The sequence below is a fragment of the Nocardioides sp. LMS-CY genome (genome assembly GCF_018732145.1).
Taxonomy (GTDB): Bacteria; Actinomycetota; Actinomycetes; order Propionibacteriales; family Nocardioidaceae; genus Nocardioides; species Nocardioides soli.
The window spans coordinates 4434335-4492005 of sequence record NZ_CP076104.1 but is presented as its reverse complement, the minus strand read 5'-3'; the positions used below and the strand labels follow the sequence as shown (position 1 = coordinate 4492005).

Annotated in this window: 49 protein-coding genes and 1 tRNA gene (2 of these 50 running past the window's edge); 37 read left to right on the top strand and 13 right to left on the bottom strand. The window is 72.3% G+C overall.

Features of this window, described 5'->3' with window-relative positions:
• The 6 genes in view from wecC to KM427_RS21225 are tightly spaced (at most 20 nt apart) and all read right to left on the bottom strand, a layout consistent with a single transcriptional unit that may run on beyond the window.
• A protein-coding gene (gene wecC, locus KM427_RS21250; protein WP_183591782.1) for a UDP-N-acetyl-D-mannosamine dehydrogenase crosses the window boundary here: on the bottom strand, window positions 1-1032 show its 5' portion. Its footprint begins 225 nt before the window's first position; the window shows 1032 of its 1257 coding nt (coding positions 1-1032); its start codon is at window positions 1030-1032; its stop codon lies beyond the left edge, outside the window.
• On the bottom strand, window positions 1029-1853 hold the full coding sequence (locus tag KM427_RS21245) for a WecB/TagA/CpsF family glycosyltransferase (RefSeq protein WP_215525223.1): 825 nt from the start codon (window positions 1851-1853) through the stop codon (window positions 1029-1031). Before KM427_RS21245 ends, wecC begins: the two co-directional genes overlap by 4 nt.
• On the bottom strand, window positions 1846-3072 hold the full coding sequence (locus tag KM427_RS21240; RefSeq protein WP_215525222.1) for a hypothetical protein: 1227 nt from the start codon (window positions 3070-3072) through the stop codon (window positions 1846-1848). Before KM427_RS21240 ends, KM427_RS21245 begins: the two co-directional genes overlap by 8 nt.
• Window positions 3073-3092: 20 nt before the next feature.
• Window positions 3093-4118: a TolB-like translocation protein gene (locus tag KM427_RS21235; RefSeq protein ID WP_215525221.1), complete on the bottom strand. Its 1026-nt coding sequence runs from the start codon at window positions 4116-4118 to the stop codon at window positions 3093-3095.
• On the bottom strand, window positions 4115-5359 hold the full coding sequence (locus KM427_RS21230) for an MFS transporter (protein ID WP_215525220.1): 1245 nt from the start codon (window positions 5357-5359) through the stop codon (window positions 4115-4117). Before KM427_RS21230 ends, KM427_RS21235 begins: the two co-directional genes overlap by 4 nt.
• 5 nt (window positions 5360-5364) lie before the next feature.
• Window positions 5365-6096 (bottom strand): hypothetical protein, encoded by a 732-nt coding sequence (locus tag KM427_RS21225; RefSeq protein ID WP_215525219.1) that lies wholly within the window; start codon window positions 6094-6096, stop codon window positions 5365-5367.
• A gap of 184 nt (window positions 6097-6280) precedes the next feature.
• Here KM427_RS21225 and KM427_RS21220 point away from each other — a divergent pair, with 184 nt between their 5' ends.
• From KM427_RS21220 to KM427_RS21160, 13 genes are all read left to right on the top strand, one after another.
• Window positions 6281-6682: a VOC family protein gene (locus KM427_RS21220; RefSeq protein ID WP_183591776.1), complete on the top strand. Its 402-nt coding sequence runs from the start codon at window positions 6281-6283 to the stop codon at window positions 6680-6682.
• Window positions 6683-7498: 816 nt separating this feature from the next.
• A complete protein-coding gene (locus tag KM427_RS21215; protein WP_215525218.1) occupies window positions 7499-8743 on the top strand; it encodes an HNH endonuclease signature motif containing protein in 1245 nt (414 codons plus the stop codon).
• A gap of 368 nt (window positions 8744-9111) precedes the next feature.
• On the top strand, window positions 9112-10128 hold the full coding sequence (pstC, locus tag KM427_RS21210) for a phosphate ABC transporter permease subunit PstC (RefSeq protein ID WP_183591774.1): 1017 nt from the start codon (window positions 9112-9114) through the stop codon (window positions 10126-10128).
• A 3-nt stretch (window positions 10129-10131) separates the two neighbouring features.
• On the top strand, window positions 10132-11376 hold the full coding sequence (gene pstA / locus KM427_RS21205; RefSeq protein WP_215525217.1) for a phosphate ABC transporter permease PstA: 1245 nt from the start codon (window positions 10132-10134) through the stop codon (window positions 11374-11376).
• Window positions 11373-13028, top strand: a complete 1656-nt coding sequence (locus tag KM427_RS21200; RefSeq protein WP_215525216.1) for a substrate-binding domain-containing protein — start codon at window positions 11373-11375, stop codon at window positions 13026-13028. The genes pstA and KM427_RS21200 overlap by 4 nt, the downstream gene beginning before the upstream one ends.
• On the top strand, window positions 13025-15646 hold the full coding sequence (locus KM427_RS21195; protein WP_215525215.1) for a hypothetical protein: 2622 nt from the start codon (window positions 13025-13027) through the stop codon (window positions 15644-15646). Before KM427_RS21200 ends, KM427_RS21195 begins: the two co-directional genes overlap by 4 nt.
• Complete coding sequence (locus tag KM427_RS21190) at window positions 15643-16626, top strand: class E sortase (protein ID WP_215525214.1); 984 nt, start codon at window positions 15643-15645, stop codon at window positions 16624-16626. Before KM427_RS21195 ends, KM427_RS21190 begins: the two co-directional genes overlap by 4 nt.
• A 71-nt stretch (window positions 16627-16697) precedes the next feature.
• Entirely contained in the window at window positions 16698-18284 is a 1587-nt protein-coding gene (locus KM427_RS21185; RefSeq protein WP_215525213.1) for an Ig-like domain repeat protein, read from the top strand.
• 99 nt (window positions 18285-18383) lie between these two features.
• Entirely contained in the window at window positions 18384-19247 is an 864-nt protein-coding gene (locus tag KM427_RS21180) for a phosphate ABC transporter ATP-binding protein (protein ID WP_252274729.1), read from the top strand.
• 19 nt (window positions 19248-19266) lie between these two features.
• Window positions 19267-20007, top strand: a complete 741-nt coding sequence (locus tag KM427_RS21175) for a lytic transglycosylase domain-containing protein (RefSeq protein ID WP_183591767.1) — start codon at window positions 19267-19269, stop codon at window positions 20005-20007.
• 144 nt (window positions 20008-20151) lie between these two features.
• Window positions 20152-23673: a transcription-repair coupling factor gene (mfd, locus tag KM427_RS21170; protein ID WP_252275435.1), complete on the top strand. Its 3522-nt coding sequence runs from the start codon at window positions 20152-20154 to the stop codon at window positions 23671-23673.
• Window positions 23670-24335 (top strand): hypothetical protein, encoded by a 666-nt coding sequence (locus KM427_RS21165; protein ID WP_215525212.1) that lies wholly within the window; start codon window positions 23670-23672, stop codon window positions 24333-24335. The genes mfd and KM427_RS21165 overlap by 4 nt, the downstream gene beginning before the upstream one ends.
• A gap of 12 nt (window positions 24336-24347) precedes the next feature.
• Window positions 24348-24959 (top strand): nucleoside triphosphate pyrophosphohydrolase, encoded by a 612-nt coding sequence (locus KM427_RS21160; protein ID WP_252274727.1) that lies wholly within the window; start codon window positions 24348-24350, stop codon window positions 24957-24959.
• Window positions 24960-24989: 30 nt separating this feature from the next.
• Here KM427_RS21160 and KM427_RS21155 read toward each other — a convergent pair whose 3' ends face one another.
• Entirely contained in the window at window positions 24990-26078 is a 1089-nt protein-coding gene (locus KM427_RS21155; RefSeq protein WP_215525211.1) for a hypothetical protein, read from the bottom strand.
• 88 nt (window positions 26079-26166) lie between these two features.
• Here KM427_RS21155 and KM427_RS21150 point away from each other — a divergent pair, with 88 nt between their 5' ends.
• Window positions 26167-27744, top strand: coding sequence for a glycosyltransferase 87 family protein (locus KM427_RS21150; RefSeq protein ID WP_215525210.1), 1578 nt, complete (start codon window positions 26167-26169; stop codon window positions 27742-27744).
• A 10-nt stretch (window positions 27745-27754) separates the two neighbouring features.
• Here KM427_RS21150 and KM427_RS21145 read toward each other — a convergent pair whose 3' ends face one another.
• On the bottom strand, window positions 27755-28318 hold the full coding sequence (locus KM427_RS21145; protein WP_215525209.1) for a tetratricopeptide repeat protein: 564 nt from the start codon (window positions 28316-28318) through the stop codon (window positions 27755-27757).
• 41 nt (window positions 28319-28359) lie between these two features.
• Between KM427_RS21145 and KM427_RS21140 the strand changes: the two genes are divergently transcribed.
• From KM427_RS21140 to KM427_RS21130, 3 genes are all read left to right on the top strand, one after another.
• Window positions 28360-29448 carry a glycosyltransferase gene (locus KM427_RS21140; RefSeq protein WP_215525208.1) on the top strand — a complete coding sequence of 363 codons (1089 nt, stop codon included), beginning with the start codon at window positions 28360-28362 and terminating at the stop codon, window positions 29446-29448.
• A 174-nt stretch (window positions 29449-29622) separates the two neighbouring features.
• Entirely contained in the window at window positions 29623-30003 is a 381-nt protein-coding gene (locus tag KM427_RS21135; protein WP_183591761.1) for a response regulator, read from the top strand.
• On the top strand, window positions 30000-32171 hold the full coding sequence (locus KM427_RS21130) for a sensor histidine kinase (protein WP_215525207.1): 2172 nt from the start codon (window positions 30000-30002) through the stop codon (window positions 32169-32171). The genes KM427_RS21135 and KM427_RS21130 overlap by 4 nt, the downstream gene beginning before the upstream one ends.
• Window positions 32172-33013: 842 nt before the next feature.
• Here the strand turns inward: KM427_RS21130 and KM427_RS21125 are convergent.
• Entirely contained in the window at window positions 33014-34045 is a 1032-nt protein-coding gene (locus KM427_RS21125; protein WP_215525206.1) for a collagen-like domain-containing protein, read from the bottom strand.
• 175 nt (window positions 34046-34220) lie between these two features.
• Between KM427_RS21125 and eno the strand changes: the two genes are divergently transcribed.
• From eno to KM427_RS21035, 18 genes are all read left to right on the top strand, one after another.
• Window positions 34221-35498 (top strand): phosphopyruvate hydratase, encoded by a 1278-nt coding sequence (gene eno, locus KM427_RS21120; protein ID WP_183591759.1) that lies wholly within the window; start codon window positions 34221-34223, stop codon window positions 35496-35498.
• Between the two features lie 15 nt (window positions 35499-35513).
• The gene (locus KM427_RS21115) at window positions 35514-36107 is read left to right on the top strand and encodes an FtsB family cell division protein (RefSeq protein WP_215525205.1); all 594 of its coding nucleotides are present in this window, start codon (window positions 35514-35516) and stop codon (window positions 36105-36107) included.
• Between the two features lie 141 nt (window positions 36108-36248).
• Window positions 36249-36752 carry a DUF501 domain-containing protein gene (locus tag KM427_RS21110; protein WP_183592250.1) on the top strand — a complete coding sequence of 168 codons (504 nt, stop codon included), beginning with the start codon at window positions 36249-36251 and terminating at the stop codon, window positions 36750-36752.
• Window positions 36753-36783: 31 nt separating this feature from the next.
• The gene (locus KM427_RS21105) at window positions 36784-37692 is read left to right on the top strand and encodes a Ppx/GppA phosphatase family protein (protein WP_286674219.1); all 909 of its coding nucleotides are present in this window, start codon (window positions 36784-36786) and stop codon (window positions 37690-37692) included.
• Window positions 37693-37816: 124 nt separating this feature from the next.
• Window positions 37817-38032, top strand: a complete 216-nt coding sequence (locus tag KM427_RS21100) for a hypothetical protein (RefSeq protein WP_183592293.1) — start codon at window positions 37817-37819, stop codon at window positions 38030-38032.
• A 19-nt stretch (window positions 38033-38051) separates the two neighbouring features.
• Window positions 38052-38858: a uracil-DNA glycosylase gene (locus KM427_RS21095; protein ID WP_215525204.1), complete on the top strand. Its 807-nt coding sequence runs from the start codon at window positions 38052-38054 to the stop codon at window positions 38856-38858.
• A 75-nt stretch (window positions 38859-38933) separates the two neighbouring features.
• Window positions 38934-39007: transfer RNA gene (locus KM427_RS21090), tRNA-Leu, on the top strand.
• 120 nt (window positions 39008-39127) lie between these two features.
• Complete coding sequence (locus KM427_RS21085) at window positions 39128-39895, top strand: GntR family transcriptional regulator (RefSeq protein ID WP_183591756.1); 768 nt, start codon at window positions 39128-39130, stop codon at window positions 39893-39895.
• Window positions 39895-40767: an eIF2B alpha/beta/delta subunit family protein gene (locus KM427_RS21080; protein WP_215525203.1), complete on the top strand. Its 873-nt coding sequence runs from the start codon at window positions 39895-39897 to the stop codon at window positions 40765-40767. Before KM427_RS21085 ends, KM427_RS21080 begins: the two co-directional genes overlap by 1 nt.
• Before the next feature lie 36 nt (window positions 40768-40803).
• Complete coding sequence (locus KM427_RS21075; protein ID WP_215525202.1) at window positions 40804-42201, top strand: extracellular solute-binding protein; 1398 nt, start codon at window positions 40804-40806, stop codon at window positions 42199-42201.
• 1 nt (window position 42202) lies between these two features.
• Window positions 42203-43147 carry a carbohydrate ABC transporter permease gene (locus tag KM427_RS21070; RefSeq protein WP_215525201.1) on the top strand — a complete coding sequence of 315 codons (945 nt, stop codon included), beginning with the start codon at window positions 42203-42205 and terminating at the stop codon, window positions 43145-43147.
• Window positions 43144-43971, top strand: a complete 828-nt coding sequence (locus KM427_RS21065) for a carbohydrate ABC transporter permease (protein WP_215525200.1) — start codon at window positions 43144-43146, stop codon at window positions 43969-43971. The genes KM427_RS21070 and KM427_RS21065 overlap by 4 nt, the downstream gene beginning before the upstream one ends.
• 14 nt (window positions 43972-43985) lie before the next feature.
• Window positions 43986-44813, top strand: a complete 828-nt coding sequence (locus KM427_RS21060) for an AIR synthase related protein (protein WP_215525199.1) — start codon at window positions 43986-43988, stop codon at window positions 44811-44813.
• Window positions 44814-44946: 133 nt separating this feature from the next.
• Window positions 44947-45702, top strand: a complete 756-nt coding sequence (locus tag KM427_RS21055; RefSeq protein WP_215525198.1) for a nucleoside phosphorylase — start codon at window positions 44947-44949, stop codon at window positions 45700-45702.
• The gene (locus KM427_RS21050; protein ID WP_215525197.1) at window positions 45699-46169 is read left to right on the top strand and encodes a type III secretion system chaperone family protein; all 471 of its coding nucleotides are present in this window, start codon (window positions 45699-45701) and stop codon (window positions 46167-46169) included. The genes KM427_RS21055 and KM427_RS21050 overlap by 4 nt, the downstream gene beginning before the upstream one ends.
• Before the next feature lie 34 nt (window positions 46170-46203).
• Entirely contained in the window at window positions 46204-48138 is a 1935-nt protein-coding gene (locus KM427_RS21045) for a hypothetical protein (protein ID WP_215525196.1), read from the top strand.
• A complete protein-coding gene (locus tag KM427_RS21040) occupies window positions 48135-50075 on the top strand; it encodes an ATP-binding protein (RefSeq protein WP_215525195.1) in 1941 nt (646 codons plus the stop codon). The genes KM427_RS21045 and KM427_RS21040 overlap by 4 nt, the downstream gene beginning before the upstream one ends.
• A 26-nt stretch (window positions 50076-50101) precedes the next feature.
• Entirely contained in the window at window positions 50102-50722 is a 621-nt protein-coding gene (locus KM427_RS21035) for an eCIS core domain-containing protein (RefSeq protein WP_215525194.1), read from the top strand.
• A gap of 23 nt (window positions 50723-50745) precedes the next feature.
• Here KM427_RS21035 and KM427_RS21030 read toward each other — a convergent pair whose 3' ends face one another.
• Window positions 50746-51828 (bottom strand): hypothetical protein, encoded by a 1083-nt coding sequence (locus KM427_RS21030; protein WP_215525193.1) that lies wholly within the window; start codon window positions 51826-51828, stop codon window positions 50746-50748.
• 91 nt (window positions 51829-51919) lie between these two features.
• Here KM427_RS21030 and KM427_RS21025 point away from each other — a divergent pair, with 91 nt between their 5' ends.
• Both KM427_RS21025 and KM427_RS21020 read left to right on the top strand, forming a co-directional pair.
• The gene (locus tag KM427_RS21025) at window positions 51920-53917 is read left to right on the top strand and encodes a glycosyl hydrolase family 18 protein (RefSeq protein WP_215525192.1); all 1998 of its coding nucleotides are present in this window, start codon (window positions 51920-51922) and stop codon (window positions 53915-53917) included.
• 120 nt (window positions 53918-54037) lie between these two features.
• Window positions 54038-54925 (top strand): Bax inhibitor-1/YccA family protein, encoded by an 888-nt coding sequence (locus KM427_RS21020; RefSeq protein ID WP_215525191.1) that lies wholly within the window; start codon window positions 54038-54040, stop codon window positions 54923-54925.
• Window positions 54926-55171: 246 nt separating this feature from the next.
• Here the strand turns inward: KM427_RS21020 and KM427_RS21015 are convergent, their stop codons facing one another.
• The 3 genes in view from KM427_RS21015 to KM427_RS21005 are tightly spaced (each overlapping or abutting the next) and all read right to left on the bottom strand, a layout consistent with a single transcriptional unit that may run on beyond the window.
• Window positions 55172-55819, bottom strand: a complete 648-nt coding sequence (locus KM427_RS21015; RefSeq protein WP_215525190.1) for a response regulator transcription factor — start codon at window positions 55817-55819, stop codon at window positions 55172-55174.
• Window positions 55807-57048, bottom strand: a complete 1242-nt coding sequence (locus KM427_RS21010) for a sensor histidine kinase (protein ID WP_215525189.1) — start codon at window positions 57046-57048, stop codon at window positions 55807-55809. The genes KM427_RS21015 and KM427_RS21010 overlap by 13 nt, the downstream gene beginning before the upstream one ends.
• A protein-coding gene (locus tag KM427_RS21005) for an FtsX-like permease family protein (protein ID WP_215525188.1) crosses the window boundary here: on the bottom strand, window positions 57045-57671 show its 3' end. Its footprint extends 720 nt past the window's final position; the window shows 627 of its 1347 coding nt (coding positions 721-1347); its start codon lies beyond the right edge, outside the window; the stop codon is at window positions 57045-57047. Before KM427_RS21005 ends, KM427_RS21010 begins: the two co-directional genes overlap by 4 nt.

Sequence of the window (57671 nt, the reverse complement as noted above, 5' to 3'; positions counted from 1 at the left end):
GATCGCGGCCACGATGTCGATGGCCGGGCTCTCGCGCAGGTCGTCGACGTTCGCCTTGTAGGCCAGGCCCAGGCAGGCGACCGTCGGCTCCACGAACCGCTCGCACTTGGCGACGACCTGCTCGGCGACGTGATGCGGCTTGCCGTCGTTGACGTCGCGCGCGGTGCGGATCAGCCGCGACTCCTCGGGCGCGGCGCCGACGATGAACCACGGGTCGACCGCGATGCAGTGGCCGCCGACGCCGGGTCCCGGGGTGAGCACGTTGACGCGCGGGTGGTGGTTGGCGAGCCGGATCACCTCCCACACGTCGAGCTCGAGGTGCTCGCTGATCAGCGAGAGCTCGTTGGCGAAGGCGATGTTCACGTCGCGGTAGGCGTTCTCGACCAGCTTGGCCATCTCGGCGCTCGCGGCGTCCGAGAGCACGATGTCGCCCTGGACGAAGACCCGGTAGATCGACGCGGCCTTCTCGGCGCAGCGCGGGGTGATGCCGCCGACGACCCGGTCGTTGGTGACCATCTCGATCATGATCCGGCCGGGCAGCACCCGCTCGGGGCAGTGCGCGACGTAGACGTCCGGGACGCCCTCGGAGCTGTGCGGGAAGGTCAGGTCCGGTCGCATCTCGGCCAGCCAGCGGCTCACCGACTCCGTGGTGCCGGGCGGCGACGTCGACTCGAGGATCACGGTCTCGCCGCCGCGCAGCTGCGGCGCGATCTGCTCGGTGGCGGCCCGGATGTAGCACAGGTCGACCTGGTGGTCGTCCTGGAACGGCGTCGGCACCGCGATGATGAAGGCGTCGGCCTCGGGGGTCTCGGTCGTCGCGGTGAGCCGGCCCATCGCGACCGCGCCGCTGACGGCGGCCGACAGGTCGGGCTCGACGAACGGCACCTCGCCGTTGGCCACCGCCTTGACCGTCGCCTCGTTGACGTCGACCCCGACGACCTCGACTCCCCGGGTCGCGAGCGCCGCGGCCGTCGGGAGTCCGATGTACCCGAGCCCGAGGATCGCGAGCCGTCCGTTGAAGACCTCGTTCATCGTGCTTCCCTCCGTGGTTGGTCCAGCTGGTTCGTGACGGGCATGCCGTTCGGGCTGTGGCGGTACGCCGGGTGCGGGTGGACGAGCTCGATCCCGACCAGGCCGAGGAACGCGAGGTTGGTGACCAGGTAGCGGCGCCACAGCCGGCGCGGCTCCTGGGCGACCCGGTAGGCCCACTCCATGCCGCAGCGCTGCCAGGCCCGGGGTGCGCGTGCGGTGACGCCGGCGAGCACGTCGAAGGAGCCGCCGACGCCGTGCTGCACCGGCACGCCGAGCCGCTCGCCGTACCGCCCGATGAAGTTCTCCTTCTTCGGCGTGGTCATGCCGAGGAAGAGCAGGTCCGGTGCGCTGCCGGCGATCTGCTCGGCGACCTCGTCGGCCTCGGCCTCGGTGAAGTAGCCGTCGCGGCTGCCGGCGATCACGACGCCGGGCCAGCGGACGGCGATCTCCTGCTCCACCCGCGCCAGCACGTCCGGCTTGGCGCCGAGCAGGAACACCCGCAGGTGCCCGCGGTCGGCGACGCCGAGCAGCTCCTCGAAGAGGTCGATGCCCGCGACCCGCTCGGGGAGCGGCTGCCGCAGCAGCCGGCTCGCCCAGACCACCGACTGCCCGTCGGCGAGCAGAACGTCGGCCTCCAGCAGCGAGTCGCGGAGCACGGGGTCCGCGTTGAGCTTGGCGATCTTGGCGGCGTTCACGACCCCGATCAGCAGCCGCTCGTGCTGGCGAATCGCCCGCTCGGCCAGGGCCACGGTCTCGTCCATCGTCAGGGCATCGACCTCGAGCCCGAAGAGGTGGCGGGTCGGCGTCGTGGTGTCACGCATCGTGGTCCTCCGTCCGGTCGGTGGCGGGTGCGAGCCAGGCGTAGAGGAGCCAGCCGAGCTCGTAGGGGCGGCACTCGTGGTCGACGACCACGGGCGGCAGCACCCGGTCGAGGCCGGGCACCCTGGCGCCCTGCCACACCGAGGTCGCGGCCGCGGCGATCGCGCGCGCCGCCTTGCGCGGCTCGCGGCGCCCGACCTTGCGCCACACCAGGCCGAAGCGCTCGGTCACCAGCTCCTCGACCACCTCCGGGTGGTCGTCGACCCAGCCGAGCCCGGCCACGATCTCGGCGCGGTGGTCGGCGCCGCCGGCCTCCCAGAGGTCGAAGAGCACCATCGGGGCCATCGCGTGCTGGTGCACGCTGTAGACCGGGAACGGCTCGACGACCCGGCCGTCGCGGGAGTCGTAGTGCCACCACCACTGGCCGGCCGCTCCCTGCGCGGTGCAGATGGCGGCCGCGGTGCGGTCGGCGTGGTCGAGCATCCAGTCGGCGCCGGTGAGCCCGGAGGCCCGGGCCAGCGCCTGCAGCGGATAGACCTGGTCGGCGAAGCTCCCGACGTGTGCCCGCCAGCGGGACTGGGTGCGCGGCGGCAGCACGTGCGGGTAGGTGCCACCCGGGCCGTGGTAGCGGCGCAGCAACGCGGCGGCCCGGTCCACGGTCTCGGCCGTGTCGGCGAGGTCGGCGGCCGCAACCGCCGCGGTCAGCAGCCACGCGGCGTCGACGGTCGGCAGCGGCCGGCCGTCGAGGAGGCCGGGCAGCCGGTCCAGCAGCGCTTCCGGGGCGAGGTCGGCGACCTCGACGGCGCACCAGAGGGCCAGCGCCACGGCGCCGGGGTCGTCCGAGCCGGCCGCCAGGTCGGCGGCGTGGAGCGCGACGTCCACGGCGCTGCGGCCGCCGAGGACCGCACGCTGGGCGGGCTCCGGGACCCGGGACAGCCCGAGGGCCGCCATCGCGGTGTAGCGCAGGCTGGTGCCCTGGGCGGCCACGGTGACGCCCCGGCCGCCGGACAGCCCGCGCACGGTCTGGGCGAACGACCCGGTGGCCGGGTCGTACCCCGCGGCCAACCCGCGCAGGGCGAGGTCGGTGAGTCGGGCGACGCGCTCGGGCGCGGTGGGGTCGAGGTGGCGTACGCCGGCCGGGCGCGGCGACCCGAGCACCTCCTCGGCGTTGGCGCCGGGCTTCGTGTCGGGGTTCGTGTCGGGCAGTAGCTGCGTCGGCACCGTCGGTTCCTCCGTCGTGGTCATGGCCTCACCACCGACGGTGACCAGGCCTGCTGGATGAAGAGCTCGGGACGGCTGGTGCCGTCGGTCCGGAGTGACCAGACGTCGGTCACTCCGGCCTCGTCGTCGCGGGGGATCCCGTAGAGCAGGGTGCGGCGGTCGAGCCACTCGATCTGGTCGTCGATGTTCCGCTGCTCCGCCGTCAGCACGGTCCGTTTGCCGGTCGCGAGGTCGAGCACCGCCGGGGTCCACCAGGTCGTGCCGTCCCGCTCGGTGGCCTGCTTGAAGGCGATGCGGGTGCCGTCGGGGGAGAGGGACGGGCACTCGACGTGGTCGGCGATCGAGGTGAGCGTCCGCGCGCCGAGGTCGCCCCGGACCAGGTAGGTGGCGCCGCCGGTCCCGACCGTGGCGTAGAAGGTGTCGTCGTCGGCGAACGTGACGCCCCAGACGTTCCGGTCGCGCGGTGCGACCCGCTCGCCGTGCAGGATCAGCGTGAACCGCTCGAGGTTGCCGTGGCCCTCGCCGCCGACGTCGCGGATCTCGGTCGCGGTCGAGAAGCCGACCTGCATGTAGGAGTGGCCGCTGACGAACGTCGTCGTCGACACCAGCGACCCGTCGGGGGAGAGGCGGGTGCGGCTCGGGATGCCGGGCACCGACACCTGCTGGATCTCCCGGCCGTCGGCGTCGTACTCGGTGAGCGAGTACCTCGTGACGACCCCGCGCTCGGTGCGCAGGCAGGACGTCACGTCCGTGGTCGCGTCGACCCGGTCGCAGGCGATGTCGGCGAACGTCCGGGCGCCGCCCGGGTCGTCGATCGGCACGGACGCGACCACGCCGTACTGGGAGTCGATGCCGGTGTGCCGGAACACGATCCGGGGCCCGCTCGCGGCGGTCACGGCCGCCGCGTCGGAGACGGTGGCGACGGTCGGCGGCCGGTCGTGCGAGCGCCGGTAGCTCGACGCGGCGCCGACGGCGTAGGCCGTCATCACCGAGACGACGACGAAGACGATGGCCACGAAGGCGGTGATCCGGGCACGCTGGCTCATCGGGCCGCTCCCGCCTCGAGATCCAGCCGGCGGACGGCGCCGAGTGCCAGGGGCAGCGCGACCAGCAGCCCGGTCCCGACCACGACCAGTGCCAGCTGGGGACCGAGCACGAACCACAGCACGCCGAAGATCGCCGACGACGCCATCCGCGCGACGGCGACGACGGTCTGCGCGGAGGCGATGCCGCTGGCCCGCACGGTCGTCGGCACCAGCCGGCCGGCGAGCGCCGCGGTGACGCCGTCTGTCGCGGCGTAGAACGTGCCGAGCAAGAGCAGGGCGAGCAGCGTCGACGCGGTCGCGTCCCACGAGACCGCCGCCACGACGTACGACGCGAGCAGCGCCGCGTGGCCGCAGACCAGCACCCGCGCCTTGCCGACCCGGTCGGCGAGGCGCCCGATCGGGATCGCCAGCGAGAGGTAGGCGATGTTCGTGCCGACGTAGAGCAGCGGGAACCAGTGCGCGGCGAAGCCGCCACGATCGAGCAGTGCGAGGTAGATGAACCCGTCGCCGACGGTCAGCAGGCCGAGCGCACCGGCCACCACCAGCAGGCGGACCAGGCCCGGCTGCGCCACCTCGCGCCAGCGCACCGGCGTGCGCGCCGGCCGCGGCTGGGCGGCCGGGCGGTCGGGGACCAGCAGCCCGAGGAGGGCGACGCCGAGGACGGCGAAGCCCAGGGAGACCACCATCACCGTGACGTAGCCGTCGGGGATCCACCAGAGGATCGCGAAGGCGAGCAGCGGACCGACGGCCGCGCCGATGGTGTCGAGCGTGCGGTGCACGCCGAACGCGGCGCCGAGCTGGCTCGGCGGGGTGGCCGCGGAGATCATGGCGTCGCGTGGTGCGGTGCGCAGCCCCTTGCCGACCCGGTCGGCGGAGATCACCGCCGAGACCGTCGCCAGGCCCGCGCTGAACAGCAGGAAGAAGCGGGCGACCGCGGACAGGCCGTAGCCGAGGAAGGCCACCCACTTCGGGTGGCCGCCCCGGTCGGCGGCCCAGCCGCCGCCGATCCGGACCAGCGCGCTCACGCCTTGGTAGAGGGCGTCGACGAAGCCGTAGGAGATCGTCGAGAGGCCGAGGACGCCGGTCAGGTAGAGCGGCAGGATCGCCGCGACGGACTCCGAGGAGATGTCGGTGACCAGGCTGACGATGCCGAGCGTGACGACGACGGGCGCGACCCGCCGCCGGCGTCCCCGGGGCGTGCCGACCGGAGCCTGGGGCCGGTCGCTGAGCGTGATGTACATCCGGCTCAGGCCTCGCCGGCGACCAGCGTCGCGTAGACCGAGTAGGTGCGGGCGGGCGCGGGGTCGATCGTGACGACCACGCGCTCGTCGCCGCGCCGGAACGCCGCCGCGTCGGCGCCGCCGACGGCCTGGGTCGGCACCTCCCGGAAGCCCGACCGGCCGAGTGTGGCGCGGTAGAACAGCAGCACCGAGGACGGGCTCGTCGACCGATGGCCGACCAGGGCGACCTGCACCCGACCGGTGGTCGGCGCGACGCTGCTGCTCACGACCGTGCTGCGCGGTGCGCGCGGCAGCAGCCGCGCGGGATACCCGGTGACGAGTCGGCCGCGCGCGGCCGCCGGCTTCTCGGGCGGCTCGTAGGCGGGGCCCGACGGGTCGGTCGCGGGTCGGCCGAGGCCGGGGAGCCGGTACTCCCCGGCGGGCCCGGCCTGCTCGGGCACCACCGTCACGCCGCCCTTGGCCGTCGTCGGCGTCGTCGGCGCCTGCGGTGTCTGCGGCGAGGTGGACGAGGTCGGCTCCGGCAGGGACTCCGAGCCTCGTTGCTTGGTCCCCGACCGGGGCTCCGTCCTGCCAGACAGCGAGCCGGTCGGGGCGTCGTGGTCCGCGGATGCGTCCGCGGTCGGGGCGGAGGTCCCGTCCGGATCGTCGCCGAGTCGCACGCCGAAGGCGCCACCCACGACGATCGCCGCCAGCACTGCGGCCGCGAGCGCGATCAGCATGCTGCGGCGGTTCGGCATCGACGGTCTCCAGGCGCCAGGGAAGGACCCCTTGGCGAGTCCCCCACTCCGCTGTCGAGCGTGGGCGATCGGCCGCACCCGGCTGAGCTTCCCGGCGGGCAGTTACCCAAGACTGGGGAGCACCCGCGGCACGCTCGGGAGAAACCCCGTTGAGCCCGGCGCTGCGGGTCGGGATCGTGGGTGCATGACTGCGTTCATCTCCCATACGACCATCGACGCCCAGAACGCCTACGAGCTCTCCGAGTGGTGGAAGCCCGTGCTCGGGTACGTCGACATCGAGGGCGACCCCAACCTGCCCGGCCACGAGGAGTGCATGATCCGCGACCCCGAGACCGGCCACCGGCTGCTGTTCATCGAGACCCCGGACACCAAGTCCGGCAAGAACCGGCTGCACCTCGATCTGCGCCCGCGCGCCGCCACCCGCGACGAGGAGCTGACGACCCTGGTCGCCCACGGCGCCACCGTGGTCGCCGACCTGCGCGGCAAGTACGGCCCCGGCACCGGCTGGGTCGTCCTCGCCGACCCCGAGGGCAACGAGTTCTGCATTCTGCGCTCCGAAGCCGAGCTCGCCGCCCAGCAGGCCTGAGTAGCCACGGTGGTTGAGGAAGGCGCGCCACGGTGGTTGAGGAAGGCGCGCTAGCGCCTGTCTCGAAACCACCGGTCCTGGTCTCGGTGGTTGAGGAGGCGCGCCCACGGTGGTTGAGGAAGGCGCGCTAGCGGTGGTTGAGGAAGGCGCGCTAGCGGTGGTTGAGGAAGGCGCGCCCACGGTGGTTGAGGAAGGCGCGCTGGCGCCTGTCTCGAAACCACCCGCCGGTGTTCGGGGGAGTGTTGGCGTCCTCCCGGGGGCGCCAGTATGGGCGCGCGTCCTCCGCCGTCAAGGATTCCCTTCGGCGGCTTCGCCGTCCTTGACGGCTCCTCCCGCGCACCCGTTTGGCGCCTATCGGGAGGACGCCGACCTGCGGTCGGGGCGCGCGTTGGCTGGGTGGGTTTCGAGACGGTTGCTGGCGCAACCTCCTCAACCACCGTCGTCGGGGATCACGGTGGTTGAGGAAGGCGCGCTAGCGCCTGTCTCGAAACCACCCGTCCGGCACCCGACCCACCGCATCCGCCGACGCAGCGGGGTTTCGAGACGGTTGCTAGCGCAACCTCCTCAACCACCGTCGTCGGGGGTCACGGTGGTTGAGGAAGGCGCGCTAGCGCCTGTCTCGAAACCACCCGCACCGGGACACGGTGGTTGAGGTGCGAGGGCCGCCAGGCCCGAGCCTCGAAACCACCCTCCACAGGACATCGATCAGGGTGTGGATGAGCGCCCCCGGATCGTGACCTGTTCGTGACCCAGAACCCTGTGGAACAAGGGGAATCCGGCCTTCCAGTGTCGGTGGCGGGTGCTTGAGTAGTGGGCATGACAGCACAGGCCACGCCGCGGCACCGGGTGTCGACGACGACCGCGCGGATGCGCGATCTCGTCGGCGCCGTGGCCGATGCGTCGGTGTGGTCCATGGACCCGGTCGAGGCCGGCGCGACGCTGGTCGAGCTAACCCGGCTGGCGGCGCAGGTCGGCGAGCTGCAGGCCCGGGTGGCCGCGCACGCCGACACGATTCATGTGGGCCAGGACGTGGGTGCCTCCAGTGCGGCGAACTGGCTGGCCCACACCACGAAGACCACCCGGGCGGCCGCGTACGGCGCGGTGCGGCTCGGCCACGACCTCGAGGCCCACGCGTCGACGCGGGAGGCGCTGGCGGCCGGGGAGATCTGTGTGGAGCGGGCGCGGGTGGTGATCCGGTGGGTCGACCGACTCCCCGCCGACCTCGGCCCCGAGACCCGGGAGAAGGCCGAGACGCACCTGCTCGCCGAGGCCCGCCATCACGACGCGAAGGCACTGAGCCGGTTGGGGCGGCGGCTGTGGGAGGTCATCGCCCCCGGCGAGGCCGACGCCCACGAAGCCGAGATCCTGCAACGGCAAGAGGCGGCCGCGCTGCGGGCGTGTTCGCTGACGATGGTCGACGACGGGGACGGGAAGACCTGCGGCCGGTTCACCCTGCCGACCTACCACGCCGCCGCCCTACGGAAGATGCTGATCGCGCTCGCCGCACCCAAGCACCTCGCGGCCACTCACGGCCCCGGCATCGAGCGCCGGCCCGGTCCGGAGGCACTCGGGCGGGCGCTGTGCGAGCTGATCGAGCGCTATCCCACCGAACGGTTGCCGCAGACCGGTGGCGTGAACGCCACGCTGCTGGTGGTCATCGATGAAGACACCCTGTACGGGCGGCTCGAGAAGGCCGGCGTCCTGGACACCGGCGACCGCATCAGCCCCGGCATGGCCCGCCGGCTCGCCTGCGAGGCTTCGATCATCCCCGCCGTCCTCGGCAGCAACAGCGTTCCCCTGGACCTGGGCCGGCGAAGCCGCTACCACACCGAGCACCAGCGGATCGCCATGTTCCTACGCGACCACGGCTGCCGCGCCGAAGGCTGCGACCGCTCCACCGGACTCCACGCCCACCACCAGACCAGATGGACCGACGGCGGCCACACCAACCTCACCGACAGCGCATCACTCTGCGCCTGGCACCACACCCTCATCCACGACCCGGCCTACGTGACGACGTACCTGCCCACCGGGAAGATCCGATTCCACCGACGAACGTGACGATCAAGTCAGCCGGGCTGGGCACGATGGTTTCGAGACGGTTGCTAGCGCAACCTCCTCAACCACCGTCGTCGGGCACGGTCGGCTTGTGGTTCGTCGCTTGGGTTCCTCGGGCCTCAACACCACGGTCGGATCTTCGTAGCGGAGCCGTGATCCCCTGGCCTAGATGGGCATTCGGGGCGAGGTGGCATGGCCCGTTCGGGCCATCGGCGGATCGGTGGACGGCGAAGTTGGGCAAGCCGGCCGTCGCTGTTCGCCCGCCGTTCATCGTGGAAGGGCCATCTGTTTCGGCGGTCTCCTGAGACTTCAGGCGTTTCGACCGCGTGCTCCACCGGACGCGCGGCCCGTGCTCAGCCAGGAAGAACCAGGTGACCACCCTCCCCGTCCAGGACGCCACCGTCGAGGTGGAGCCCCGCACCATCTCCCGGAAGGCCACCGGGGCGGATCGGGTGTTCGTCCACTCGATCCGTGCCGTCGGCGCGACCGTGCTGGTGATCACCGGCGGCGTCGGCCTCTTCCTCGGCTGGCAGGCCTGGCCCACGCTGACCCACTACGGGCTGAGCTTCTTCACCGAGGCCAGCTGGCAGCCGGAGGCCGACATCCTCGGGATCCGGGCGGTGCTGACCGGCACGGTCATGGTCGCGCTGGTGGCGATGGCGATCGCGTTCCCGCTGGCCCTGCTGACCGCGCTCTACATCAGCGAGTACGCGCCGGCGTTCCTGCGCAGCACGCTGGTGTCGCTGGTCGATCTGATGGCCGCGGTTCCGTCGATCATCTGGGGCCTGTGGGGCTACTTCCTGATCATGCCGTACGCCGCGGAGTTCGCGGTCTGGCTGGACCGCAACCTCGGCTGGGTGCCGCTCTTCGACGTGCACAACGCCGACCCGGATGCCGCGCTGATCGACGCCGCCATCTCCAACTACAGCTTCAGCATGTTCTGCGCGGGCATCGCCGTCGCGATGATGGTGCTGCCGATGTCGTGCGCGGTGATGCGTCAGGTCTTCTCGCAGACGCCGCCCGGCGAGAAGGAGGCCGCGCTCGCGCTCGGGGCCACCAAGTGGGGCATGATCCGCGCGGTCGTCCTGCCCTTCGGGCGCGGCGGCATCATCGGTGGCACCATGCTCGGCCTGGGCCGGGCGCTCGGCGAGACGATCGCGGTGCTGCTGATCCTGTCGCCGTCGTTCGAGTCCAAGTGGCGCATCCTCGAGATCGGCGGCAACACCGTCTCCGCGCTGATCGCCGGCCGGTTCGGCGACGCGAGCAAGAGCCAGCTCTCCGCGTTGCTCGCCGCGGGCTTCGTGCTCTTCCTGATCACCCTCGTCGTCAACACGATCGCCGCCATGATCGTCAACCGAAGCCGCTCGGGCGCCGGGACGGACGCGTAGCCGATGACCACCGCCCTCGCCCCCGATACCGAAGCCGCGGGGACCACGTTCCTGCCGCGGTACGACGACGACGCGCCACCGCCGGTTCCGCGCGCCTCGCTCGGCCGGTTGACCGCCGACGAGAAGTTCCTGCGGATCGGCAGCATCGCCTCGGCCCTGGGCCTGGCCTGGCTGATCACCCAGCGCCTGCTCCCGCTGCCGGGGCTGCCGTGGTTCCTCGTCGTGGCCTTCCTCGCCCTCCTGCTGGTCGGCGCCGTCACGTCCGGCATGACCGGCGGCCTGGTCGAGGTGCGGGACCGGGCCGCGGCCACCGTCATCACCGCCGGGGCGACGGTCGTCGGCGCGGTGGTGCTCAGCGCGGTGGTCTTCGTGGTGGTCAAGGGCGTCGAGCCGCTGCTGCACCTGAACTTCTACGTCGACGACATGGCCGGCGTCGGCCCGAAGGACCCCTTCGACAAGGGCGGGATCGCGCACGCCGTCCTCGGCTCGCTGATCCAGATCGGGATCGCCGTCGCCATCACGCTGCCGCTCGGCATCGGCACCGCGGTCTTCATGAGCGAGGTCGGCGGCCGCTTCTCCCGGGTCGTGCGCACGGTCGTGGAGGCGATGACCGCGCTGCCCTCGATCGTCGCCGGCCTGTTCATCTACTCGGTCTTCATCGTCGCGCTCGGCCTTCCGCGCTCGGGGCTGGCCGCCGCGCTGGCGATCGGCGTGATGATGCTCCCGATCATCGCCCGCGCGGCCGACGTGGTGCTGCGCGTCGTCCCCGGCGGCCTGCGTGAGGCAAGCCTCGCGCTCGGCGCGAGCCGCTGGCGGACGGTCTGGTACGTCGTGCTGCCCACGGCGCGTCCTGGCCTCGCGACCGCCTGCATCCTCGGCATCGCCCGGGGCATCGGCGAGACCAGCCCGGTGCTGCTCACCTCCGGCAACGCGCAGTTCTTCGTGGTCGATCCGACCGACGGGGTGATGAACTCGCTGCCGCTCTTCATCTACTCGACGGTCCGCTCCGGCGAGCCGAACGCCATCGCCCGTGCGTTCGCCGCGGCCACCGTGCTGCTGGCCGTCGTGCTCGCCCTCTTCGTGCTCGCGCGGCTGATCGCCCGCCCGAAGAGGACCAAGTCGCGCCGCGGCCGCTCACGCCCCGCCGTCGACTTCGTGCACTCCGATCCGCTCGTCGAGATGGGCCCCGTCGCGCCCGCGATCGACACCACGTACACCAGCCACCGCATCGACCAGGAGACCTCGTGAACCGCCCCATCCGCCTGATCGTGGCCCTCGCGCTGTCGCTCGCCGGCCTCGCGTCCCTGCCGGGGCCGGCGCACGCCACGACGTACGCGCAGATCGAGGGCACCGGCTCCACCTGGTCGGAGCTGATCCTCCAGCAGTGGATCGCCGACGTCGACTCCAACGGCATGAAGGTCGTCTACACCGGCGGCGGCTCGACCAAGGGCCGCAAGGACTTCTCGCAGGCGAGCACCGACTTCGCGATCTCCGAGATCCCCTACCAGGGCACCGACGAGCGCGGCCAGTCCGACACCAGCAACGGCCGCCCGTTCGCCTACCTCCCGATCGTCGCCGGCGGCACGGCGTTCACCTACCAGCTGAAGATCGGCAACGAGCTGGTCCGCAACCTGCGGCTCTCCGGCGAGACGATCGCGAAGATCTTCACGCTGCAGATCACCAACTGGAACGACCCGGCGATCACCAAGGACAACAACGGCCGCACGTTCCCCTCGCTGCCGATCAAGCCGGTGGTCCGCTCCGACGGCTCCGGCACGACGGCGCAGTTCACCACCTGGATGGACAAGCAGTACCCGAACATCTGGCGGCCCTACTTCGGCCAGGCCGGGCTGACGTCGTACTACCCGAAGAAGGCCGGCAGCCAGATGGTCAGCCAGGCGGGCTCCGACCAGGTGATGAACACGATCAAGGGCTTCGCGGGCAACGGGATGATCGGGTACGTCGAGTACTCGTACCCCGTCAACGCCGACTACCCGGTCGTGAAGGTGCAGAACCAGGCGGGCTACTTCGTCGAGCCGACGCAGTACAACACCGCGGTCGCGCTGACGAAGGCGAAGATCAACCAGGACAAGTCGAGCCAGCTGTACCTCACGCAGGTCCTCGACGGCGTCTACGCCAACCCCGACCCGCGGGCCTACCCGATCTCGTCGTACTCCTACATGATCATCCCGACCGGGTCCGACGACCCGCGGATGTCGTCGGCGAAGCGCCAGACGCTCGCCGACTTCATGTACTACTCGCTGTGCGCGGGGCAGACGAAGGCCGGGCCCTACGGCTACTCACCGCTGCCGCTCAACCTCGTGCAGGCCGGCTTCGACCAGCTCGCCAAGCTCAAGGGCGCCGATCCGGCCGTCGACCTCACCGACCGCGACGTGCGCTCGTGCAACAACCCGACGTTCGACGGCAAGAACCTCAGCCACAACGTGCTCGCCGACAAGGCGCCGCAGCCCGCGGCGTGCGACAAGGCGGGTCAGGGCCCCTGCGGCACCGAGACGGGCACCAACCAGCCCAGCACCGACGACGGCGGCGGGACCGGCGGCGCCGGTCGGAACGGCGGCGAGGGGGCCGCCGGCACCGACGGTGAGCAGGGCGACGCCGCCTCCGGTGGTGAGGGGCCCGCGGCGCCGGGCGACGCGCCGGCGGCGATCGATCCGGAGACCGGCCTGGCCGTCGGCGCCGCGGGATCGGCCACCACCACGGGCACCACCGGCGAGGTGATCTACGCCGACCCGACCGAGCTGGTCGCCGGCCGCACCACCGACCAGCGGACGTTCGGCTGGCTCGCGGTCCTCGAGCTGCTGGCGCTGGTGCTGCTGCCCGGCCTGTACGTCGTGGGGATGCGCCGCCGGCGGACCTCCCGGGCCGGAGGCCGGCTGTGACCGCCCGGCGCCGCCTGGTGCTCGTCGCCCTGCTGCTGGCTGCGCTGATCGCGCCGCTCCCGGCGGCGGCGCAGCCCGCACCGACGACGGCGGAGCGGGGCGCCCAGAAATCGGCCCAGAAGCCGGCGGCGGATGAGGGCTGGGAGGAGACGAAGGACGTCCAGCGATCCGTCGTCGACGCCGACGGCAGCACCCGGGCCTACCCCTTCAGCGGCGCCTTCAAGATGACCGTGCGTGCCGACCACACCCAGAACCTGCGCGGTCGGGAGCGCGTCCTGATCAGCTGGTCCGGCGCCCAGCCGAGCGCCGGACGGTCGGGCAACCCCTACGGTCCGGGCGGGTTGGCGCAGGAGTACCCGGTCGTCGTCCTCCAGTGTCGCGGCACCGGAGCCGAGGTCACGCCGGAGACGTGCTGGACCTCGTCGTTCTCCCAGCGCTCGCAGGTCTCGCGGTCCGACGTCGAGGCGACCTGGCTCCGAGACGTCCACGCCCCTCCGGCGGCCAAGGAACGGGTCAGCACCTCGCTCGGGGCGCTGCCGTCGGCGGAGGAGTGCCCGGAGATCGACCGGACCGGCCTGTACGCCACGCGGCTGACGCCGTTCGTCGCCGCCGGCGGCACCGTCTACTCCGCCTGCAACGCCACGCACATGCCGCCCGAGGCCGCCGCCGACTCGGCCTTCCCGGCGGCCGAGGTCGCCGCGTTCACCGATGCCGACGGCGACGGCTCGGTGCAGTTCGAGGTCCGTTCCGACGTCGAGAACGAGTCGCTCGGCTGCAACGACCGGACCGACTGCTCGATCGTCGTCGTCCCCATCTCCGGGGTCAGCTGCGACCAGGCGTCGACCCCCGTCGAGAACGACCTGGCGACCATCGAGAAGGCCTGCCGCAAGACCGGCCAGTGGGCGCCCGGGTCCAGCAACTTCGCCGGCCTCGCGGTCGACCAGGCGGTCTCGCCCGCGCTCTGGTGGACGGAGTCCAACTGGCGCAACCGCTTCGTCATCCCGATCACCATGGGGCTGCCGCCGGACGTCTGCGACGTCTTGGACAAGCGGGCCCCGACCGCCTTCTACGGGTCCGAGCTGCTCGCCCAGGCCTCGCTCCAGTGGACCCCGGCGTACTGCCTGGACAAGTCGCGCTTCAAGTTCCAGCTCAACCAGATGTCGGACGAGGCGGGCTGGAACCTGATGACCAGCGGCGAGGGCGCCGCGGCCGAGGTCTCGTCGGCCCACGAGGCCGGCGCCGACCCGGTCGGCTATGCGCCGACCGCCGTCACCGGGTTCGCGATCGGCTACGTCATCGACCGGCCCGACAACGCCGGTGAGTACACCAATCTGCGGCTCACCCCACGGCTGGTGGCCAAGCTGCTCACCCAGTCGTACGTCGGCTCCGGCCTCGGCACCGGCCACCCCGGGATGTCGAAGAACCCGTGGGCGATCATGGCCGATCCGGAGTTCGCGGCGCTCAACCCCGGCCTGAGCCGGAACGCCAGCGAGGCGGGCGCCGCGCTGCTGTCGCTGTCGAACTCCTCGGACATCATCGAGCAGCTCACGGAGTGGATCGCCCAGGACCGCGACGCCCGGGAGTTCATCGCCGGGAAGCCGGACCCGTGGGGGATGGTGGTCAACCCGTCGTACCGGAAGTTCGAGATCCCCACTTCCGAGTGGCCGCTGCTCGACAACTACGTCCCGCAGACCGCGATCGAGTGCTGGCAGGCGAACCCGGGCAGCTACTACAGCCTGCTGGCCGCCCCGGTGACCACCATCGCCAAGATCTCGACGGCGCTGCTGGACGCCTGGCCGAACACCCAGACCAGGTGCGACACCGACGTCACCACGACGCCGCACACCTACAAGACCGGCCGGATCGACCGGCAGTCGTACGGCGCGCGCTTCATGCTCGGGGTGGTGAGCCTCGGCGACGCCGCCCGCTACGGCCTGCGGACCGCGGCCCTGCAGACGAAGCCGAAGCACTTCGTGGCCCCGTCGGACTCCTCGATGTCGGCCGCCCTGAAGCTGGCGGAGCAGGAGGACGAGCTCGGCCCGTTCGTGCTCGACCAGGCCCGGGTGCGGAGGTCGGCGTCCGCCTACCCCGGCACGATGGTGGTCTACACGGCCGCCCGGCTGCAGAACCTCGAGGCCGAGACGGCGGCCAAGGTCGCCCAGTTCATCCGGGTGTCGACCACGGAGGGCCAGCGGCGCGGCAGCGGCAACGGCGAGCTGCCGGACGGTTACCTCCCGATCCGCAAGAGCGGCACGACCGCCGGTCTCTACGCCTCGGCGCAGGCCGTGGCCGACGCCGTGGAGGCGCAGGAGTCGACGGACCCGCCGACGGGGAAGCCCTCCGCCGACGCCGGCGACGGGGGGATCGGACCGGTCGGCGGAGCCGGCGGCGTCACGCCCCCGGACGGTGCTCCCGAGGGCGACGAGCCGTCGGCGGCGCCCTCGCCCACCGCGCCGGCGTCCGTGGCGCCGGGGCCGGTCGACATGCCCGCCACCCAGGCGGTGGGCTCCGACGTGGCGGGCGGCGTGCTGCCGCTGCTGATCCTGCTCGGCGCGATCGGGTGCGTCGCGACCGCCGTCATCCGGGTCGCCGTCCCGCTGCTGCGAGGCCGCCGGTGACCGCGACCATGGACCGGCCCGAGACCGTCGGCGCGCCGGAGGCGCCCACCCGGCGCGCTCGTCGCCCGCGGCGTACGCCGAAGCGAGGGGCGCCGCGACGGCCGCAGCCGACCGCGCGGAGCGTCGCGGACCGCCCGGCGAGCGCGGCCGAGGAGACCGCCTCGGTCCTGTCCACGTCGTTCACAATGATCGGGATCGTCTGCCTCTGGATCGCCGTGCAGCTGCTGTTCCTCTCGTCGGTCTCGCAGAGCCGCTCGCAGGACCTGCTCTACGACCAGCTCCGGCAGCAGCTGGCCGGTGCGACGGCGCCGGTCGGACCGGTGGTCCCCGCCGGCGCTCCCGTGGCCCTCATGACCGTCCCCGACATCGGGCTGCAGCAGGTCGTCGTCGAGGGCACGGCGTCCGGAGACCTGCTCGCCGGACCCGGCCACCGACGCGACACCGCCCTCCCCGGCCAGGTCGGGACCTCGGTGGTCTACGGGCGCGCCGCGACGTACGGCGGTCCGTTCGGCGACCTCCCGTCGCTGGGCCGGGGCGCCGAGATCACGGTCGTCGGCGGTCAGGGGGAGAAGACGTTCCGGGTCGTCGGGGTGCGGCGCGCGGGTGATCCGCTGCCGCAGCCGCCGGCCGACGGCGCCGCGCGCCTCACCCTCGTCACCGCCGAGGGGGAGGGGCGCCTGGGAGCCCTGGCGCCGAGGTCGGTCGTCTACGTCGACGCCGATGCGAAGAAGGGGTTCCCCGCACCGTCCGGCCGCGCGGCCGCGGTGCCCGAGAGCGAGCAGGCCATGAGCAACGACACCGGCGCACTGCCGCTGCTGGCGTTGTGCCTGGCGCTGCTCCTGGCGGTGACGCTCGGGGTCATCGCCGCCCGTCAGCGATGGTCGGCCGCGTTGGTCTGGGTGGTCGCGAGCCCCCTGGTCATCGCGCTGTCCTGGGCGACCACCGATGTGGTGATGCGTCTGTTGCCGAACCTGATCTGACCGTCCGGGCCGTCCCCGGACGGCCACGTTCCAACCCCATCGAAGAACCACCTTCACAGGAAGCGAAACAGATGTCCGCACGCAAGTCCTTCGCGGGCGCCCTGGCGGCAGTGGTCGCCGGATCCGCCCTCGTCATGACCGCGAGCCCCGCCTCCGCGGCGTACACCCCCGACCCCGACGACCCCGGCTTCACCCCGGTGGCCGCCGACCTGATCGGCGCCGGCTCCGACACCACCCAGCACGCGATGAAGCTGATCGCGGACGTCTGGAACGCCGACGCGTCGCACGGCTTCAAGATCGCGTCGTACGCCGCGACCAGCGGTGGCACCATCCCGCTGCCGGGCAGCCCGGAGATCACCCGGCCGAACGGCTCGGGCGCCGGCAAGGGCACGCTCTACAACCCCAGCAACCCGCAGATCGACTTCGCCCGCTCGTCGGACAAGCTCAGCGCCACGGAGAGCAACGCCGGCCTCAAGGCGATCCCGTTCGCCCTCGACACGGTCGTCACGGCGGTCTCGAACCAGACGCCGTCGAACGCCCCGGCGACGCTGTCGGCGGCCCAGCTGGTCTCGATCTACAAGTGCGAGTCCACCACCTGGAACCAGGTCGGCGGCGCCTCGGGCGCGACGATCAAGCCCTACGCGCCGCAGTCGGGCTCGGGCACCGCGAAGTTCTTCAAGACCACGCTGGTCGCGGCGAACGGCGGCACCGACTTCAACTACGGCGTGTGCGTGACCCAGGACGACACCGTCCAGGAGCACGACGACACCCTGATCAAGGGCAACGCCAACGCGATCGTCCCGATCTCGAAGGGTCGCGCCGAGCTCAAGGGCGGCACCGTCCGCGTCGTCGGCGGCTTCGCCGAGAAGCGCGCCCTCTACAACGTGGTCCGCAGTGCCCAGGCGACCGACGCGTCCCTCCAGGCCGTCTTCGGTGAGAACGGCTTCGTCTGCTCGGCCGCCGCGGCCGCGCTGATCAAGCAGGCGGGCTTCGAGCAGCTCGCCACGCCGGCGCACTCCGGCGCCTGCGGCACGCTGGTCGACTCGACCAGCAACTTCACGGTGAACCAGACGGTTGCGACCACCACTGGCGTCAGCGCGACCAGCACGACGAACGCCGTCAAGGTGGTCGCCAAGGTGTCCGGTTCCACCGCTCCGTCCGGCTCGGTGTCCTTCTACGAGGGCGCGACCCTCGTCCAGGGCGCCGTCCCGCTGGTCTCCGGCCAGGCGACGCTGAGCAAGTCGGGCGTCCCCGCCGGGGCGCACACCTACCGCGCGGTCTACGTGCCCAACGACTCGATCTTCCTGGGCTCCGAGGGCACCACCACCGTCACGGTCTCCGACGCGGTCGCGAAGGCCAAGCCGGCGATCTCGGAGAGCTTCCCGGCCAAGGTGAAGCTCAAGAAGAAGGCCAAGGCGGCCACCGTCAAGGGCGTCGTGACCGTCAAGGGCGCCAGCGGCAAGGTGACGGTGAAGAAGGGCAAGAAGACCCTGAAGTCGGCGACCCTCAAGAACGGCAAGGCCTCCGTCAAGCTGGCCAAGCTCTCGAAGGGCACCCACAAGCTGACGATCGCCTACTCGGGCGACGCCACCCACCTGGCCGGCAAGAAGACCTTCACGATCCAGGTCGTGAAGGCCAAGGCCAAGGCCAAGAAGTAGCGACACAGGTCGGTGCCGGCCCGTCCTCGGGGTGGGCCGGCACCGACACCGCCATCCGGCGACCCCCGGCCGCGCACGTACGACGTACAGGAACCACGCATGACCGTCTCAGACCAGACCACCGTCCTCCCGGCGACGCCCGCGGTCCCGGGGCCCGGGGCCACGTCCGCCGCGGCATCGGGCCCGACGCCGGCGGAGCTCGAGGCCCGGGGGATCACCGCCTGGTTCGGCCAGCACCAGGTGCTGGACCGGGTCTCGCTGCGGATGCCCGCCGGCCAGATCACGGCGCTGATCGGCCCGTCCGGGTGCGGCAAGTCGACGTTCCTGCGGATCCTGAACCGGATGCACGAGCTGGTGCCGTCGGCGCGCCTCGGCGGCGAGGTGCTGCTCGACGGCGAGGACGTCTACGACTCCGACAAGCGGCTGATCGACGCCCGCCGGGCGATCGGCATGGTGTTCCAGAAGCCGAACCCGTTCCCGGCGATGTCGATCCGCGAGAACGTGCTCGCCGGCCTCAAGCTCACCGGCACGAAGGCATCGCGATCCGTCAAGGACGAGCTGGTCGAGTCCTGCCTGCGCAAGGGCGGACTGTGGGCGGAGGTCAAGGACCGCCTCGACGCACCCGGCGGCGGCCTCTCCGGCGGCCAGCAGCAGCGGCTCTGCATCGCCCGCTCGCTGGCGATCAAGCCGCGCGTGCTGCTCATGGACGAGCCGTGCTCGGCGCTCGACCCGACCTCGACCCGGGTCATCGAGGAGACGATGAAGGAGCTGGCCCGGGAGGTGACGATCGTGATCGTCACCCACAACATGCAGCAGGCGGCGCGGGTCTCCGACCAGTGCGCGTTCTTCCTCGCCGCCCAGGGCACCCCCGGGGTGATCGTGGAGCACGGGGATACTGATGCCATGTTCCAGCGCCCGCGCGACCCGCGCACCAGCGACTACGTGCACGGCCGCTTCGGATGAGCCGCCACGAGTCCTGCGGATGAGCCCCGGTCGCCTGATCGCCGCGTTCGCCACCGCACTGCTGGTGGTCGCGGGGCTCGGCTACGCGCTGTCCCAGACCGTCCTGGCCCGGCAGCCGCTGGCCGTCGCCGACCGGCCGGCGTACGTCGAGGCGCCGCGCCCGGCCGCCACGCTGGCCCCGCAGCCGAACGCGCCGGCCGCGCCCACCCGGGTCGACCCGGCCTGGGTCGAGCGCACCGCGGCCCGGGCCGGCATCCCGGCCCCGGCGGTCCGCGCCTACGCCAACGCGCAGCTCGCCGAGCCCCGCGGCTGCCGGGTCGGCTGGACGACCCTGGCCGGCATCGGCTGGGTCGAGTCGCAGCACGGCACCATCGGCGGCCGCACCCTCGGGGCCGACGGCCACGCGTCGACGCCGGTGATCGGCCCGGCGCTGGACGGGAAGCGGTTCGCCGCCATCCCGGCGACCCCCGAGAGCTCGGCCTGGCACGGCGACCCGGTCTGGGACCACGCGGTCGGCCCGCTGCAGTTCATCCCCTCCACCTGGGACACCTGGGGCACCGACGGTGACGGCGACGGCGTCGCCGACCCCAACGACATCGACGACGCGGCGATGAGCGCCGCGCGCTACCTGTGCGCCGACGGGCACGACCTCGCCTCGGGCGCCGGCTGGGCCGACGCGGTGTTCTCCTACAACCACTCGCAGAGCTACATCGACGACGTCTACGCCGCGGCCACGGCGTACGCCGAGCGGACCGACTGAAGGTTCTCGTAGACTCGGCGGCACACCCCCTGTCAGGCCTGACCGGGGGCTTGCGTGTTGCTCCAGCGCTTCCCCGAAGGGACTCCCGTGCAGCTCTCCGGCCTCGCCGCCGCCGTCCTCGCCGACCCCACGCTCGACCAGGCGATGGCCGACGCCCGCGGCGGGGCCGTGCCGGCCCTCGACCTCACCGGCCCCGAGGCGCTGCGACCGTACGTCGTCGCGGGACTGGTCCAGGCGGGCCGGTCGGTGCTGGCGGTGACCGCCACCTCGCGCGAGGCCGAGGATCTGGTCGCGGCGCTCGGCGACCTGGTCGACCCGGCCCTGGTCGCCCACTACCCGAGCTGGGAGACGCTCCCGCACGAGCGGCTCAGCCCGCGCAGCGACACGGTCGGGCGCCGGCTCGCCGTCCTGCGCCGGCTCAAGCACCCGGGCTCCGACGCCGCCAACGGCCCGCTCCGGGTCGTCGTCGCGCCGGTGCGGTCGGTGTTGCAGCCGCAGGTGCAGGGCCTGGCCGACCTCGAGCCGGTCGAGCTCAGCCCGGGCGACACCGCGCCGCTCGACGACGTCGTGCGGCGGCTGGCCGGCGCGGCGTACTCCCGGGTGGACCTGGTGGAGAAGCGCGGCGAGTTCGCGGTGCGGGGCGGCATCATCGACGTCTTCCCGCCGACCGAGGAGCACCCGCTGCGGGTGGAGCTCTGGGGCGACGACGTCGAGGAGATCCGCACGTTCTCCGTCGCCGACCAGCGCACACTCGAGAAGGTCGACCGGCTGTGGGCGCCGCCGTGCCGCGAGCTGCTGCTCACCGACGACGTGCGCGCCCGCGCGGCCGAGCTCGGCCGGCAGCACCCGCAGCTGCTCGAGCTGACCGACAAGATCGCGGCCGGCATCGCCGTCGAGGGCATGGAGTCCCTCGCCCCGGTGCTGGTCGACGAGATGGAGCTGCTCGTCGACCTGATGCCCGACGACACCCACGTGCTCGTGCTCGACCCCGAGCGGGCCCGCCGGCGGGCGCACGACCTGGTGGCGACCAGCGAGGAGTTCCTCGGTGCGAGCTGGGCGGCCGCGGCCGGCGGCGGCACGGCGCCGATCGACCTCGGCGCGGCGTCGTACCGCGAGATCGCCGACGTGCGCGCGCAGGCTCTCGGCCAGGGCAAGCCCTGGTGGACGGTGAGCCCGTTCGGCATCGAGATCCCCGCCGAGGTCGACGTCGACGTGCTCGCCGGCGCCGTGCCGAGCCACGCGCTCTCGGCCAAGCCGGCCGAGGCCTACCGCGGCGAGATGGAGCGCGCGATCGCCGACATCGCCGGCTGGCGCCGCGCGGGCTACCGGGTCGTCGTCCTGCACGCCGGCCACGGCCCGGCCGAGCGGATGCGCGAGGTGCTCGCCGAGCACGACGTACCGGCCCGCGTCGCCGACGATCTCCAGGAGGCCGGTGACCTGTCCACCGACGTCGTCACGATCACCTGCGGGGCCGCGGCGCAGGGCTTCGTCGACGAGGCCAACCGGCTCGTCGTGCTCACCGGCGAGGACCTCTCCGGGCAGAAGGCCTCGACCCGCGACATGCGCAAGATGCCGGCGCGCCGCAAGCGCCAGATCGACCCGCTCGAGCTGCGAGCCGGCGACCACGTCGTGCACGAGCAGCACGGCGTCGGCCGCTTCGTGGAGATGAAGCAGCGCGAGGTCGGGGGAGCGGTGCGCGAGTACCTCGTGCTCGAGTACGGCGCGTCCAAGCGAGGCGGCCCGCCCGACCGGCTCTACGTGCCCGCCGACGCCCTCGACCAGGTGACCCGGTACGTCGGCGGCGAGGCGCCGTCGCTCGACCGGCTGGGCGGCGCCGACTGGACCAAGCGTAAGAACAAGGCCCGCAGGGCGGTCCGCGAGATCGCCGCGGAGCTGATCAAGCTCTACGCCGCGCGGCAGGCGACGAAGGGCTACGCCTTCGGGGCGGACACCCCGTGGCAGCGCGAGCTCGAGGACGCGTTTCCGTTCCACGAGACGCCCGACCAGCTGAGCACGGTCGACGAGGTCAAGGGCGACATGATGCGCACGGTCCCGATGGACCGGCTGGTCTGCGGCGACGTCGGCTACGGCAAGACCGAGATCGCGGTGCGCGCGGCGTTCAAGGCGGTCCAGGACGGCAAGCAGGTCGCGGTGCTGGTACCGACCACGCTGCTGGTCACCCAGCACCTGAGCACGTTCTCCGAGCGGATGAGCGGCTTCCCCGTCGTGCTCAAGGGCCTCAGCCGGTTCCAGACCGACGCCGAGGCGCGCGAGGTGATGGCCGGCATGGCCGACGGCTCGATCGACATCGTCGTCGGCACCCACCGGCTGCTCAACCCCGACGTCCGCTTCAAGGACCTCGGGTTGATCATCGTCGACGAGGAGCAGCGCTTCGGCGTCGAGCACAAGGAGCAGATGAAGCGGCTGCGCACCTCGGTCGACGTGCTGTCGATGAGCGCGACGCCGATCCCCCGCACGCTGGAGATGGCGATCACCGGCATCCGCGAGATGTCCACGATCACCACGCCGCCCGAGGAGCGGCACCCCGTGCTCACCTACGTCGGCGGCTACGAGGACCGGCAGGTGATCGCCGCCGTACGCCGTGAGCTGCTCCGCGAGGGTCAGGTCTTCTACATCCACAACCGGGTCAACTCGATCGAGAAGGCCGCCGCGCGGATCCGCGAGCTGGTGCCGGAGGCCCGGGTCGCGACCGCGCACGGGCAGATGAACGAGCGCCAGCTCGAGCAGGTGATGCTGGACTTCTGGGAGAAGCGCTTCGACGTGCTCGTCTGCACGACGCTCGTCGAGTCCGGTCTCGACGTCTCCAACGCCAACACGATGATCATCGAGCGCTCGGACGCCCTCGGCCTCTCCCAGCTGCATCAGCTGCGGGGCCGGGTCGGCCGCTCGCGGGAGCGGGCGTACGCCTACTTCCTCTACCCGTCCGAGAAGCCGCTCACCGAGACCGCGCACGAGCGGCTCGCGACGCTGGCCCAGCATTCCGACCTCGGCGGTGGCATGGCGATCGCGATGAAGGACCTCGAGATCCGCGGTGCCGGCAACCTGCTCGGCGGCGAGCAGTCCGGCCACATCGCCGACGTCGGCTTCGACCTCTACGTGCGGCTGGTCGGGGAGGCGGTGCAGGAGTTCCGCGGCGACAAGGAGGCCGAGCTCGACGAGGTCCGCATCGAGCTGCCGGTCGACGCCCACCTGCCGCACGGCTACATCCCCAGCGAGCGGCTGCGGCTGGAGATGTACAAGCGGCTCGCCGAGGTGCGCTCCGACGAGGATGTCGACCTGATCAACGAGGAGCTGCTCGACCGGTACGGCGAGCCGCCGGTCGAGGTCGTCTCGCTGCTGCTGGTCGCCCGGTTCCGGGCCCGGGCCCGACAGGCGGGCGTCGGGGAGGTCACGATCGCCGGCCGCAACGTCAGGTTCGCCCCCGTCGACCTGCCCGACTCGCGGGTGGTCCGGCTCAACCGGCTCTACCCGAAGTCGATCGTCAAGGCGCCGGTCAGCACGATCCTGGTGCCTCGTCCGATGACCGCAGGCATCGGGGGGCAGCCGCTGTCCGGGATCGCCCTGCTTGAATGGGCCCGGCAGGTGATCGACTCCATCATCGATCCGGTCACCGATCCAGTCGTCAAAACCCAGGAGACCAAGTGACGCGTCTGTCCTCTCTGGCCGGCCTCGCCGTGGCCGGCACCGTGCTGCTGACCGGCTGTGGCTCCGTGCCCGGCTTCAACCCGGGCATCGGAGTGCGCGTCGACGACACCACGTACTCGCTGGGCGAGGTCGACGACCTGTCCACGTCGTACTGCGAGGCCGTGGAGACCCAGCTCCAGGAGGGCGAGCTCGTGGCGAGCTCGATCATCAGCGGGCAGGTCGTCGGGTCGCTCGCGCTGCGGGCGGCCGCCGAGCAGTTCGCCGACGAGACGGGCGTCGAGCCCGACGCGTCGTACCGTCAGACCGAGCAGCAGCTGGAGTCGGCGATCGGCGACCTGACGCCCGCCCAGCAGGACGCCGTCCGCCAGGTCAACCTGGCCCGGCCCTACGTCGAGGCCGTGCAGATCTCCGTCGGCAAGGCCGGCGGTGCCACGGACGATCAGGCCGCGCTCAGCGCCGGACGGGACGCCTTCGTGGGCTGGCTCGACGAGCAGGACGTGCGGATCGACCCGCGCTTCTCGGTGTCGATCGACGAGGGTGCGGTCGCGCCGGCCAACACCAGCGTGTCCTACTCGGTCAGCAAGACCGCGCTCAGCGGCGCGGCGAGCGAGCCGGACCCGACGTACGCCAAGGGGCTGCCGCAGACCCAGCGCTGCGGCTAGTCGGTGGTCGCGGTGTCCGCCTCCGGCGCGCCCCTCCTCGAGTTCCTCGAGGTGATGCGCCGGCTGCGCGCGGAGTGCGCGTGGAAGGCGGGCCAGACCCACCGCTCGCTCGCGCGCTACCTGCTCGAGGAGACCCACGAGGCCCTTGAGGCGATCGACACCGGCGACGTCGAGCTGCTCCGGGAGGAGCTCGGCGACCTGCTGCTCCAGGTGTACTTCCACGCCGTGATCGCCGAGGAGTCCGGCGAGTTCACGATCGACGACGTCGCCGGCGACATCATCGCGAAGATGCACCGCCGCAACCCGCACGTCTTCCGGCCCGACGCCGACTCGCCGACCGAGGCCGCCGAGATCGATGCCGCCTGGCAGCGCATCAAGGCCGAGGAGAAGCAGCGGACGTCGGTCACCGACGGCCTGCCGCCGGGGCTTCCTGCGCTGCTGTACGCCGACAAGGTGCTCGACCGGATCGAGCGGGCCGGCGGCCCCGGCCGGTCGGCCGGGACGGCGGACCGCTTAGGTGTCGACGAGGCCATCGGTGACCGCCTGCTCGCGGTGGTGGCCGACGCTCGGCGCGCCGGGGTCGATCCCGAGCAGGCGCTCCGCGACGCGGTCCGGCGGCTGTAGCGCCGTCAGCCCAGACCGTCAGCCAGACCGTCAGCCCAGGCTCAGCCCGGTCGACCAGTAGCCCTGGAGGTTCGTCGCCACGTCGATCCCCGCGACCACGGTCGAGCGCACGACGATGATGGCCTGGGTCTGGTTGGTGATCGGGATCGACAGGCCGGTGGTCGTGCAGTTCGTGACGGTCCCGGTCGCCACGAGGGCAGTGAGCTGGGGAGACAGGGTGCACACGGCCCCGGGGACCGGGGTGAAGACGTTGTCCGGGGTCGACGACGTCCACAGTTCGGCCGTGAGGGCGATCGTGGAGCCGACCAGGGACATCGCGTTCGTGTTGGTGAAGTAGGCGTCGATGCCGGTCAGGGTGCGGTCACCCGAGATCGGCTGGGCCAGCCCGGCGACGGCGCTGTTGGTCGCGTCGATCGTGTTGCCGACGACGGAGACACCGCTGACCGAGCCGGCGCCGCTGATGGGCAGCACCGCCACGGTGCCGGTCAATCCGCCCAGGACGGTCGTGGTGGTCGCGGCCTGGCCGCTGCTGCTCGACAGCATGGCTCCCGAACCGGCTGAGCCCGCGGGGCCCGTCGGACCGACGAGGCCCGCCGCGCCGGTGGCGCCGGTGGCGCCGGTCGGTCCCGTGGCGCCGGTCGGCCCGGTCGGGCCGGTCGGGCCGATGTCTCCGGCCGAGCCCGTGGCACCGGCGGCACCGTCAGCACCGGCGGCACCCGTGGCGCCGGCGGCGCCGGCGGCACCGTCAGCGCCCGTGGCACCGGTCGCGCCGGCGGGGCCGGCCGGGCCGATTCCGCCTGCGGCACCCGCAGGACCGGCCGGTCCTGCGGCTCCGGTAGCGCCGCGCGGACCGCGCTTGCCGGGGTCGCCCTTGAGCTTGTTCTTCCCGCCGCGGACCCAGCCGATGTGGTCCTCGCCGCGCCGGCAGTCGGCGAAGGTGCGCACGACCCGGATCTTCCCGGTGTCGACATCGAAGCAGGCGCGGATCACCCGGCGGTCCTGCTTCGCGGCTGGGCTGCCGGGCGCGGCCTGGGCGGCGCCCGCGGTGCCGAGAACGGCGGTCAGGGCCAGGGTGGCCAGGGACAGGGACGCGGTGGCACGAGAGCGGGATCCGAGCACGCCAGAACCCTAGCGGCGTACCGACCCTTCCATGGTCGAATCGGGACACTGGTCGCTGAGGGTCCGGCCCGACCGGCATGATGCGCGGGTGCCAGTCATCCGGGACCGCGTCGTCCACGCCGGCCCCCGACTCCGGGCCGTCGCCGTCACCATCGCGCCGGCCCTCCCGGCCGCCCTGGTCGCCTGGCTGGTCGCCGCGGCGGCCCTGCGTCCCAACCACGCGCTGACCGGCGTGCACTCCTACGCCGGCACGGGGTACGACGACGGCGTCTACCTCGGCGCGGCGGTGCGCCTGCTGCACGGGTCGCTGCCGTGGCTCGACTTCGACCTCCTGCACCCGCCCGGGGCGGTCTGGCTCGGGCTCCCGTTCGCCGCGCTCGGCGAGCTGACCGACGCCTCGACCGGGCTCGCGGCCGCCCGGATCGCGACGGTGGTCGTCGCCGGGCTGAACACCGTGCTGGCGGGGTACGTCGTGCGCAGCCGCGGCCCGCTGGCAGTGTTCGTCGCCGCCACGCTGCTCGCGCTGATGCCCACGTCGTACGGCGCCACCCAGACGCTGCTCCTCGAGCCCTACCTGGTGCTCCTCTCGCTCGCCGGGCTGGTCCTGCTCGCCCGGGCGGATGGCCGGCCGGCGTCCGGCGCTCGGCTCGTGGCCGCCGGCGCGCTGGTCGGCGCGGCCACGTCGGTCAAGGTGTTCGGGGTGCTGGTCGCGCTCGGGGTGCTGCTCGCGCTGCTCCCGCGCAGGCGGGCGATGCGCGACTGGTCGATCGGCGTGCTCGCGGGAGGAGCCCTGCTGACGCTCCCGCTGGTGCTCGCCGCACCCGGCCGAGCGGTCCGCGACATCGTGCTCGTCAACCTGTTCCGCGACGACCTCGACCGAGGGGTGGGCCTGGCGGACCGGCTGCCCGTCGTGCTCGGGTTGTCGGCGCTCCCGGACCCGGCGGCGAGCGCCCGGGCCGTGGTCGTGCTGATCGCGGTCGTCCTGGTCGTCGCGGCCGGCGTCGTCGTGGAGCTCCGCCGGGGGCGGCTGACCCGACTGCACACGGCGACCGTGGTCGTCGCCGTCGTGGCGTTCGCCGGCATGCTGCAGCCGCGCCAGTTCTTCGACCACTACGCCTACTTCCTGGTCGCGCTCCTCGTGCTGCCCGTCGCCCTCGGGGTCGCCGCCGTGGTCGACGCGCTCGCGGTCGTCGTACGCCGTGCCCGGCCGGCTCTCGCGGTGGTCGCTGCCCTGGTGGTCGCGGCCGTCCTGCTCGTCCCGGGCGCCCTCGCGCGGTCGGCCGACTACACCGCCGAGAGCGCCGACCCCGGGCCGCTGATCCGCCGCTACGTCCCGAGCGGCTCGTGCGTGGCGACCGACCTGCCCACGGTCGTGCTGGTCGCCGACCGGATGGGCGCGCCGCGGTCGTGCGACGTGCCGCTCGACCCCTACGGCGTCTGGTTCGCGGAGAACGACTACGTGCCCGCGCACACGCCGCCGCCGTACCGGCCGGCCTTCGTCGACCGGTGGCGGGAGTGGTTCGAGCGTGCCGACTACGTGGTGCTCTCGGTGGAGCTCAGCGACTTCGTGCCGTGGACGCCCGACCTGATCGCGTGGTTCGAGGACCACTACGTCCTGGTCGGCAGCGGGCCGCGCACCTTCGTCTACGTCCGGTTGCCGGCCTGAGGGCCGGGACTCAGTCGTACGTCGGCGCCTGGACGTCCTTCATCGACGGGTCGAGCGCGATGCCCTTGCCGAGCGCCTCCTCGCCCGCGTCGGTGCGGCCGAGTTCGACGAGTGCGAATCCCAGGCGCATGAACGCCGCCGCCATCGTCGGGTCGACCTCGACCGTCTTCTGGTAGAGCTCGACCGCCGCCGCCAGGTCGGCGGACTCGGTGAGGATCGCCTTGTTGTAGAGCGCCGACGCGAAGTCGCCGTCGGTGGCCAGCGCCGCGTCGTACTCCTTCATCGCGGCCTTCTCGTCGCCGGCCTCCTGCGCGATCACGCCGAGGTTGTAGTGGCCGTAGACGTTGCCGGGATCGATGTCGACGACGTTCTCGAAGGTGACCTTCGCGGCCTTCGTGTCGCCGGCGGCGAGCTCGGCGAGCCCCTTCTGGACGAGCGTGGCGCTCGCCGAGTCGGCGGTGGCCGTCCTGGCGTCGGCGTCGGACGTCGACTCGTCGTCGCCGCCGCATCCGGCGAGGGCGGCGAGGAGCGCGAGCGTCACGGAGGCAGCAGCGATACGGGGAGACCACGACACGGCGGTCAGTGTACGGATGCCGGGGCTCTACGATGCGGGCCATGCCCGGCGTCGGACTGCACATGATCGTCAAGGACGAGGCGCCGGTCATCGAGCGCTGCCTGCGCAGCGTCCGTCCGTACGTCGACTGGTGGGTCGTCAGCGATACCGGCTCGACCGACGGCACCCAGGAACTGGTCCGCCGCAGCCTCGCCGGCGTGCCCGGGCGGTTGATCGAGCGACCCTGGGTCTCCTTCGGCCACAACCGGCACGAGGCGCTGGAGGCGGCTCGCTCGCTCGAGCACGCGCGCCGTGGCGACTACGCGCTCTGGATCGACGCCGACGACGAGCTCGTCGACGCGCCCGAGCGTTGGCCGGACCTGACCGCGGACGGCTACCAGCTGGCGGTCGACTACGCGGGCAACCGCTTCGGCCGGATCCACCTCGTGCGCCTCGACCGGCCGTGGCGCTGGCGCGGCGTGGTGCACGAGCACCTGGAGCTCCCGGGCGCGGAGGTCGGCACCCTCGCGGCGCCGCGCATCCTCCAGCACCACGATGGCGCCCGATCCCGAGACCCGGAGACCTACCGCCGCGACGCCGAACTGCTGGCCGCCGAGCTCCGGCGTCGGCCGGGGGACCCGCGCACGCAGTTCTACCTGGCGCAGTCGTGGCGCGACGCCGGCGAGCACGAGCGGGCGCTCGCGGCCTATCGGGAGCGGGCGGCGAACCAGCAGGGCTGGGACCAGGAGCGGTGGTACGCCGGCTTCCAGGTCGGCTGCTGCCTCGAACGGCTCGGCCGGCCGCACGCCGAGGTGGCCGAGGCCTATCTCGACGCCTATGCCGCCCGCCCGACGCGGATCGAGCCGCTGGTCGAGCTCGCGCGACTGGAGCGCTCGCGGGAGCGGTTCGAGGTCGCGGTGCTCTATGCCCGGGCCGCCGTCGCGGCCCCCGCGCCGGGTCCCGACGACCTCTTCGTCGACCACGACGCGTACCTGTGGCGGGCGCACGACGAGCTCGCGGTGAGCTGCTACTGGACCGGGCGCTTGGCCGAGGGGCGGCGCGCCGCCGAGCACGCGCTCGGCGTACGCCCCGACGACGAGCGGCTGCGCGCGAACCTGGGGTTCTTCGACGCGCGGACCGGCGAACGCTAGCGCCGCGGGTGGGAGATAGCGTGACGGTTGGCGTGGTCAGGGTATGTGCGTCGCAAGGCGGCGGCGCGACGGCATACCCACTCGTCTTCCGAGCGTCGCCAACGCAGCGAGGTGCCTGCCATGGCTGTGCGAAACGTCATGGAATCTCCCGCGCGGGGCGCTAGGGTCGGCGCCGTGTCTCGGGTGCTGATCGTCGAGGACGATGTCGACGTGCGCGACTGGATCGCGCACTGCATGGTCACGGACGGCCACGAGGTGCGCGGACTGTCGTCCGCGGCCGCGCTGCGCCGGCTGCGTGAGGAGGAGCCGGCCTACCGGCCCGACCTCGTGCTGATGGACTACGCCCTCGCCGACACCGACGGGGTCGCGCTGCTGGCCGAGGCCGAGCAGCACTGGCCGGGCCTGCCCGCCGTCTTCGTCACCGTGCAGTGGACCGGCGAGATCATCGAGCGGATCGAGCGCTCGGGCCGCGAGCGGATCGCCAAGCCCTTCGACCCCGACGACCTGCGAGCGGCCGCCCGACGGGCGCTCGCGGCCGGGGGGAGCCGGGGGTGAGCCGGGCCCGGCTGCTCGACCTGGGGTCCTTCGCCGCGTACTTCGTCGTGGCGGCCCTGCTCGGACGGCTGACGGTGCTGGAGGGCGCGGAGCTCGCGCTGGTGTGGCCGGCGGCGGGTGTCGCGGCCGCGTGGTTCGCCGTCACCGGCTGGCGGCGCGGCCTGGTCCTCGACGCGGTCGTGCTGTTCGTCTGCTCCTGGGCGGTCAACGACCTGACCGGCGCCGACACCTGGCTGTCCGTCGGACTGGCGGCGGGCACGGTCGCGCAGGTGCTGGTGTTCGGGATGCTGCTGAGCCGCTGGTGTCCCGCGATGTGGGGCTTCGGCGACCGGCCGCCACCCGGGGTGCCGGGCGTGCGTGACCTGGGTGTCCTGGCCGGTGCGGCGTTCCTCTCCGCCGCCGTGGCGTCGCTGGCCGGACCCACCACGATCGTGCTGCTGACCGACGGCAACTGGGCCTCGCTGGCGACCTGGGTCCTGCGCACCACGGTCGGGGTGCTCGCGATCTTCCCGCTGTCGATGCTGGCCCGCAACGTCGCGCGGGCCCCGCACGGCGGGCTCGCCGGGGTGGGGCGCGGAACCATCGTGGAGGCGGTCGGCCTCGTCGTGGCGACCGGTCTCGCCACCTGGCTGGTGTTCTGGACCAACGACGACCTGCCGGTGCCGTTCCTGGTGCTGACGACGTGCGTGTGGGCGGGGACCCGGTTCACGTCGTGGGTCGCCGACATCCACGCGATCCTGCTGACGGCGGGGGTCACGGTCGCCACCGTCCTGAACCAAGGACCGTTCACGAGCATCGACGACGTGACCGCGCGCGAGCTGGTGTTTCAGTCCTACGTCGCGATGATCGTCGTCCTGAACCTCGCCCTCTCCGTGGCCCGCCGCGAGCTGCTGCTCCTCAACCGGCGCATCGCCCGGTCGGAGGCCGCATCGCAGGAGCAGGCGACCATGCTCCGCACCATCCTCGACACGATGGCCGACGGCGTCAGCGTCCTCGACGACACCGGCCACCTCGTGCTCCGCAACCCCGCCGCGACCCATCTCATCGGCGGCGTCCAGCTCGATGCCGAGGGGCGGGTGGAGAGCGGGGACTACGGCATGTTCTACGCGGACGGCACCCGGCTGACACGCGAGAGTGGCCCGTTCACCCGGGCGCTCGCGGGCGAGCAGATCGACGGGGTCGACGTCTTCGTGCGCAACCCGGCCGCGCCCGACGGCCGGCTGATCGAGGTGACGGTGCGCCCGCTGCCGAACACCGACCCGCTGCTGACCGTGGCGGTCTTCCACGACGTCACGGCCGACCGGCGCGAGCGTGACGAGTTGGCGTCGTTCGCCGGTGTGGTCGCCCACGACCTGCTCAACCCGCTCACGGTCGTCGAGGGCTGGTCCGAGGCGCTGCTCGAGGCCGCGCAGGCCGGCACGGTCGTGCCCCTGGACCGCCAGGCCGACCAGCTCGGCCGGATCCTGCGGGCGGCCCAGCGCATGCAGCACCTGATCAGCGACCTGCTCGCCTACACGACGGCGCGCGACCTCAAGATCAACCCCGTGCGGGTCGACCTCCACGCGGTCGCCACCGACGTGGCGCGGGCGCGCGTCGACGCCGTCCGGGTCAAGGGCGGGGAGTCGCCCCTGATCACGGTCGATGCCGACCTGCCGCCGGTGCTCGCCGAGCCCGTGCTGCTGCGCCAGGTCGTCGACAACCTGGTCGGGAACGCGGTCAAGTACGTCGCGCCGGGCGTCCTGCCCGAGGTGCGGGTCGCCGCCCGGGTGCTGGCCGACGGCGACGCCCACCCGATGGTGCTGGTCGAGGTCAGCGACAACGGGATCGGCATCCCCGAGGACCAGCAGTCACGGGTCTTCGACAGCTTCCACCGGGCGCACGCGGACGGCGGCTACCGGGGCACCGGCCTGGGGCTCTCGATCGTCAAGCGCATCGCCGAGCGGCACGACGGCACCGCCTGGGCGACCGGCAACCCGGCGACCGGGGGGACCACGATGAGCGTCACCTTCCCGTCAGCCGGGCGTCGGGATGTCGCCGAGCTTGACGACGGTGAGCTGGATGTCGCGGAAGTTCGCCTGGGAGCCGCTGACGTACCTCGGCCGGAAGATCCCCTCGGTGACGACGTTGGCGACGAAGGTGACCGAGCTGGTCACCGCGGCCGACGGTGACGCGGCGGCGGGGAACGAGAGCTGGCTGCCCATCCAGGCCGTGTAGTCGGACGAGGTGTCGACCCACCAGATCGCGGTGTTCGTCGACTCGCTGCGCAGCGACAGCGTGACCTGGTAGACGCCCGACGTGACGGCGATGTGGTCGCTCTCCACGCTCACGTCGCCGGCGTTGGTGTACATGCCGAAGCTCACCGTGTTGGCGCCGCCCGGGCTCAGGTTGGTCCCGTTGGCGGCGCGCGCGTACCCGTACGACGGCTGAGCGGTGCCGGCGGGGCCGGTCGCTCCGGTGGCTCCGGTGTCTCCTGCAGGCCCGGTCGCTCCCGTCGCTCCGGTGGCTCCGGTGTCTCCTGCGGGCCCGGTCGCTCCCGTCGCGCCCGCCGGTCCGGTCGCCCCGACGGGGCCGATCGCACCCGGCGCGCCGGTCGCTCCCGCCGCCCCGACCGTGCCGGTGGCGCCGGTTGCCCCCTGGGGACCCGCCGGCCCCATCGGCCCCATCGGCCCGGCGACGCCCTTCGGGCCGCGCGCGCCCTGCTGGGCGTTCTTGCCGCCGCGCTTCCAGCGGATGTGGCTCTCGGCCGGGCGGCAGTCGGCGATGCTCTCGACGACCCGGATCCTGCCGGTGTCGACGTTGTAGCAGGCGCTGATGATGCGCTTCGGGGCGGCCTCGGCCGCGCCGGCCGTGCCGATCACGGTGGTCAGGGCCAGCGAGGCGAGGGAGAGGGCGGGGACGATGCGGCGCCGGGTCGAGGTCACGCGGACGAGCGTAGGGTGTGTCGCACGTGACGCATGGGACTTTCCGAATTATCGGACGACGATCGACAGGAATCCGGTCAGGTCCCCGGTCAGGCCTCCATGGGGGTGGCCGAGAACTGGCAGTCCCGGAGCGCGACGTTCAGGGTCATGCCGTCGGGCACGTAGGCGAGGGTCACGATGTCGCCCGCCGTGAGATCGACCACGGTGTCGAGTGCGACCGGTCCCTGCGCCACGGCGCGCATCGTGAGGACGAGCGCGATGTTGACGTCCAGGATCCCCACCCGGCTGGTGGCGACGGTGGTCCCGTTGACCTTGAGGTCCAGCGACGGGTCGACGTTGGACCCGAGGGAGACGGTCTGGGCGGCGCTGAGGCCGACGTTGCAGCTCGCGGCCAGGCGGTAGGCGCCGGTCGTCGGCACGGTGAAGGTCCCCGAGGCCGGGTCGAACGCCGGGCCGGTGAAGTACGGCGCCGCGCCGCTCCACCCCGCCACGTCCGTGCCGCTGGCGGTGATGACGTCGGACACGGTGGTCACGGAGAAGAGTGGGGGAGTGGCGGCCTGGCCGGTCGCTCCGGTGGCGCCGGTCGGCCCGGTGACCCCGGTGGGGCCGGTGACCCCGGTCGGTCCGGTGACGCCCGTGGGGCCGGTGACCCCGGTCGGCCCGGTCGCTCCGGAGGCCCCCGTGGGCCCGGCCGCGCCGGTGGCGCCGATCGACCCGGCGGCTCCCGTCGCGCCCGTGGGTCCGGCCGGGCCGGTGGCGCCGACGGGCCCGATGCCCCCGGCGGCGCCCGGCGCCCCGGCGACACCGGGAGCACCGGCCGGACCCGGAGCGCCAGTGGCGCCGGTTGCCCCCTGGGGGCCGGCCGGTCCGGTCAGGCCGCGTGGTCCGCGGGCGCCCTGCTGGGCGTTCTTGCCGCCGCGCTTCCAGCGGATGTGGCTCTCGGCCGGGCGGCAGTCGGCGATGCTCTCGACGACCCGGATCCTGCCGGTGTCGACGTTGTAGCAGGCGCTGATGATGCGCTTCGGGGCGGCCTGCGCCGCGCCGGCCGTGCCGATCACGGTGGTCAGGGCCAGCGAGGCGAGGGAGAGGGCGGGGACGATGCGGCGCCGGGTCGAGGTCACGGCGACGAGAGTAGAGCCTCGCGGGCGCGGCGTGACGGAACACCCCGGAGTCGGGACGACCGTCGACACGTGCCGGGCCGTCACGCGGTCCGGGCTCTGCGAGGCGCGGGCCCGCGGCCCACTAGGCTGGCTCGCGCACGATCGAACCGTCCCCGGACCCAGCCAGGAGCATGACGTGGCATCCATCGAAGCTGTCGGCGCCCGCGAGATCCTCGACTCGCGCGGCAACCCCACCGTGGAGGTCGAGGTGCTGCTCGACGACGGCGCGTTCGCGCGGGCGGCGGTGCCGAGCGGAGCGTCGACCGGTGCCTTCGAGGCGGTGGAGCTGCGCGACGGCGGCGATCGCTACGCCGGCAAGGGCGTGCGCCAGGCGGTCGACGCCGTCATCCAGACCCTGGGCCCGGCGGTCGAGGGCCTCGACGCCGATGACCAGCGCCTCGTCGACCAGGCGATGCTCGAGGCCGACGGCACCCCCAACAAGGCCCAGCTCGGCGCCAACGCCATCCTCGGCGTCTCGCTCGCCGTCGCCCGGGCCGCGGCCGACTCCGCCGGCCTGCCGCTCTACCGCTACGTCGGCGGCCCCAACGCCCACGTGCTGCCGGTGCCGATGATGAACATCCTCAACGGTGGCGCCCACGCCGACACCAACGTCGACATCCAGGAGTTCATGATCGCGCCGATCGGCGCGCCGTCGTTCCGCGACGCGCTGCGCTCCGGCGCCGAGGTCTACCACGCCCTGAAGTCGGTGCTGAAGAAGCGCGGCCTGGCCACCGGCGTCGGCGACGAGGGCGGCTTCGCGCCCGACCTCGAGTCCAACCGCGCCGCCCTCGACCTGATCGCCGAGGCGATCGGGGTCGCCGGCTACGAGCTCGGCAAGGACATCACGCTCGCGCTCGACGTGGCCGCGACCGAGTTCCACTCCGACGGCGCCTACACCTTCGAGGGTGCCGCGAAGTCGAGCGACGAGATGATCGCCTACTACGCCGACCTGGTCGCGTCGTACCCGATCGTCTCCATCGAGGACCCGCTCGACGAGGAGGACTGGGCCGGCTGGAAGGCCATCACCGACCGGCTCGGCGCCCAGACCCAGCTCGTCGGCGACGACCTCTTCGTCACCAACGTCGAGCGGCTCCAGCGGGGCATCACCGGCGGTCAGGCCAACGCGCTGCTGGTGAAGGTCAACCAGATCGGCTCGCTGACCGAGACCCTCGACTCGGTTGAGCTGGCCCACCGCAACGGCTACCGCTGCATGATGAGCCACCGCTCCGGCGAGACCGAGGACACCACCATCGCCGACCTCGCCGTCGCCACCAACTGCGGCCAGATCAAGACCGGTGCCCCGGCGCGCTCCGAGCGGGTCGCGAAGTACAACCAGCTGCTGCGGATCGAGGACGAGCTCGCAGATGCGGCGCGCTACTCCGGCGCGTCGGCGTTCCCGCGGTACGCCCGCTGAGCGACCCTAGGAGACATGCCCTCCGAGTCTCGTCGTACGCCCCCGCGCGGCGTGCGGCCCCGAGGTCGCACCGGACCCGGCCGGGTGAGTGCGCCCGCACGGTCCGGCGCGCGTCCGGGGTCGGACGCGCCCGGGGCCGCCGTGGCCGGTGGGCTGCCCGGCCGGCGCCGACCGCGGCTCACGGGCCGGGCGGCGGTGCTCGTGCTGGTGCTGTCACTGCTGACGATCTCCTACGCCTCGTCGCTGCGCGCCTACCTCGACCAGCGCGCGCACATCGACGACCTCAAGGGCAAGATCGCCCTGCGCGAGGCACAGATCGGCGACCTGGAGCGGGAGCAGCGCCGCTGGAAGGACCCGGCGTACGTCCGCCAGCAGGCCCGTGACCTCAACTACGTGATGCCCGGCGAGACGGCGTACGTCGTGCTCGACGAGGACGGCGAGCCGGTGCAGAGCGACGCGACGCTGAGCGACCCCGCCGCGGCGACCCCGAAGGCGCCGAAGGCCTGGTGGTCGACCGCGTGGCGATCCGTCGAGCTCGCCGGCAATCCGCCCGCGCCGGAGAAGCCGCCGGCCAAGAGGATCGGCAAGATCACCGACGGCGGCGGCTGAGCCGGTCGCGCCTCACCGCGCCGCGGTGGTTGAGGACGTCGCGCCGCACCGGCCCCACGGTGGTTGAGGACGTCGCGCCGCACCGGCCCCACGGTGGTTGAGGAGGTTGCGCTGCAACCGTCTCGAAACCCCGCTGGCACGATAGGACCCGTGATCGACCCCGCCGACGAGTCCGCGATCGCCGCCCAGCTCGGCCGCGAGCCCCGCGCCATCCACGAGGTCGGGCACCGGTGCCCGTGCGGCAACCCCGACGTGGTGACCACGGAGCCGCGGCTGCCGAACGGCACGCCGTTCCCGACGACCTTCTACCTCACCTGCCCGCGGGCCGCCTCGCGCATCGGCACCCTCGAGGGCTCGGGCCTGATGAAGGAGATGCAGGACCGGCTCGGAAGCGACCCGGAGCTGGCCGCGGCGTACCGAGCCGCGCACGAGCGCTACCTGGAGTACCGCGCCACGCTCGGGCAGGTCGACGAGATCGAGGGCATCTCCGCCGGCGGCATGCCCGACCGGGTGAAGTGCCTGCACGTGCTCGCCGGCCAGTCGCTGGCGCAGGGGAGGGGCGTGAACCCGCTCGGCGACGAGGTGCTCGACCTGCTCGGCGACTGGTGGGAGTCCGGGCCGTGCGTGGTGGTCGACGGTGGTTGAGGAGGGCGTTCTGCGCCCGTCTCGAAACCAGGTGGCCGCCATCGACTGCGGCACCAACACCATCAAGCTGCTGATCGGCTCGATGCTCCCATCGGATGGGCTGAGCGTCGACGTCCGCGAGATGCGGATGGTGCGGCTCGGCCAGGACCTCGACCGCACCGGCCGGATCGCCGACGAGGCGCTGGCGCGGGCGTTCGCCGCGATCGACGAGTACGCCGAGCTGATCCGCGCGCACGGCGTACCGCCCGAGCGGGTGCGCTTCGTGGCCACCTCGGCCAGCCGTGACGCGGCCAACGCCGACGTGTTCGTCGCCGGCGTGCGCGAGCGCCTGGGCGTCGAGCCCGAGGTCGTGAGCGGCGCGGTCGAGGCCGCGCTGTCCTTCGGCGGTGCCGTGCGCAACCTGCGCGACCGGCCGGACACGCCGGTCCTGGTCGTGGACATCGGCGGCGGCTCGACCGAGCTGATCCTGGGCGCGACCGGCCCGGAGGCCGCGGACTCGATGGACATCGGGTCGGTGCGGCTCACCGAGCGGCACCTGCGCTCCGACCCGCCGACCGCCGCCGAGATCGCCGCGTGCGTCGCCGACATCGACGCCCACCTGGACGCCTGCCCGGTCGACCCCGCCGACGCCGCCACGGTGGTCGGCGTCGCCGGCACCGTCACCCAGCTCGCCGCCGTGGTGCTCGACCTCGCGGCGTACGACCGGGAGCTCGTCGACCAGCAGGTGCTGCCGGTCGCCGACGTCCACGCCACCACCGACCGGCTGCTCGCGATGACCGTCGCCGAGCGCCTGGCCATCGCCTCGATGCATCCCGGCCGCGCCGACGTCATCGCCGCCGGCGTACTGATCCTCGACCGGGTGCTGCGCCGCTCCGCCGTCACCTCGCTGGTCGTCTCCGAGTCCGACATCCTCGACGGGATCGCCTGGTCGCTGGTCTGAGTGCCCCGGCCGGCGGGATACCCAGTGACGTTCTGGTTGTTCCGGGCCACCGGGAACGACCGTTCCGTCACTGGGTATCGCTCCGTGGGAGTTTGGCCGGGCCCGCTGCGGGCACGGGGTGGGTATGAAGAAGACGAGCCTGTTGATCGGAGTGGCCATCGGCTACGTGCTCGGCTCGCGGGCCGGGCGGGAGCGCTACGAGCAGATCAAGTCCGGGGCCAGCAAGGTCGCGCACGACCCGAGGGTGCAGGACGCCGTCGGCAAGGCGCAGGACGCCGTCGGCCACCAGGCCAGCGCCGTCGCCGGGGCCGCGCGGGAGAGGGTCAACTCCCACCTCTGAGGTGCGGCAGGATGGCCGGGTGAGCTACGTCCCGCCCGGCACCGGCTGGCCCGGCGACCCCGCGACGGCCGAGACGCCGGTGGCGCGGACCCCGGCCCGGGTGCGCCGGCTGGCGAGCACCGCCGGCCCCGACGGGCTGGCCGAACTCGACGCCCGCGTCTCGGTCTGTCGTGCCTGCCCGCGGCTGGTGCGCTGGCGCGAGCAGGTCGCCGACGTCAAGCGCGCGTCGTACGCCCACGAGACCTACTGGGGCCGGCCGATCCCGGGCTGGGGGCCGCCCACCGCACGGATTCTGATCGTCGGCCTCGCGCCCGCCGCGAACGGCGCCAACCGCACCGGCCGGATCTTCACCGGCGACCGCAGCGGCGACTGGCTGTTCGCGAGCCTGCACCGGGTAGGCCTGGCCCGCCTGCCCACCAGCACCCATGCCGACGACGGCCAGGAGCTGATCGACACCCGGATGGTCGCCACCGTCCGCTGCGCGCCCCCGCAGAACAAGCCGACCGTCGCCGAGCGCGACACCTGCGCACCCTGGATCGTCGCCGAGCTCGGGCTGCTCGCCGACCACGTCGAGGTGGTGGTCGCGCTCGGCGGCTTCGGCTGGGACGCCGCGCTGCGGTCGTACGCCGCACTCGGCTGGGACGTGGTGCGGCCCAGGCCGCGCTTCGGCCACGGCGCCGAGGCGCGCCTGGTCGGTGACGGCCGCGAGATCACCCTGCTCGGCTGCTACCACCCGAGCCAGCAGAACACGTTCACCGGGAGGCTCACCGAGGCGATGCTCGACGGCGTCCTGGGCCGGGCCGCCGACCTCGCCGGAGCCCGCTAGCCTCGCCCCGTGACGCCAGGCTGACGTCATACGGTCGGAGCATCCGCTTGCTCCGTCCGTATGACGTCCCGCGCGGCCCCCGTATCCCAACCGGCAGAGGAAGCCGCCTTAAAAGCGGCTAGTTGTGAGTTCGACTCTCACCGGGGGCACCCATCCGCGTCCGGCACTCGACGCCCGGCACGCCGCGGTCCAGTCCACTCCCACGGTTCGATGACATCCTCGCGACGTTTCGGCTGACAGAAAGAACATAATCTTATAAGGTCCGAATCATGTCAGACCTGTCGCACCTCAAGGTGACCCGCGGTTCGCGGGTCTCCCTCCAGGATCAGATCCTCCGGGCGCTCCTCCAGAAGATCGACGACGGCACCTACGGGCCCGGGGCGCGACTCCCCACGGAGCGCCAGATCGCCGAGGCGATGGGGGTGAGCCTGGCGCCGGTGCGGGTGGCGATGAAGCAGCTGGAGCTGTCCGGGCACGTCGAGCGGACCCAGGGGCGCGGCACGTTCGTGATCGAGCGGCCGGTGCAGTACGAGCTGCGGCTGATGAGCAGCTCCACCGACAGTCTGCGCCGGGCCGGTGTGCCCTTCTCCGTCGAGGTCGTCGACCAGTCGATCGGCACGCCGCCGGCGGCGGTGGCCGCCGACCTGGGGCTCGGGCCGGACGAGACCGCCTTCCATCTGCTCCGCGTGGTCGCGGTGCGCTCGCGGCCGGCCATCCTGCTGGAGTCCTGGGTCTCGCAGCAGTACCTCGGCGAGGTGGTCGACGACGAGATCTTCGACCGGGGCGAGTCGCTCTACGGCGTGCTGGCCAAGAACGGCGTCGTGCAGCAGCACGCGTCCGGGCAGGTGAGCATCCGGTACGCCTCCGAGGGGGAGGCCGACCTGCTCGCGATGCCCTTCGGTACGCCGCTGCTGGGCCTCAGCTCGATCACCTACGACCCCGAGGGCCACCCGATCGACAGCTCGCGCGGTCTCTACGACCCCGGCCGGTTCTCGCTCGAGATGGACCAGGCCATCGGACCGGACACGGAGAAGTGATGGATCGTCTGACCGAGCTCCGCACGGCGATCGCCGAGAACACCGTGCCCGGCGGCAGTGCCTACGGGCGTGCCGCCGCCGAGGTGATCCTGCTCAGCCTCGAGACCCAGCCCGGCGCCGACGTGCCGACCGTGGTCACCGATGCCGCGACCTGGCTGGTCGAGACGAAGCCGTCGATGACGAGCATGCGGACCGTCGCCGCCATGGCGCTCGCGGCGGCGACCGATCCCGACCCGCGGGCGTCCGTGGTGCGGCAGATGCGCGACTTCATCGTGGAGTCGGAGCAGGCGATCGCGCGGATCGCCGACCACGCCGAGGCGTTCATCAAGCCCGGCAGCAAGGTGCTCTACCACTCGTTCAGCGGCTCGCTGCTGCACCTGCTCGGCCGGGCCGCGGAGACCACCCCCGACCTCACGCTGATGCTGACCGAGTCGCGGCCCTACCGCGAGTCGCGGCGGATCGCGTCGGCGCTCGCGCACACCGACGCGTCGTTCGTCGCCTACAGCGACGCGTCCGTGTCGCTGGCCGCGGCCGACGCCGACCTCGTCATCGTCGGCTGCGACGCGCTCTTCGTCGACGGCTCGTTCGCCAACAAGATCGGCTCGCTGCCGCTGGCCCTGGCCTGCCGGCACGCCGGTACGCCGTACTACGTCGCCACTGAGGTCTCGAAGCTCTACCCCGGCGATCCGGACGACGTGGCGATGGAGCAGCGGCCGTCGTCGGAGATGGCCGCCGACTGGGACCTGTGGGCCTCCGGCCGGGTCGAGGTGCGCAACCAGTTCTTCGAGCGTGTCCCGGCCGATCTCGTGACCGCCTACCTCACCGACCGCGGCGTCCTCCGTCCGCAGGAGGTCGGCGCCCGCACCCACTGATTCACCCATCTCGGACTCATCCCGCTAGGAGTAGCAATGCGACACCCACACCGCGCGTCCCGCCTGCCGCGGGCGTCCTTCGCGCTCGCCGCGACCTCGCTGGCGGCCCTGCTGCTGGCGGCCTGTTCGCCAGGGGAGGGGGCCGAGAACTCGGCGAAGCCCACCACGCCACCGGCGTCGACGGGCTTCGACACCAGCGAAGAGGTCACGCTCACGATCTCCGACGGCTGGGGTACGACGGGCACGGGCGAGCTGTTCGGGAAGATCCTCGACGGCTTCGAGGACAAGTACCCGAACGTCACGATCAAGCGGGACACCACGGACTACGACAGCTACAGCCAGTCGATCAACCTCAAGGGCTCCTCGCCGAACCCGCCGGACGTGATGATGCTCCAGACCGCGGGCTACGGGCAGGGGTTCTACCAGTTCGCCCGATCGGGCCTGCTGCTGCCGCTCGATGACTATGCTGACGCCTACGGCTGGTCCGGTCGTTTCGGTGCAGACAGCAACCTCGACGTGTTCCGGTTCGACGCCGACAACGGCGACCAGTGGGGCGCCGGCCCGCTCTACGGCCTGCCGGAGCAGAACGCGATGATAACGGTCTTCTACAACGCCAAGCTGATGAAGCAGGCCGGCATCTCCGAGCCGCCGGCCACCCTCGAGGCCTTCGAGGACTCGCTCCAGAAGGCCAAGGCCGCAGGCGTCACGCCGATCGCGCAGGACAACATCTACACCCACCTCTACATGGCGATCTGGAACGCGATCTCGGGCGACGGGGAGCCGATCAACGACTGGATCTACGGACGAGGCGGGTCGTTCGAGAGCGCGGAGAGCCAGCAGGCCGCGGCGACGATCCAGGACTGGCAGCAGGCCGGGTACTTCCAGAACGGCGTCTCCGGCGCCACCGCCTCCGATGCGGCGGGCCTGTTCCTCAACGGCAAGGCGCTCTACTACGTCGCGGGCTCCTGGATGACCGGGGCGGTCGACGGCACCTTCGGTGCCGACGGTGGAGGGTTCCAGCTGACCGGCGACAGCGGCACGGCGCCAGCGGGCGGCGGGCTGACCACCCCGCTGACGATCAGCTCGAAGACCGAGCACCCCGACGTGGCCGCGGCGTTCCTGGACTACTTCACCAGCGAGGAGGTCTCCGACCAGCTCTACACCGGCGGCTGGGGCATCCCGGGTGCGCTCACCTCCGACAGCGTGGCCAACGGCACGGACCTGACCAGCCAGGTGCTGTCCATCCTCATGCCGATCGAGTCGGACGGCGGAGCCGGTACGACGCCGTTCCTCGACTGGGCGGCGCCGACGCTCACCGAGCAGCTCCCGGCCGCCCTGCAGCAGCTCGCGGCGGGCAAGCTGAGCCCGGCGGAGTTCACGGCCCAGATCGAGGGGATCACGTCGGACTTCGCGGACGAGCGGTCGGGCAGCTGACATGAGCATGGTGCGCTCCACGTACCGGACCGAGGGGGGCTCGGTACGTGGAGCAGCGCCGGCACGCGCGGTCGTCCGGCCGGCGCGGTGGCGCCGCAACCTGGTCGGCTGGGCGTACGTCGCGCCCGCGCTGGCCGTCTTCGCGATCGCGATCATCGGGCCGATGGTGTACGGCGTCTGGGTGTCGTTCTTCGAGTGGGACGGCATCACCGCGGCCAAGCCCGTCGGCCTGGACAACTACGCGTCGGTGTTCACCGACCCGGGCATCCGCGCCGCCCTCGGGCACTCGCTCTTCCTGCTGGTCTTCTACTCGGTCTTCCCGATCTCGATCGGCCTCGTGTTCGCCGCGGTGATCGCGCGACAGCGGCTCTGGATGGCGCCGATGTGGCGTACCCTGCTGTTCCTCCCGCAGGTGCTGTCGATCGTCGTCGTCGGCGTCGCCTGGCAGTGGATCCTGGCCGCCGACGGCCCGCTCAACGTCGCCCTGCGCGGTGTCGGCCTCGGCGGCGTGACCCGCTCGTGGCTGGGCGACTTCACCTGGGCGCTGCCGTCCGAGGGCGCGATCGGCACCTGGCTGATGTCGGGGCTGTGCATGGTGCTGCTGCTCGCCGGCGCGCAGACGCTCGACCCGCAGCTGTACGACGCGGCCGCGGTCGACGGCGCCGGGCCGATCCGGCAGTTCTTCCACGTGACCGTCCCGGGCCTGCGCAACGTGATCGTGGTCTGCCTGGTGCTCTCCGCCGCGGTCTCGCTCAACAACTTCGGCCTGATCTGGGTCACCACCCAGGGCGGGCCGGGCGACTCCACCCAGGTCATCTCGACGGCGATCTACACCCGGGCGTTCGTGCGCAGCCAGCTCGGCATGGCCTCCGCGCTCGCGATCGTGGTGTTCTTCGTGATGGTGGGGCTGGCCGCCGTCCTCGCCCGCCGATCGGAGGACGCATGATGACCCCCGCCAAGCTGACCCGGAACGGCCTCACGTACGGCGTGCTGCTGCTCGGGTCGTTCATCACGCTGGCTCCGCTGGTCGTGGTCGGCCTGACGGCGTTCTTCCCGCCCGGCACGCCGGTCGACGGCTTCTCGGTGCCCGACGAGCTGCACTGGGGCACGTTCACCACGGCCTGGGAGAACGGCGGCTTCTCCGCGGCCTTCCGCACCACGCTGATCGTCGGGGCGGCGGTGGTGGCGATCGTGACGGCCTGCTCGGTGCTCGCCGGCTTCGCGCTCGCCGTGCTGCCCTTCCGCGGTCACCGGGTGCTGCTCTACGTCTTCATGGCCGGCATCGTCACGCCGTACGTCGCTCTCGTGATCCCGATGTACTTCCAGTTCCAGGAGCTGGGACTGCTGGGCGGCTATCGCAGCCTGATCCTGGCCGAGGCCGGCCTCTACCTGGGCTTCGGCGTCTTCTGGATGACGTCGTTCTTCCGGTCGATCCCGTCGACGCTGCTCGAGGCCGCCCGGCTCGACGGGGCGAGCTCGCTGCGCATCCTGTGGTCGATCTACCTGCCGGTCTCGCGACCGGCCGTGATCACGCTGATGATGCTGACCTTCCTGTCGTCCTGGAACGAGTACCTCGTCCCCCTGATCCTGGGTGGCGCCAGCAGCACGCCGACGGTCGCGCTCGGGCTGGCGTCCTTCCAGGGCCAGCACCTCACCGACGTGCCGTCGCTCGCCGCGGCCTCGCTCATCGTGGCGGTCCCGGCCGTCCTCCTCTACGTCCTCACCCAGCGGACCTTCTTCCGCGGCCTTCTCGACGGAGCCGTCAAATGAGTCATGGTCAGCCTGTGCGCAACCCCCGCCGCGTGCCGCCCGTCCCGGGGCGACTGGTGCTGGGCCCGGACCCCATCGGGCTCCGCCAGGTCCGCGACCTCACGATCTGGGGCGACGGCGGCCTGCTGTACGTCGTCGCGTGCGACTCCAACGCGTCCGTCGGCGAGCTGCCGCACGACTTCCTCCAGCGCCCGCCCGAGGAGGCGGGCTACAACGCGTCGAAGGTGGCGCTGATGGAGGTGCTCGCCACCGGAGCCCGGCCGTTCCTGGTCACGAACACCCTGTGCGGGCCGCTCGACGACTACGGGTCGCGGGTGCTCGCCGGCATCGTGCGGGCGCTCGAGGAGATCGGCAGCGACGCGCCGATCGGGGGGAGCGACGAGACCAACATGGAGACCTCGCAGACCGGGGTGGGGGTGACGGTCGTGGGGCGGGCGCCGGTGGCGCAGATGCGGCTCGGCTCGAGCCGTCCGGGCGACGCCGTCGTGTGCATCGGCCGGCCGCGGGACGGCGTCCGGGTGCCCTACCGCGAGGGTGACGCCGACGTCGCCGCCCCGCGCGACGTACTCGCCCTGCTCGAGACCGAGGTCCACGAGCTGCTGCCGGTCGGCAGCAAGGGCGTCGCGTACGAGGTCGGCGAGCTCGCCGCGACGGTAGGCCTGTCCGCGACGCTGCGGCGGGAGGCGTCGATCGACCTGGACGCCTCGGCGGGTGCGAGCACCTGCGTGCTGGCCAGCCTCCCGGAGGAGGCGATCGAGCGGGTGCGGACGGCGACGTCGCTCCCGGTCGAGGTGGTCGCGCACCTCAGGGCCGGCCCCGACGACCCGATGGGAGTGGTGTGATGCAGCCGCCACTCGTACCAGACCCGGCGGTCGCCGCCACGCATCACCGTCCCGGGGGGACGACGGTGGCGGCGACCGCCTGCGTCACGGGCAGGGTGGTCGGCCGTCTCGTCGGCAGCATGGGGGTGTCGACGTGACGGCCGGCGGCCCGGGCCGGCAGCCGCATCTCCACGTCGCCCCCGGTGACGTCGGCGGCTTCGTGTTCCTGCCCGGCGACCCGGCGCGCACCGAGCTGATCGCGAGCCGGTTCGACGACGCCCGCCTGGTCGGGAGCAACCGGGAGTTCGTGACCTGGACCGGGTGCCTGGCCGGCGAGTCGGTCTCGGTGACCTCCACGGGCATCGGCGGCCCCTCGGCCGCGATCGCGATGGAGGAGCTGGCCAAGGTGGGCGCCCACACGTTCATCCGGGTCGGGACGTCGGGTGCGATCCAGCCCGACATCACCACCGAGACGCTCGGCGTGGTGCAGGCCGCCATCCGCGACGAGGGCACGACGCTGCACTACCTGCCCGTCGAGTTCCCCGCGGTCGCGCATCCCGACGTCGTCGCCGCCCTCCGCTGGGCCGCAGAGCGCTCCGGTCTGCCGGTGCGGGTGGGCGTCGCCCAGTCGAAGGACTCCTACTTCGGCCAGCACGAGCGGGACCGGATGCCGGTTGCCGCGCGGCTGGCCGAGCGCTGGGAGGCGTGGACCCGCGGCGGTGCGATCTGCTCGGAGATGGAGGCGGCCGCGCTGTTCATCGTCGCCTCCGTCCTCGGGGTGCGCGCCGGCGCGATCGTCACCATCCATCCGCTCCACGGCGGCCGGCCCGAGGTCGCGCCGCTCGAGCCGCCGCTCGACGTACTCATCGACACCGCCGTCTCGGCGATGACCGAGCTGATCGGGAGGTGACGATCGTGGACCCGGTCCGCCAGGCCGTGCTCGACTACCTCGACGGGCAGTCGTGGGACTACGACGAGCACGACACGTTCATCGGCCTCAACCTCGCCGGGCAGACGGGGGAGTGGCCGGTGGTCTTCTTCATGCCACCGGACACCGAGGTGCTGATCGTCTACTCGATCCTCCCCGTCGAGGTCTCGCCCGAGTGGGCGCGCAACGTGAGCTCCTACCTGACCGCCGCCAACTTCGGGCTCTCGATCGGAAGCTTCGAGGTCGACCTCGCCGCCGGCCCGCGGTACGGCGAGGTGCGCTACCGCACCAGCGTCGAGCTGCGCGACGTACCGCCCAGCACCGCCATCGTCCGCAACCTCGTCGACGCCAACGTCGCCACCGTCGACGCCTACCTGTCCGGCCTGCTCGAGGCCGCGCAGGGACGACCGTTCGAGTCCTGCATCGCCGACGCCGAAGGCGCCGACTGACCCCACCAGCTGACCACGAGGTTCGGGAGATCTCATGCACAGACACAGCGCCGCACGTACCCCCGGCGGGGACGACGGGCACCGCCGAGTCCAGCCCGAGCCGCGCAGCGAGGCCACGTCGGGTCAGCAGCAGGTCCTGAACCTCCAGCAGGGCGTGGGCAACAGCATCACCGGCCAGATCGTGCAGCGGTCCCCGGCCGTGATCCGGCGCGCCGGCGACAAGCTGGCGTTCGAGCGTGGGAAGGAGTTGGGGGAGGACGAGAGCTTGGCGGACGAGGTGTCCGAGCTGATCGAGAGCCATCGGCGGATCAAGCAAGGTCGCAAAGACAGCCTCGAATTCATCAAGGAGGCTCGTATCGAGACCGACGACACGATCTCCAAGTCACGAAGCCTCCGAATTCGCGCAGAAGGCAGCCGCACGGGTGTCCCGCCGGAGATCGTCAAACTCCGTCAGGCGCGGAACGAAGAGGCCACCGTTGGAGAGCACAAGAAGACGTTGGCGGACTACCACGACAGGGTGGAGGCAGACGCCGGCTGGCGCTGGGACCGGTTGAAGGGCACGTTGTCGGGCTTTCCGGGCATCAGCCTGGTCGGCGAACCGGCCAGCGGCAAGGTCGAGATCGTAAGCGACTCGAAGAGGACGATCTACACGGTCTACTTCGACAACGAGCGCTTCAACGCGGAGCCCGACGCAGATCGGCAGGACCAGGCGGATAACGTCTTCACCAAGCGCGGCTACAGCCCCACGGTGAAGCCCAAGCAGTTCGTCAAGGACGACAACGGCGTGCACACCCGCCGCTTCGTCACCCGCGCGATCACCATCTGGCACGTGGCCGCGATGTTCGGCCTCAACCTGAAGCCCAAGCAGAGTGGCGGCGAGACCGACGTCGAGCCGGCCTACGTGGATGAGGCGAAGACGACGCGGCTCGATGCGCAGCTGCCCCGCTACACCGGGGACACATTCGATGGCCACAGCGAGACTTTCGACCTCCGCGAGGCGGCCGCCCACGTCCCGCCCGGTGAGGTCGACGACTCAGAGTTCACGACGAGGTACTGGCGTCACCTGCAGGGTGTCCCCAAGCCACATCGCACGGTTCGGTCCGGCGCTCCCGAGGTTCGATCCTCTCCGGGAAAGCGGACCGGATACCAGTTCGCCCTCGGATACGCCGAAGCGCGCGGCCCGAAGTCGCGGATGGGCCTGAACGAGCGGGCCAGCATGCAGGTGCGGAACGGCTCCGGGCCGAACCAGCCTTTCCTCTCCACCGCCAGCGCCCAGATCGACCCCACCGGCAAGCGGAAGAAGGTGATCCGGGCCAACAAGGGCGAGCGGTTCGACACGGGCGCCGAGAACCAGGGCATCGTGAAGGTCGACCTCGCCAAGGCGCAGAAGCTGGGCATCAAGATCGTCAACCAGCACGCCGACGAGTCGAACCAGCACAAGATCGCGTGGGACCGGGTCTACCAACCGAAGGACATCGAGAAGCTCTGCAAGCGAGCCAGCATGGCGATCGAGTGGAGGAAGGACAAGAAACTCGCTCAGTACGCCGACGAGCTCCTGCCCGCGGAGGAAGAACTGAGTTCCTTCGAGGAAGCCGACAGGAAGCTCATCCTCGACGGGAACTCTGGTGAGGTCCTCAAGAGGTCGCACGTCAAGCGCTCGGCCCCCCAGGAGCTGGATGAGTACATCTACAGCGCGCGCAAGAACCGCGAGGTGCTGATGGACAAGATCCCGATCAGCTGCGTCACGGAGATCAACCTCAACAAGGACGAGGGCAAGTGGCCGGGCCTCGACGAGGGCATCGAGCGGGGCGAGTGGCTCGACTTCACCTCGGAGCTCCAGGGCAAGCTCAAGGCCTACCTGCGCGGCACCGAGTCCGCCAACGTGAAGGACGAGAAATACGACAACATCCAGGCGATGTACAAGCGAGCCGAGATCGACAAGGCCAAGGAAGGCGGGAACCGGACATGACCGCCCTCAAGCCCCCGACGACCGCGCCCGCCTGGGCGGTCTTCGCCGACGCACTGCTGCACCGGGCCGCACTCGTGGCGCGGATCGCCTTCGACCGCCTGCCCTCGCCGCTGGCGGGGCTGCACATCGACGACGACGACCTGCTCCGCGCGGTCGCCGACCTGCCGGGCCGGTCGTTCGGCGACGACGGCGCCGTCGAGGCGATCCTGGAGCGGACCAGCACCTCGATCGTGGCGGTCCGGGAGTCGTTCCACCGGGACGCCGTCTTCGCCGGCCTGGTCCGCGGCGCGATGCTCAGCCGCGAGGAGGCGGAGGTGCTCGCCGTCCTTTCCGCCGTGGAGCTCGACCCGCGGCGCCAGCGGCTGGTGTCGTTCCTCAACGACGACGTCACGCAACGGTTCCTCACGCCGTACTCCCTCAGCCAGCTCTTCATGGACGGCGAGGCCTGGGCGGTGCTGCGCCCCGACGGCGCCTTGCGCCGCTCGGAGCTGGTCACCGTCGAGAGCGGCCAGCCGTGGGCCCGCACACCGGTGCAGCTCGCCCCGCTGGTGTGCTGGCGGCTGGCCGGCCACCCGAGCGACGACCCCGCGCTGCCCACGGGCGCGGACCGGTGGGAGTCGAGCGAGCCGGGCGCCGCGCGGACGCCCGAGGTCGTCGAGGGCCTGGTGATCGTCTCCGGGCCCGACCGGATCCGGCGCCGCCAGGCGGTGGCCGAGCGGTACGCCGCGGAGCGGCTGCTCGTCACGCCGCTGCCGGCCGACGACCAGCAGTGGAGCGCCCTCGTGCGCCAGGCGACCCTCGACGGGGACCCGATCGTCCTCGAGCCGGACGAGACCGGCCTGACGCCGGCGACCCGGCAGCGCATCACTCGTGCCGGCCACCTGCGCTGGGCGATCAGCAGCGAGGTCGAGCCGGCCCTCGACACGCTGCCCCGGCAGCGCTGGGTCTCCGTGCGCCCCCGGCCGCCCCAGGCGACGATCGCGGAGATCGAGGCGGCGCTCGGGCCCGACGCGATCCACCATGCGGGCTCGCTGACCGCCGAGCAGCTCGCCCACGCGGGCGCGGCGGCCGACGCGGTCGGCGGCGATGTGGCCGCGGCGGTGCGCCTCTTGGCCGCCGGGGAGATCGACCGGGTCGCCCGGCGGACCACGCCCCGGCGCGGCTGGGACGACCTGGTGCTGCGCGAGGACAAGCTGGGCCTGGTCCGCGAGATCGCGGTCCGCCACCAGCACCGGCACCGGGTCTTCGACGAGTGGGGGTTCGTGGACAAGTCCTCCGCCGGCGTCCTCGCCCTCTTCGCCGGGGAGTCGGGCACCGGCAAGACCCTGTCGGCCGAGATCATCGCCGGCGAGCTGGGTCAGGACCTGTGCACCGTCGACCTCTCCCAGCTGATCAGCAAGTACATCGGCGAGACCGAGAAGAACCTCGAGGGGGTCTTCACGGCGGCGGAGTCCAGCCCCGTCGTGCTCTTCTTCGACGAGGCCGACGCCGTGCTCGGCAAGCGGTCGGAGGTCTCCAGCTCGCACGACCGCTACGCGAACGTCGAGGTCGCCTACCTGCTCCAGCGCATCGAGCGACACCGGGGCGTCGTGGTGCTCGCCACCAACATGGCCAAGAACCTCGACCCGGCGTTCCTGCGCCGCATCCACGTCTTCGTGGACTTCCCGATGCCCGACGAGTCCGAGCGGCTGCGCATCTGGCAGCGGTGCATCCCGCCGGCGATGCCCACCGACGGGCTCGACCTCGGGCGGTTCGCCGCCCGCTTCGAGATGTCGGGCGGCTCGATCCGCAACGCCGCGCTGACGGCAGCGTTCCTCGCCGCCGACGCGGACACGTCGATGACCCCGAAGGTCCTCGTCGAGGCGGTGCGCCGCGAGCTACACAAGGGCGGGCGCTACCTGCGCGACGACGAGTTCAGCGAGTTCCACGCGAGCTGACGGCCCGCGGACGGAGGGAGAGAGTCATGCGAGAGAGCGATCGGGCGGCACGCGAGGAGCGCGAGAGCGCGGTGCCCGTGCGGGAGCAGCCGGAGGCCGCCGAGCCGGAGCGGGAGGAGGCCAACCCGCTGCTGAGTCTCCAGCAGGGCATCGGCAACCGTGGCCTGGGCCACCTGCTGGCCCGGGCCCAGCCGAAGCTGACGGTCGGCCACTCCGCCGACCCCGCCGAGCTCGAGGCCGACCGGGTCGCGGCCCGCGTGGTCTCCGCGCTCGGCGGCGGCCACTCGTCGGCGTGCGGCTCGGCCTGCGCCCATGACAGCGGCAGCGACGGCCCCGACGCCGTACGCCGCAAGGTCGGGGCGGAGGGCGGCGCCCTCGACGAGGCCGACGAGCGGGACCTCACGGCCGCGACCCGCAGCGGTGGGAGCGCGCTGCCCGAACGGACCAGGACCGAGATGGAGGGGGCGTTCGGCGCCGACTTCGGTGGGGTCAAGGTGCACACCGACGGCACGGCCGCCGCCCTCGCCAGCTCGATGTCGGCTCGCGCCTTCACCGTCGGCTCGCACATCTTCCTCGGGAAGGGGCAGAGCACCGACGACCGCTCGCTGATGGCCCACGAGCTCACCCACACCATCCAGCAGAGCTGAGCCCGGCCCGGCGACCTCGCGGTCTAGACCGACGAGGAATCGCGCAGGTCCAGCTCGCGGCTGCGCCGGTAGGCGTAGACGGGCTGGTAGCGGTCGTGCAGCGTCGTGATCAGGCTGATCAGGCAGAGGAAGAAGAACGTCGTCCAGCCGTTCGACGTGCGGTTGAGGATCGCCTCGCCGACGGTGACGAGCACGACGTTCACGAAGATGCGCACGACCACGGCCAGGGCCGCGGACTCGATCGTCCAGCGACGCCGGGAGAAGAGCAGCGTGATCACGGCGTTGAGCGCGACCAGCGTGCCGATCGCGAAGAAGAGCTCCAGCGTCGACATCCGCACCGTCGGCAGGAACAGGCCGTAGATCACCGAGACCACGCCGACCAGCACGACCTTCTCGAGGGTCATCCAGGAGACCACCCAGCCGCCTGCGATGTGGATCGCGGAGAGCTTCGCGCTGGTGTCGACGGCGTCGGGCACCGGATCGGCCACCACGCGGAAGCGGTGGTCGGGGCGCGGCAGCCGCGGACGGACGACGAACCACAGGATCGCCGCCAGCAGCACCAGCAGCAGGATCAGCAGCGGCCAGGCCCACCAGTAGTCCTGCAGCGTGTCGGTCACGTCGAGCTCGGCGATGTGCAGCCAGTACTCCTGCGGCAGCTTGATGAAGATCCAGATGAACGCCGCGACCAGGATCCAGGTGCGCTCCGCGATCGGCCGGGTGCGCCAGCGGGTGCGCCACAGCTCGTAGGCGATGAAGAAGTACTCGAATGTGTTGGGGAAGGCCAGCAGCACCCAGCGCTCATGACTGACCTCGAAGAGGAAGGCGCCCGCCAGTCGGTAGTAGTAGAGGAACCGGGCGACCGCGAACGCGCCGAGGTTGTCCCAGTTGCGCATCGCTGCGAGGTAGGCGATGGACAGGTAGAAGATGTCCATCGCCTTGTCGTAGTTCTGGTAGCCCGGCGGGTCGTACCCGAACGCCTGGAAGATCGTCTGATCCGCCGCGTCGAGCACCAGGCACGCGATGATCGCCGGCAGCGGGAAGTACGGGATCAGCAGCGGCAGCAGGAACCGCCCCGCGACCACGAGGGCAAAGACGACCTCTTCCATGGGCCTGATTCTGTCCTGAACATCCGGGACCCGGCGACCTGATGTCCGGGACACGCCGACGGCGAGACTGACCGGCGACGAAAGGAACCCGATGTCCCGCTCCGCCAGCCGCCACGTCGTCGTGGCGCTGCTCATCCTCGCGCTCGTCCTCCTCGCGGCGGGCGTGTTCGCGACCCGCGCGTCGGCCGGTCCATCGCCGACGCCGCCGCCGACCGCCGCGGGCGGCGGGGTCGAGGCGATCGCGGGCGAGACCGTGCGGATCGGCGGCACGACGCCGCGGAAGGTACGCCGACCGGTCGTGCTGCAGCGTCGAGACGGGAGTCGCTGGCGAGTGGTCGAGCGGTCGCGCACCGACCGGTTGGGTCGCTACGCCTTCGCGGCGCGCGCCCGTGCGGCGAGGTTCCGAGTCGTCGCCCCCAGCGTCCAGGCCGGGAGAGAGCGGCTCCCGGCCTGGACTTCACGCCGCGTCCCCGTGCGGCTGGTCGGCCAGCGCGGCGCGGCGTCCGCGCCGATGACCGCCGCGACCGGTGCGGCCGTGGCGGTCCGGGCCACGTTCACCCCGGCCCGCGCCGGACGGCCGGTCCGGCTCGAGATCCGCGAGGGCGACCGCTGGACGACGGTCGCGCGCGGCACCCAGAACGCCGGCGGCGCGGTCGCCCTCACGGCCCGGCCGACCGGCACCGCGTCGTACCGGCTGGTCGCCGCGGCCTGGCGCGGTGCGCGCGCCGTCGCGACGGCACCGGTCACGGTGACCCGCGCCCCGTCCGCCCCGTCCGCCCCGGAGCCGAAGCCCGGCCCGGGCACCGATCCGGGCACGGACCCCGGCACCGATCCGGGCACCGATCCCGGCACCCAGCGCCGGCCGTGGGTGACCGGCTACTACGCGGCGTGGTTCTGGAACTGGCTCTACCCGCCCGAGGACGTCGACATGACGGCGATGACGCACTTCGTCTTCGGCCGGGTGGCCCCGGGCGGCGGCTCGCTCGGCGGCGAGCCGACCGAGCTCGAGCAGGGCGCGTGGTCGGCGCAGGAGCCCGGCGGCGCCCCCGACGGCAGCGGCCGCAGCATCGAGGACTACCTGATCGACAAGGCGCACGCCGCCGGCACCTCGGCCCTCCTGATGCTGGGCGGTGACGGCTTCGACGGCCGGGGCTTCATGCTCTCGACCACCGACGACCGGCGCGCGGAGTTCGTGGAGAACATCGTCGACTACCTGGTCGAGCACGACTACGACGGCGTCGACCTGGACTGGGAGAACTGCCTCTCCGGCGAGGCCGGCTGCGGCGAGGAGGAGGGGGAGGAGCCGGTGCCCGCGGCCGAGGCACGCCGGCGGCTGATGGCGCTGATCGCGGACCTGCGCGCGGAGATGGCCACCCGCGGCCGGTACGCCGACGCCCCGGGGCTGATCACCTTCCCCGGCTACGCCGTGAAGATCAACGAGCTCCAGGAGGGCGACAAGGTCGAGCAGTGGCAGGCCGACGTGGCCAACGCCGTCGACCAGTACAACCTGATGTCCTACGGCATCGGCACGACGTACAACGGCGGCGGCTGGCTGTCGTGGTTCTCCGGCGCGCTCTTCGGGGCCGGCGGGCAGAATCCGGTCGACATCTCCTCCAGCGTCGACGCGTACGTGCGCACCGGCGTCCCCCGCGACCGGATCGGCATCGGCATCGGCTTCTACGGCGTCTACTTCGGCCCGTCGATCACCGGTCCGCGCCAGCCCACCGACGGCAACGACATCTACGAGATCCAGGACGCCGCGCTCGCGTACTCCGAGCTGGACCGGATGGGCTACCTCTCCCACGGCGAACAACGCTGGGACGAGGAGGCGCAGTCGACCTACCGGGTGTACGGCGACGGCGGCTTCGTTCCGGAGCCCGAGGGCGGCCTGCCGGCGCGCAACCCCGCCGGCTTCCTCAGCTACGAGGACGAGCGGTCGATCGCCGCCAAGGGCGACTGGGTGCGCGAGACCGGCGTCGGCGGCACGATCATCTGGACGCTCAACTACGGGTGGCTGCCGCGCACCGGGACCAACCCGCTGCTGGATGCGGTCAAGAGCTCGTTCCTCGGAGATCTCCGGGTCGACTGAGTGCTCGTCGTCGGGAACGATCTCGCAGGCGCGGGCGTTCAACCCGGTGAGTCCACCTAGAATGGGCTTGTTGAGGTGACCCGTCAGAGCGACGACGCCCCCGGCCTCGAGGAGAGACCAATGCAGAGCAACAACCCGGTGTTCCGCCGTTCGGAGGAGTTCAACGCCTCCAACGCCTATGGCAACCAGACCTACGCCGGCAACGGCGCCGGTCACCAGGGCTACGGCCAGACCGGCTACACCGATCCGGCCTCCTGGAGCACGGGCGAGCCCGGCCAGCCGGGCCACGCGCCCGCCCCGGTCGCCACCGGCGGCCCGATGACCGTCGACTCGGTGGTCCAGAAGACCGCGATCTCGCTGGCCGTGGTCATCGTGACGGCGTTCGCCACCTGGGTTCTCACTCCCCCGATCACCAGCGCGACCGTGGAGAACGGCCAGCTCGGCGGGCTGATCGCGCTGATGACGATCGGCTCCCTCGGCGCGTTCGTGCTGTCGATGGTCAACTCCTTCAAGCGCGTGATCAGCCCGGCCCTGGTGCTGGCCTTCGCCGCGCTCGAGGGCATCGCCCTCGGTGCGCTCTCGAAGTTCTTCGACGCGCAGTTCGGCGACGGCGTCGTGATGGGCGCCGTGCTCGGCACCTTCGCGGCCTTCGCGGGCACCCTCGCGGCGTACAAGTTCTTCGAGATCAAGGTCGGCGCGAAGTTCCGCATGTTCGTGATCGCCGCGGTGTTCGGCATGATCGGCCTGAGCCTGATGGAGCTGGTGCTGAGCATGTTCAGCGCCGAGCTCGGCCTCTTCGGCGTCAGCGGCCTCGGCATGCTCACCGCCTTCGCCGGCCTCGCGCTCGGTATCTTCATGCTGATCCTCGACTTCGACTTCGTGGAGCAGGGCGTCGCCAACGGCATCCCGGAGCGGGAGTCGTGGCGGGCCGCCTTCGCGCTCACCGTCAGCCTGGTCTGGATCTACACCAACCTGCTGCGCATCCTGGCGTTCTTCAGCCAGGACTGACGTCCGCACGTACGAACGGGCCCCGGATCGATCCGGGGCCCGTTCGTCATTTCGGGCGGTCGCTGGTCGTGTCGGCGTGTCGTGCGGGTTTCGGCTGTCAGCAGCCAGAAGCCGCGAGACACGCGGTGCGGACTCGGCGTGTCGTGCTGGTTTCGGCTGTCAGCAGCCAGAGCCCGCGAGACACGCGGTGCGGACTCGGCGTGTCGTGCCGGTTTCGGCTGTCAGCAGCCGAAACCCGGCGACCGCCTAAGCACCGTCCAGCCAGGCGAGGACGGCGAGCACGCGGCGGTTGTCGTCGGAGGCCGGCGGCAGGTCGAGCTTGGTGAAGATCGCGTTGGTGTGCTTGCCGATGGCCTTCTCGGTGACGAAGAGCCGCGCGGCGATGGCGGCGTTCGAGCGGCCCTCGGCCATCAGCGTCAGCACCTCCCGCTCGCGCGGGGTCAGGCGCTCCAGGGGCTGCCCGCGGCCGGCCCCGGCGACCAGGCCGGCGACCACCTCGGGGTCGAGCACGGTGCCACCGCCCGCGACCTGGCGGACCGAGGCCACGAAGCCGTCGACGTCGGCGACCCGGTCCTTGAGCAGATAGCCGACCGCGCCCTCGCCGCTGGCGAGCAGCTCGCGGGCGTAGAGCGGCTCGACGTACTGCGAGAGCACCAGCACCGGGAAGCCCGGGCGGCCGCGCCGCGCCTCGATCGCGGCGACCAGGCCCTCGGTGGAGTACGTCGGCGGCATCCGCACGTCGACCACCGCCACATCGACATCGGGGGAGGCGAGCGCGCGGGTCAGCGAGGGCGCGTTGTCGACGGCGTCGACGACCGTGAACCCGCTCGCTTCGAGGATCCGGGTCAGCCCGACCCGCAGCAGCGCCTGGTCCTCCGCGATCACCGCCCGCACGGCACCTCCATCGTCACGACCGTCGGCCCGCCGGCCGGACTGAGCACGTCCAGCCGACCGTCGAAGGCGGCCAGCCGCCGCGCCACCCCGGACAGCCCGCTGCCGGCCGGGTCGGCCCCGCCGCGGCCGTCATCGCCGACCACCAGGCGGAGCACGCCGTCGGCGTAGGCCCCGGTGACCCAGGCGCGCGTCGCGGCCGCATGCTTGGCGGTGTTGGCCAGGCACTCCGCGACGGCGAAGTACGCCGCGGACTCGACCGGGTCCGGCAGCCCGGCGGGTACGTCGAGCGCCACGGTGACCGGCAGCGGCAACGGCAGCGCGAGCGCCTCGATCCCGCCGGCCAGGCCGCGGTCGGCGAGCGCGGGCGGATGGATGCCGCGGACCACCGAGCGCAGGTCCTCGAGCGCGGTGATGGTGCTCTCGCGGGCCTCGCGGAGCAGCTCCGCGGCGGCGGCCGGGTCGGACTCGAGGAGCTTCTCGGCGAGGCCGACGTTCATGCCGACCGCCGCGATCCGGGCCTGGGCGCCGTCGTGCAGGTCGCGCTCGATCCGGCGTACCTCGGCGGCGCTGTGGTCGAGGGTCTCGGCGCGTGACTCGGTGACCTCCGTGACCCGCTGCTCGAGCTCCTCGACCCGGGAGTGGCCGAGGATGCCGCGCTCGGCGAGGGCCCGGGCGCGGACCAGGGCCGGAGCGGCGCACCACCAGCCGACCAGCACCGGCCCACCCAGCAGCGCCAGCAGCCACTGCACCCAGCCACCGAAGACGATCGCCTGCACCAGGGAGGAGAAGGGGAAGGTGAGCATCGCGACCGGCAGCAGCGAGAGCACGAACCCACCGGTGGCCGAGAACCACAGGAAGCCGACGTCGCGCCAGCGAGCCCGGTCGGTGACCCAGCGCGCCGGCCGCGTGAAGAGGTTGGTGTCGGTGGTGTCGGCGTACGCCGCGCGGAGCTCCTCGCCCAGCAGGGTGCCGCTGACCCGGCGGTGCACCGCCGTCAGCGCCGCCGTCGCGGGCACCACCGCGAAGGCCAGGGCGAAGCCCACCGTCACCAGGCCGAGCGGGATGCAGAGGATCGAGAGGATCGCCAGCGCCAGGGCCGGGGCCATCGCCAGCGCGTAGCCGAGCGAGACCGCGGTCAGGCGGAGCCGGTCGACGAGGCCGTCCTCGTCGACCGGCGTGGGCCGCAGCGACCCGATCCTCCGCACCCACATGACGGTCCAGTCTGTCATCGAGCGGCCCCCGTCAGCGGGCCTAGTCGGTGCACGGCCGAGCGGGCGGCGAGCAGCGTGAGCGCGACGGTCGCCGCGACCAGCAGCGGCGGCAGCCAGAGCTGGCCGTCCGGCACCACGCCCTCGTCGCGGGCGACCGCGAACGGCACCACCGTGGCGAGCGAGGCGACCAGGCCGAGCAGCACGCCGATCCCGGCCACGATGCCGGCCTCGGCGAGCACCGACCGCTCGACCTGCGTGGTGGTCGCACCCAGCAACCGCAGCCGCCGCAGCTCCTGGCGCCGGCCCGCCACCACGGCGGCGAAGGCGTTGACGACCATGACGGCGGCGAAGAGCGCGATCATGCCCGTCACCACGTTGTTGAGCAGGTTGATCGTGTCGCCCTCGTCGCTCGCCTGGGCGCCGATCGTGCGGTGGTCGATGCCGACGAGCATCAGCACGCCCACCGCGGCCGAGGTCAGCACGATGACCGGCGCGAGCACGTTGCCGAGCAGCTGCGAGCGGCGCGAGGTGTTGTACGCCGCCAGCCAGCCGACCACGCCGACCCGACCCACGGCGGGTGCGCAGAGCCGCGCCAGCCAGCGCAGCAGCACGGGGGAGAGCACCGCCAGCCCGACGCCGAC

Excerpts from the sequence above, each read along its gene's own strand:
- KM427_RS21085 (WP_183591756.1), top strand. The coding sequence starts at position 39,128 with ATGTCAGACCTGTCGCACCTCAAGGTGACCCGCGGTTCGCGGGTCTCC.
- mfd (WP_252275435.1), top strand. The coding sequence starts at position 20,152 with ATGGCCGACGCCCGCGGCGGGGCCGTGCCGGCCCTCGACCTCACCGGC.
- KM427_RS21020 (WP_215525191.1), top strand. The coding sequence starts at position 54,038 with ATGCAGAGCAACAACCCGGTGTTCCGCCGTTCGGAGGAGTTCAACGCC.
- KM427_RS21080 (WP_215525203.1), top strand. The coding sequence starts at position 39,895 with ATGGATCGTCTGACCGAGCTCCGCACGGCGATCGCCGAGAACACCGTG.
- KM427_RS21140 (WP_215525208.1), top strand. The coding sequence starts at position 28,360 with ATGCCCGGCGTCGGACTGCACATGATCGTCAAGGACGAGGCGCCGGTC.
- KM427_RS21230 (WP_215525220.1), bottom strand. The coding sequence starts at position 5,359 with ATGTACATCACGCTCAGCGACCGGCCCCAGGCTCCGGTCGGCACGCCC.
- KM427_RS21030 (WP_215525193.1), bottom strand. The coding sequence starts at position 51,828 with ATGGAAGAGGTCGTCTTTGCCCTCGTGGTCGCGGGGCGGTTCCTGCTG.
- KM427_RS21065 (WP_215525200.1), top strand. The coding sequence starts at position 43,144 with ATGATGACCCCCGCCAAGCTGACCCGGAACGGCCTCACGTACGGCGTG.
- KM427_RS21180 (WP_252274729.1), top strand. The coding sequence starts at position 18,384 with ATGACCGTCTCAGACCAGACCACCGTCCTCCCGGCGACGCCCGCGGTC.
- KM427_RS21010 (WP_215525189.1), bottom strand. The coding sequence starts at position 57,048 with ATGACAGACTGGACCGTCATGTGGGTGCGGAGGATCGGGTCGCTGCGG.
- KM427_RS21175 (WP_183591767.1), top strand. The coding sequence starts at position 19,267 with ATGAGCCCCGGTCGCCTGATCGCCGCGTTCGCCACCGCACTGCTGGTG.
- KM427_RS21185 (WP_215525213.1), top strand. The coding sequence starts at position 16,698 with ATGTCCGCACGCAAGTCCTTCGCGGGCGCCCTGGCGGCAGTGGTCGCC.
- KM427_RS21245 (WP_215525223.1), bottom strand. The coding sequence starts at position 1,853 with ATGCGTGACACCACGACGCCGACCCGCCACCTCTTCGGGCTCGAGGTC.
- KM427_RS21215 (WP_215525218.1), top strand. The coding sequence starts at position 7,499 with ATGACAGCACAGGCCACGCCGCGGCACCGGGTGTCGACGACGACCGCG.
- KM427_RS21075 (WP_215525202.1), top strand. The coding sequence starts at position 40,804 with ATGCGACACCCACACCGCGCGTCCCGCCTGCCGCGGGCGTCCTTCGCG.
- KM427_RS21045 (WP_215525196.1), top strand. The coding sequence starts at position 46,204 with ATGCACAGACACAGCGCCGCACGTACCCCCGGCGGGGACGACGGGCAC.
- KM427_RS21220 (WP_183591776.1), top strand. The coding sequence starts at position 6,281 with ATGACTGCGTTCATCTCCCATACGACCATCGACGCCCAGAACGCCTAC.
- KM427_RS21235 (WP_215525221.1), bottom strand. The coding sequence starts at position 4,118 with ATGAGCCAGCGTGCCCGGATCACCGCCTTCGTGGCCATCGTCTTCGTC.
- KM427_RS21070 (WP_215525201.1), top strand. The coding sequence starts at position 42,203 with ATGAGCATGGTGCGCTCCACGTACCGGACCGAGGGGGGCTCGGTACGT.
- pstA (WP_215525217.1), top strand. The coding sequence starts at position 10,132 with ATGACCACCGCCCTCGCCCCCGATACCGAAGCCGCGGGGACCACGTTC.
- KM427_RS21225 (WP_215525219.1), bottom strand. The coding sequence starts at position 6,096 with ATGCCGAACCGCCGCAGCATGCTGATCGCGCTCGCGGCCGCAGTGCTG.
- KM427_RS21025 (WP_215525192.1), top strand. The coding sequence starts at position 51,920 with ATGTCCCGCTCCGCCAGCCGCCACGTCGTCGTGGCGCTGCTCATCCTC.
- KM427_RS21115 (WP_215525205.1), top strand. The coding sequence starts at position 35,514 with ATGCCCTCCGAGTCTCGTCGTACGCCCCCGCGCGGCGTGCGGCCCCGA.
- KM427_RS21100 (WP_183592293.1), top strand. The coding sequence starts at position 37,817 with ATGAAGAAGACGAGCCTGTTGATCGGAGTGGCCATCGGCTACGTGCTC.
- KM427_RS21035 (WP_215525194.1), top strand. The coding sequence starts at position 50,102 with ATGCGAGAGAGCGATCGGGCGGCACGCGAGGAGCGCGAGAGCGCGGTG.
- KM427_RS21040 (WP_215525195.1), top strand. The coding sequence starts at position 48,135 with ATGACCGCCCTCAAGCCCCCGACGACCGCGCCCGCCTGGGCGGTCTTC.